The sequence below is a fragment of the Amycolatopsis circi genome (assembly GCF_003385235.1).
GTDB classification, from domain to species: Bacteria; Actinomycetota; Actinomycetes; order Mycobacteriales; family Pseudonocardiaceae; genus Amycolatopsis; species Amycolatopsis circi.
This window is the reverse complement of the sequence record NZ_PQIA01000025.1, coordinates 1-56119: the sequence shown is the minus strand read 5'-3', so window position 1 is coordinate 56119 and position 56119 is coordinate 1. Positions and strand designations below refer to the sequence as shown.

At 67.6% G+C, this 56119-nt stretch carries 57 protein-coding genes and 4 tRNA genes (1 of these 61 cut by a window edge); 36 read left to right on the top strand and 25 right to left on the bottom strand.

Annotated elements, in window-relative coordinates; translation table 11 throughout:
• Both D0D37_RS14050 and D0D37_RS14045 read left to right on the top strand, forming a co-directional pair.
• Positions 1-229: the end of a glycosyltransferase family 4 protein gene (locus tag D0D37_RS14050; RefSeq protein ID WP_116200961.1), read on the top strand. It extends 941 nt beyond the left edge of the window; the window shows 229 of its 1170 coding nt (coding positions 942-1170); its start codon lies off the left edge, out of view; its stop codon occupies positions 227-229.
• Between the two features lie 8 nt (positions 230-237).
• Positions 238-876, top strand: coding sequence for a phosphatase PAP2 family protein (locus tag D0D37_RS14045; RefSeq protein WP_116200983.1), 639 nt, complete (start codon positions 238-240; stop codon positions 874-876).
• Positions 877-955: 79 nt separating this feature from the next.
• Here D0D37_RS14045 and D0D37_RS14040 read toward each other — a convergent pair whose 3' ends face one another.
• The 13 genes from D0D37_RS14040 to D0D37_RS13980 all read right to left on the bottom strand — a co-directional run bounded on the left by D0D37_RS14040 (position 956) and on the right by D0D37_RS13980 (position 14183).
• Positions 956-2266 (bottom strand): glutamate-1-semialdehyde 2,1-aminomutase, encoded by a 1311-nt coding sequence (locus tag D0D37_RS14040; RefSeq protein ID WP_116200960.1) that lies wholly within the window; start codon positions 2264-2266, stop codon positions 956-958.
• A 6-nt stretch (positions 2267-2272) separates the two neighbouring features.
• Positions 2273-2812 (bottom strand): dTDP-4-dehydrorhamnose 3,5-epimerase, encoded by a 540-nt coding sequence (gene rfbC / locus D0D37_RS14035; protein WP_116200959.1) that lies wholly within the window; start codon positions 2810-2812, stop codon positions 2273-2275.
• Positions 2809-3990 (bottom strand): polysaccharide pyruvyl transferase family protein, encoded by a 1182-nt coding sequence (locus D0D37_RS14030; RefSeq protein ID WP_116200958.1) that lies wholly within the window; start codon positions 3988-3990, stop codon positions 2809-2811. Before D0D37_RS14030 ends, rfbC begins: the two co-directional genes overlap by 4 nt.
• Entirely contained in the window at positions 3987-4940 is a 954-nt protein-coding gene (locus D0D37_RS14025) for a glycosyltransferase family 2 protein (protein ID WP_116200957.1), read from the bottom strand. The genes D0D37_RS14030 and D0D37_RS14025 overlap by 4 nt, the downstream gene beginning before the upstream one ends.
• Positions 4937-6229 (bottom strand): MATE family efflux transporter, encoded by a 1293-nt coding sequence (locus D0D37_RS14020; RefSeq protein WP_244223507.1) that lies wholly within the window; start codon positions 6227-6229, stop codon positions 4937-4939. Before D0D37_RS14020 ends, D0D37_RS14025 begins: the two co-directional genes overlap by 4 nt.
• Before the next feature lie 40 nt (positions 6230-6269).
• The gene (locus tag D0D37_RS14015) at positions 6270-7535 is read right to left on the bottom strand and encodes a DUF4910 domain-containing protein (RefSeq protein ID WP_116200956.1); all 1266 of its coding nucleotides are present in this window, start codon (positions 7533-7535) and stop codon (positions 6270-6272) included.
• A complete protein-coding gene (locus tag D0D37_RS14010) occupies positions 7535-8557 on the bottom strand; it encodes an NAD-dependent epimerase/dehydratase family protein (protein ID WP_116200955.1) in 1023 nt (340 codons plus the stop codon). The genes D0D37_RS14015 and D0D37_RS14010 overlap by 1 nt, the downstream gene beginning before the upstream one ends.
• 4 nt (positions 8558-8561) lie before the next feature.
• Positions 8562-9206 (bottom strand): PIG-L deacetylase family protein, encoded by a 645-nt coding sequence (locus D0D37_RS14005; protein ID WP_116200954.1) that lies wholly within the window; start codon positions 9204-9206, stop codon positions 8562-8564.
• Complete coding sequence (locus D0D37_RS14000) at positions 9203-9991, bottom strand: sugar phosphate nucleotidyltransferase (RefSeq protein WP_116200953.1); 789 nt, start codon at positions 9989-9991, stop codon at positions 9203-9205. The genes D0D37_RS14005 and D0D37_RS14000 overlap by 4 nt, the downstream gene beginning before the upstream one ends.
• Positions 9988-11226, bottom strand: coding sequence for a class I SAM-dependent methyltransferase (locus tag D0D37_RS13995; RefSeq protein WP_116200952.1), 1239 nt, complete (start codon positions 11224-11226; stop codon positions 9988-9990). The genes D0D37_RS14000 and D0D37_RS13995 overlap by 4 nt, the downstream gene beginning before the upstream one ends.
• A gap of 279 nt (positions 11227-11505) precedes the next feature.
• A complete protein-coding gene (locus tag D0D37_RS13990; protein ID WP_116200951.1) occupies positions 11506-12378 on the bottom strand; it encodes an LLM class F420-dependent oxidoreductase in 873 nt (290 codons plus the stop codon).
• Entirely contained in the window at positions 12375-13244 is an 870-nt protein-coding gene (locus tag D0D37_RS13985; protein ID WP_116200950.1) for an LLM class F420-dependent oxidoreductase, read from the bottom strand. Before D0D37_RS13985 ends, D0D37_RS13990 begins: the two co-directional genes overlap by 4 nt.
• A gap of 39 nt (positions 13245-13283) precedes the next feature.
• The gene (locus D0D37_RS13980) at positions 13284-14183 is read right to left on the bottom strand and encodes a YncE family protein (protein WP_244223506.1); all 900 of its coding nucleotides are present in this window, start codon (positions 14181-14183) and stop codon (positions 13284-13286) included.
• Positions 14184-14393: 210 nt separating this feature from the next.
• On the opposite strand from D0D37_RS13980, the gene htpX reads away from it, so the two are divergent.
• Positions 14394-15242 carry a zinc metalloprotease HtpX gene (gene htpX / locus D0D37_RS13975; RefSeq protein WP_116200948.1) on the top strand — a complete coding sequence of 283 codons (849 nt, stop codon included), beginning with the start codon at positions 14394-14396 and terminating at the stop codon, positions 15240-15242.
• 66 nt (positions 15243-15308) lie between these two features.
• Here htpX and D0D37_RS13970 read toward each other — a convergent pair whose 3' ends face one another.
• A complete protein-coding gene (locus D0D37_RS13970) occupies positions 15309-16103 on the bottom strand; it encodes a MerR family transcriptional regulator (protein WP_116200982.1) in 795 nt (264 codons plus the stop codon).
• A 17-nt stretch (positions 16104-16120) separates the two neighbouring features.
• Entirely contained in the window at positions 16121-16609 is a 489-nt protein-coding gene (locus D0D37_RS13965; protein ID WP_116200947.1) for a VOC family protein, read from the bottom strand.
• A 150-nt stretch (positions 16610-16759) separates the two neighbouring features.
• Between D0D37_RS13965 and D0D37_RS13960 the strand changes: the two genes are divergently transcribed.
• From D0D37_RS13960 to D0D37_RS46585, 3 genes are all read left to right on the top strand, one after another.
• Positions 16760-17233, top strand: coding sequence for a hypothetical protein (locus D0D37_RS13960; protein ID WP_162834230.1), 474 nt, complete (start codon positions 16760-16762; stop codon positions 17231-17233).
• A 285-nt stretch (positions 17234-17518) separates the two neighbouring features.
• Entirely contained in the window at positions 17519-17851 is a 333-nt protein-coding gene (locus D0D37_RS13955; protein WP_116200945.1) for a hypothetical protein, read from the top strand.
• 156 nt (positions 17852-18007) lie between these two features.
• A complete protein-coding gene (locus tag D0D37_RS46585; RefSeq protein ID WP_162834229.1) occupies positions 18008-19336 on the top strand; it encodes a hypothetical protein in 1329 nt (442 codons plus the stop codon).
• On the opposite strand, the gene D0D37_RS13950 is transcribed toward D0D37_RS46585, so the two are convergent.
• Positions 19301-19903 (bottom strand): HAD family hydrolase, encoded by a 603-nt coding sequence (locus D0D37_RS13950; protein ID WP_116200944.1) that lies wholly within the window; start codon positions 19901-19903, stop codon positions 19301-19303. The two genes, D0D37_RS46585 and D0D37_RS13950, sit on opposite strands and share 36 nt — an antisense overlap.
• Positions 19904-20405: 502 nt before the next feature.
• Between D0D37_RS13950 and D0D37_RS47910 the strand changes: the two genes are divergently transcribed.
• Positions 20406-21116, top strand: a complete 711-nt coding sequence (locus D0D37_RS47910) for a tyrosine-type recombinase/integrase (protein WP_244223505.1) — start codon at positions 20406-20408, stop codon at positions 21114-21116.
• Positions 21117-21243: 127 nt separating this feature from the next.
• Here D0D37_RS47910 and D0D37_RS13940 read toward each other — a convergent pair.
• A tRNA-Tyr gene (locus tag D0D37_RS13940) sits at positions 21244-21325 on the bottom strand.
• 118 nt (positions 21326-21443) lie between these two features.
• Here D0D37_RS13940 and D0D37_RS13935 point away from each other — a divergent pair.
• Positions 21444-21935 (top strand): YajQ family cyclic di-GMP-binding protein, encoded by a 492-nt coding sequence (locus D0D37_RS13935; RefSeq protein ID WP_009072171.1) that lies wholly within the window; start codon positions 21444-21446, stop codon positions 21933-21935.
• 44 nt (positions 21936-21979) lie between these two features.
• Here D0D37_RS13935 and D0D37_RS13930 read toward each other — a convergent pair whose 3' ends face one another.
• A complete protein-coding gene (locus D0D37_RS13930) occupies positions 21980-22678 on the bottom strand; it encodes a hypothetical protein (RefSeq protein WP_116200943.1) in 699 nt (232 codons plus the stop codon).
• 209 nt (positions 22679-22887) lie between these two features.
• On the opposite strand from D0D37_RS13930, the gene D0D37_RS13925 reads away from it, so the two are divergent.
• The 3 genes from D0D37_RS13925 to D0D37_RS13915 all read left to right on the top strand — a co-directional run bounded on the left by D0D37_RS13925 (position 22888) and on the right by D0D37_RS13915 (position 25659).
• Positions 22888-24036 (top strand): exo-alpha-sialidase, encoded by a 1149-nt coding sequence (locus D0D37_RS13925; protein WP_116200942.1) that lies wholly within the window; start codon positions 22888-22890, stop codon positions 24034-24036.
• Between the two features lie 74 nt (positions 24037-24110).
• Positions 24111-24992, top strand: coding sequence for a glucose-1-phosphate thymidylyltransferase RfbA (rfbA, locus tag D0D37_RS13920; protein ID WP_116200941.1), 882 nt, complete (start codon positions 24111-24113; stop codon positions 24990-24992).
• Between the two features lie 19 nt (positions 24993-25011).
• Entirely contained in the window at positions 25012-25659 is a 648-nt protein-coding gene (locus D0D37_RS13915) for a hypothetical protein (protein ID WP_116200940.1), read from the top strand.
• A gap of 63 nt (positions 25660-25722) precedes the next feature.
• Here the strand turns inward: D0D37_RS13915 and lon are convergent, their stop codons facing one another.
• The 4 genes from lon to D0D37_RS13895 all read right to left on the bottom strand — a co-directional run bounded on the left by lon (position 25723) and on the right by D0D37_RS13895 (position 30907).
• On the bottom strand, positions 25723-28125 hold the full coding sequence (gene lon / locus D0D37_RS13910; RefSeq protein WP_116200939.1) for an endopeptidase La: 2403 nt from the start codon (positions 28123-28125) through the stop codon (positions 25723-25725).
• A 132-nt stretch (positions 28126-28257) separates the two neighbouring features.
• Complete coding sequence (locus D0D37_RS13905; protein ID WP_116200981.1) at positions 28258-29085, bottom strand: SAM-dependent methyltransferase; 828 nt, start codon at positions 29083-29085, stop codon at positions 28258-28260.
• Positions 29082-29930, bottom strand: a complete 849-nt coding sequence (locus tag D0D37_RS13900; protein ID WP_116200938.1) for an SAM-dependent methyltransferase — start codon at positions 29928-29930, stop codon at positions 29082-29084. The genes D0D37_RS13905 and D0D37_RS13900 overlap by 4 nt, the downstream gene beginning before the upstream one ends.
• A gap of 35 nt (positions 29931-29965) precedes the next feature.
• The gene (locus D0D37_RS13895) at positions 29966-30907 is read right to left on the bottom strand and encodes a GNAT family N-acetyltransferase (RefSeq protein WP_116200937.1); all 942 of its coding nucleotides are present in this window, start codon (positions 30905-30907) and stop codon (positions 29966-29968) included.
• Positions 30908-31156: 249 nt separating this feature from the next.
• On the opposite strand from D0D37_RS13895, the gene D0D37_RS13890 reads away from it, so the two are divergent.
• The 6 genes from D0D37_RS13890 to D0D37_RS13865 all read left to right on the top strand — a co-directional run bounded on the left by D0D37_RS13890 (position 31157) and on the right by D0D37_RS13865 (position 35352).
• Positions 31157-33778, top strand: a complete 2622-nt coding sequence (locus D0D37_RS13890) for a putative bifunctional diguanylate cyclase/phosphodiesterase (RefSeq protein WP_116200936.1) — start codon at positions 31157-31159, stop codon at positions 33776-33778.
• 79 nt (positions 33779-33857) lie between these two features.
• A tRNA-Thr gene (locus D0D37_RS13885) sits at positions 33858-33930 on the top strand.
• 163 nt (positions 33931-34093) lie between these two features.
• Positions 34094-34166: transfer RNA gene (locus D0D37_RS13880), tRNA-Met, on the top strand.
• Positions 34167-34215: 49 nt separating this feature from the next.
• Positions 34216-34380, top strand: a complete 165-nt coding sequence (rpmG, locus tag D0D37_RS13875; RefSeq protein ID WP_005152047.1) for a 50S ribosomal protein L33 — start codon at positions 34216-34218, stop codon at positions 34378-34380.
• A gap of 127 nt (positions 34381-34507) precedes the next feature.
• Positions 34508-34957, top strand: coding sequence for a MaoC family dehydratase N-terminal domain-containing protein (locus D0D37_RS13870; protein ID WP_162834228.1), 450 nt, complete (start codon positions 34508-34510; stop codon positions 34955-34957).
• Complete coding sequence (locus D0D37_RS13865; RefSeq protein WP_167493527.1) at positions 34954-35352, top strand: MaoC family dehydratase; 399 nt, start codon at positions 34954-34956, stop codon at positions 35350-35352. The genes D0D37_RS13870 and D0D37_RS13865 overlap by 4 nt, the downstream gene beginning before the upstream one ends.
• 185 nt (positions 35353-35537) lie before the next feature.
• Here the strand turns inward: D0D37_RS13865 and D0D37_RS13860 are convergent, their stop codons facing one another.
• Positions 35538-36416 (bottom strand): SGNH/GDSL hydrolase family protein, encoded by an 879-nt coding sequence (locus D0D37_RS13860; protein WP_425266935.1) that lies wholly within the window; start codon positions 36414-36416, stop codon positions 35538-35540.
• 80 nt (positions 36417-36496) lie between these two features.
• Complete coding sequence (locus tag D0D37_RS13855) at positions 36497-37399, bottom strand: TIGR03619 family F420-dependent LLM class oxidoreductase (RefSeq protein WP_208719936.1); 903 nt, start codon at positions 37397-37399, stop codon at positions 36497-36499.
• 566 nt (positions 37400-37965) lie between these two features.
• Between D0D37_RS13855 and D0D37_RS13850 the strand changes: the two genes are divergently transcribed.
• From D0D37_RS13850 to D0D37_RS13825, 6 genes are all read left to right on the top strand, one after another.
• Positions 37966-38038: transfer RNA gene (locus D0D37_RS13850), tRNA-Trp, on the top strand.
• Positions 38039-38070: 32 nt separating this feature from the next.
• Complete coding sequence (gene secE / locus D0D37_RS13845) at positions 38071-38502, top strand: preprotein translocase subunit SecE (RefSeq protein WP_162834227.1); 432 nt, start codon at positions 38071-38073, stop codon at positions 38500-38502.
• Positions 38503-38576: 74 nt separating this feature from the next.
• Positions 38577-39410, top strand: coding sequence for a transcription termination/antitermination protein NusG (nusG, locus tag D0D37_RS13840; RefSeq protein WP_116200930.1), 834 nt, complete (start codon positions 38577-38579; stop codon positions 39408-39410).
• An 82-nt stretch (positions 39411-39492) separates the two neighbouring features.
• Entirely contained in the window at positions 39493-39924 is a 432-nt protein-coding gene (gene rplK / locus D0D37_RS13835; RefSeq protein WP_037360170.1) for a 50S ribosomal protein L11, read from the top strand.
• A 184-nt stretch (positions 39925-40108) separates the two neighbouring features.
• A complete protein-coding gene (rplA, locus tag D0D37_RS13830) occupies positions 40109-40828 on the top strand; it encodes a 50S ribosomal protein L1 (RefSeq protein WP_116200929.1) in 720 nt (239 codons plus the stop codon).
• 69 nt (positions 40829-40897) lie between these two features.
• On the top strand, positions 40898-41707 hold the full coding sequence (locus D0D37_RS13825) for an alpha/beta fold hydrolase (RefSeq protein ID WP_116200928.1): 810 nt from the start codon (positions 40898-40900) through the stop codon (positions 41705-41707).
• Positions 41708-41710: 3 nt separating this feature from the next.
• Here the strand turns inward: D0D37_RS13825 and D0D37_RS13820 are convergent, their stop codons facing one another.
• On the bottom strand, positions 41711-42730 hold the full coding sequence (locus D0D37_RS13820; protein ID WP_116200927.1) for a hypothetical protein: 1020 nt from the start codon (positions 42728-42730) through the stop codon (positions 41711-41713).
• A 317-nt stretch (positions 42731-43047) separates the two neighbouring features.
• Between D0D37_RS13820 and rplJ the strand changes: the two genes are divergently transcribed.
• The 13 genes from rplJ to D0D37_RS13755 all read left to right on the top strand — a co-directional run bounded on the left by rplJ (position 43048) and on the right by D0D37_RS13755 (position 56052).
• Positions 43048-43602, top strand: coding sequence for a 50S ribosomal protein L10 (gene rplJ, locus D0D37_RS13815; RefSeq protein ID WP_116200926.1), 555 nt, complete (start codon positions 43048-43050; stop codon positions 43600-43602).
• A gap of 49 nt (positions 43603-43651) precedes the next feature.
• On the top strand, positions 43652-44038 hold the full coding sequence (rplL, locus tag D0D37_RS13810; RefSeq protein ID WP_116200925.1) for a 50S ribosomal protein L7/L12: 387 nt from the start codon (positions 43652-43654) through the stop codon (positions 44036-44038).
• Between the two features lie 453 nt (positions 44039-44491).
• Positions 44492-45670, top strand: a complete 1179-nt coding sequence (locus D0D37_RS13805; RefSeq protein WP_116200924.1) for an ABC transporter ATP-binding protein — start codon at positions 44492-44494, stop codon at positions 45668-45670.
• Positions 45671-45702: 32 nt separating this feature from the next.
• Entirely contained in the window at positions 45703-46455 is a 753-nt protein-coding gene (locus D0D37_RS13800) for an MlaE family ABC transporter permease (RefSeq protein ID WP_051165981.1), read from the top strand.
• Positions 46456-46457: 2 nt separating this feature from the next.
• Positions 46458-47294, top strand: a complete 837-nt coding sequence (locus tag D0D37_RS13795) for an MlaE family ABC transporter permease (protein WP_037360186.1) — start codon at positions 46458-46460, stop codon at positions 47292-47294.
• Positions 47291-48622 (top strand): MCE family protein, encoded by a 1332-nt coding sequence (locus tag D0D37_RS13790; RefSeq protein ID WP_116200923.1) that lies wholly within the window; start codon positions 47291-47293, stop codon positions 48620-48622. The genes D0D37_RS13795 and D0D37_RS13790 overlap by 4 nt, the downstream gene beginning before the upstream one ends.
• A complete protein-coding gene (locus D0D37_RS13785; RefSeq protein ID WP_116200922.1) occupies positions 48619-49647 on the top strand; it encodes an MCE family protein in 1029 nt (342 codons plus the stop codon). Before D0D37_RS13790 ends, D0D37_RS13785 begins: the two co-directional genes overlap by 4 nt.
• Positions 49644-50630 carry an MCE family protein gene (locus tag D0D37_RS13780; RefSeq protein WP_116200921.1) on the top strand — a complete coding sequence of 329 codons (987 nt, stop codon included), beginning with the start codon at positions 49644-49646 and terminating at the stop codon, positions 50628-50630. The genes D0D37_RS13785 and D0D37_RS13780 overlap by 4 nt, the downstream gene beginning before the upstream one ends.
• The gene (locus D0D37_RS13775; RefSeq protein ID WP_116200920.1) at positions 50627-51808 is read left to right on the top strand and encodes an MCE family protein; all 1182 of its coding nucleotides are present in this window, start codon (positions 50627-50629) and stop codon (positions 51806-51808) included. Before D0D37_RS13780 ends, D0D37_RS13775 begins: the two co-directional genes overlap by 4 nt.
• Position 51809: 1 nt before the next feature.
• A complete protein-coding gene (locus tag D0D37_RS13770; RefSeq protein ID WP_208719935.1) occupies positions 51810-53039 on the top strand; it encodes an MCE family protein in 1230 nt (409 codons plus the stop codon).
• Entirely contained in the window at positions 53039-54301 is a 1263-nt protein-coding gene (locus tag D0D37_RS13765) for an MCE family protein (RefSeq protein ID WP_116200919.1), read from the top strand. Before D0D37_RS13770 ends, D0D37_RS13765 begins: the two co-directional genes overlap by 1 nt.
• 36 nt (positions 54302-54337) lie before the next feature.
• Positions 54338-54946, top strand: a complete 609-nt coding sequence (locus D0D37_RS13760; protein WP_244223504.1) for a hypothetical protein — start codon at positions 54338-54340, stop codon at positions 54944-54946.
• Positions 54947-54972: 26 nt separating this feature from the next.
• A complete protein-coding gene (locus D0D37_RS13755) occupies positions 54973-56052 on the top strand; it encodes a ribonuclease E domain-containing protein (protein WP_244223503.1) in 1080 nt (359 codons plus the stop codon).
• The last annotated feature ends 67 nt before the right edge of the window (positions 56053-56119 follow it).

Sequence of the window (56119 nt, the reverse complement as noted above, 5' to 3'; positions counted from 1 at the left end):
GCCCGCGCACGGAGCCTTCGAGGAGTTGGTCACCGATGGTGTCACCGGCTTGCTGCACACTCCGGGCGACGCGGCGGCGCTGGCCTCAGCTTTGTGCGAGGTGGCCGACGCCGAGCTGAACCAAAAGATGGGCGAGGCCGCGCGGCAACGGTACGACGCGGACTTCACCCCGGAAGTAGGGCTGAAACGGCTGCTCGAAGGCTACGAGGAAGCGATTTCAGCGGTATGAAGGAAGTTGTGCGCGACCGACTGAAGACCTCGCCCCGAGCGCTTCCGATGGTTCTGCGCACGCCTTCGCTGGTCTTGGCGGTGCTCGGGCTCGTGGCGTTGATCGCGCTGGGTCTGCGCTTCGCCGGACACTCGGTACCGAGCGCCTTCGACGCCCCGCTCCTGCCCGGCCCGGACCTCGTGCCCGACCCATGGTGGTACTTCGCGACGGCGATCGACTTCTGCGGCGAACCGCTGGGCGCGGTGCTGATCCTGCTCCTGGTAATCGGCGGTTGCCTGCTGACGCACCGACCGCGAACGGCAGTGCTCGCGGTGGTCGGCTGCGGTCTCACGGTCGGGGTGACTTCGGTGCTGAAACCCCTGACCGGCCGGACGATCCATGGCAGCTACCTGTCGTTCCCCAGCGGCCACACCGCCTTCGCGACGGCTCTGGCGCTAACCGGTGCTTACGTCCTGGCCGGTCGGTTGAGCCGGTTCGCCGCGGTGGCGTGGACGCTGGGGCTGGCTTTGGTGTCCGGCTTCCTGATGGCGTGGGCCGAGGTCGGGCTAGGCGCGCACTACCCGACCGACACGATCGGCGGCTTCGCTGCGGCGCTGGCGATCATTCCTGGCACGGCCTACTGGATCGACCGAATCGTCGACCACTAGCTGCTGATTGTCCGTGAAGGGCTCCTAGAGGGAATCTGGTTCCCTCAAGGAGCCCTTCACGGACGTTGGCCAGGGGGAGTCAGGCCTTCCGGCGAAAGACCGGCTTGACCGGGCGGCCGCCCAGCCACGGCGACGGATCCCCGGCCTCCAACGCCTTCCGGTACACCACGCAGGCCGAGGCGACCACCTCCACCGTCCGGTCGATGTCCTCCTCCGTCATCGCCGCACTGACCACAAAGGACGGAGCCAGCACCCCGTTCTCCAGCAGGCACCGCAGGAACAGCGTCCGATACTCCTGCGACGGCTGACCCTCCGCGTCGAGAGTCGCGAACACCAGGTTGCTGTCCCGCCCCCGCACCAGCACCTGCCCGCTGACCCCGTGCGCAGCCGTCACTTCGGTCACGCCCGCCCCCAGCCGGGCCCCGAGTGCGTGCAGCCGAGCCGTCACATCCTCAGTCGCGTAGACATCGATTACCGCCATAGCGGCAGCCAACGCGGGCGTCTCCGCGCCGTGCGTCGTCGACAGCAGGAACACCCGGTCCCGCGAATCGCGCAGGCCGCCCAATTCCATCAAATCCCGCCGACCGGCCAACGCAGCGACCGCGAAGCCGTTGCCGAGCGCCTTCCCGAAGGCCGAGAGATCCGGCGTCACGCCGTACAGACCCTGCGCACCGTGCTCGGAATACCGGAACCCGGTGATCATCTCGTCAAAGATCACCAGCGCGCCGTGCTGATGGGCGAGGTCGAGCAGCCCGGCGAGATAGCCGTCCGGCGGATCGACGCCCTTGGTGGGCTCCAGGATCAGGCACGCCACCTGCCCGCTGAACTGGCGCAGCATTTGCTCGGTCGCCGGGAGGTCGCCGTACGGGAAGGGCACGGTCATCGCCATCGTCGCGGCCGGGATTCCGGCGGGCATCGGAGTGGTGCCGATGAACCAGTCGTCGGTGGAGAAGAACGCGTGGTCGGCGCATTGGGCGACCAGCGGCCGTCCGGTCGCGGCGCGGGCGAGCCGGACGGCGGCGGTCGTCGCGTCGGAGCCGTTCTTCGCGAACTTCACCATGTCCGCGGTCGGCACCGTCGCCAGGAACTGCTCCGCCGCTTCAAGCTCCACAATGGATGGACGGACGAAGTTGTTGCCCCGCTCCAGCACGTCGCGCACGGCCGCGGTCACGCGCGGATGCACGTGGCCGAGGCTGACCGCGCGCAGGCCGGAGCCGTATTCGAGGTACCGGTTGCCGTCGACGTCCCAGACGTACGCACCGCGGCCGTGCGAGATGACCGGGGCGAGATGTTCGGGGTATTGGTCCTCGCCTTTGGCGTAGGTGTGCGCGCCGCCGGGAATGGCGCGATGCAGGCGTTCGTTCGCGATTCGGGAGAGTGGCAGGTCCATGACGGGTCACCTCAAGGCGTCGGCAAGCGGTGGGGCCGACGCGTCGCGTTCGGACAGCAAAGCCGCGGGCAGCGGCCACGGGATGGCGAGTTCCGGGTCGTCGTGCGCGATGGCGACGTCCTCGGACGGGTCGTGCGCGCGGTCGATCCGGTACGACACGTCGGCGACGTCGCTCAGCGCCTGGAAACCGTGTGCGCATCCGGCCGGGATGTAGATGCTCTCCTGGGTGTCGCCGGAGAGGTGAAACGTTTCCATCGTCCGGAAGGTCGGCGAGTCCCGCCGCAGGTCGACAACGACGTCGAACACCTCGCCGAACGAACAACGCACCAGCTTCGCCTCGCCGGCCCCGGACCGCAGGTGCATCCCGCGCACCACGCCGCGCACCGAGCGGGACACGCTGTCCTGCGCGAACCCGTCCGGATCGATGCCGACCGACCGCGCGACCTCCGCATCGAAGGTCCGCGAGAAGAAGCCGCGATCGTCTCGGTGCGGTGTCGGCTGAAACAGCCACACACCCGAGATCGACGGCACGGGAACGGCTTTCACGACACCTCCGCGGGAATGAGCGACCTCGACAACAGGGCGAACTGGTCTTTCAACTGCTGATTGCACTCTTCGTTGCGCGCGGCGAGTTCCGCTTTCAGCTCCGGTGCCCGCCGCTGCAACTCCTCGAACTGCCCGATCAACCGCGGCACGTCGACCGCGCGGGCCTCCTGGCAAAACTCGCCGAGTCCCATCTCGGCCATCAGCACGTCGTTCTTCTTCGCGTATCCGATCGCGACCGTCGGCTTCCCGACCTTCAACGCGCACAACACATTGTGGTACCGAGTGGCCACGACCGTGCCCACCTCGGCCATCGAGCGCATCAGCTCGCCGAGGGTGTCCGGGATGGCCGCGGAGAGCAGCGGAGAGGCGACAGTTTCGACGATCTCGTCCACCACTTCGAGGTCGATCCGGTCGCCGATGAAGAGCCGGACCGGACGCTCCTGCCCGACCAGGTACCGCACGAACTCGGTCATAGCGTCCACGTACGCCCGGTAAATCTCCTCGCCGCGCGCACGGTCGTCGTTGCCGCCGTAGTACGCCATCACGCCTACGCCAACCGCACGCGGGTCCTCGACCGCGACAGGCGTCGGCAGGGCGAAGGCAAGGTCGGGATAGACGCGATCGTTCGTGACCGGAACACCCATGTCAGCCATCGCCGAACGCGAGAGTTCATCGCGGTAGGACCGATACGCCGCGAGCTGGGACGCGTGGCGCACCAGAAACCGCGTGGCCGGTACCCGAATCCGGTCGGCACCGACGCTGACCAGCGCGACTTTCGTCCGGCCAAGACGTCCGCACAGCGAGAGCAGGAAGAGCGCATACGGGAATCCCCACGGCCGCAACGGAAGCGTCGCCTCCAGCACGCCCATGCCGGGCACGATCACCACGTTCTGCCGCCGGACCCACCAGGCCGTGCGGAAAACGTCGATGATCTTCCCGAGGGCTTTCGTCAGGATCGACCGCAGCCCGGAAGCGTGCCGGTATTCGCCGCTGTACCAGTTCAGCCGCACCGCGGGGATCCCGTACCGCGCGCGAACGGTGTCCGCCCCACCGCAGAACGCGGACACCTTCGCGTACGGATGTTCGGAGCGCAGGAAGCCGAGTACTGCCTCCAGTGAGCCGTCGTTGCCGAGGTTGCCTGAACCGAGCAGTCCGAAGACCCCGACCCGAACGGTCACGGCACCCGCCGTTCGCGCCCGGCGACCACGCGGTCGACCGTGAGGTTCAGCTCGGCCGCGTGCACCGGAGCCCGGTCCTCGACGCGTTCCCCGCCTCCGCCGGGCCTAGCTCGGCTGGCGAACCATTCCACCAGCGCGAGGTAGCAGGCGCGACGCTCGCCGGACGACAGCGGCGCGGAGCGGATTCCGTGCACGAACCCCCGGATGTACTCGGCGAGCAGCCGCGCGGTCGGGTTCAGGAGTGCGTTGCCGCGCTTCGGGTCGAGGTTCGCGCACCGGGAGCGCTTGCTCGGGTTCGCGCGCTCGGCCCGGTCCGGGTGATCGCGGCGGAAGTACAGCAGCTCTGGCACTTGGTAGAACGGCCCGTGCAGCGCCAGCTCGGCCACGTACGTGCGGTCCGCGTGGTGATAGCTGTCCATCGGCGTGACGCGACGCAGCACCTCCGTGCGCATCACGCCGTAGAAGTCGTCACCACCGGGCTCGAACAGCAGGCTCTTGAACCGCACCGACGGCCGCGGCGCGTCTGTCTGGTGCCGGTAGTCCAGCGGAACGGTCACCGCACCGTTCTCGTCGATGATCGCCTGATGCGAGTGCGCGAGGATCATCTCCGGCCGCGCGTCGAGCGCTTCGACGCACTTCGCCAGCAATTCCCGGCCGTAGAGATCGTCATGCGACGCCCACTTGAACAACTCGCCGCGAGCCTGGTCGAGCAGGATGTTGTGATTCGGGGTCGCGCCGATGTTGCGCGGCTGGCGCACATACCGGATCCGCGAATCCTCCTGCGCGTACTTCCGGGCGATCTCTTCCGTGCCGTCCTGCGACGCGTTGTCGGAGATGATCAGTTCGAAGTCCTCGTAGGTCTGCCCGAGCAGCGCGTCGAGTGCTTCGCTGAGGAATTCCTCTCCGTTGTAGACGGGCAGACCGATGGTCAGCCGGGGCACCGTGCTCATGCCGGTTTCATCTCCTCGGAAGCCGAATGGAGTTCTGCTTGGCTGAACGAACCTGACGCGGCGGGGAACTCGGCTGCCGCCGCGAAGTGGTCGCGAAGCGCACTGCGCAACTGCCACCACCACACGGCCGAGCCGGTGAGCGTGGCGGCCGCGACGCCCCACTCCGAGCCGGCTGCACCGCCGAGCACGGCCCCGAGCAGGCCGAACACGACGTAACACGCGGACGCGATCAGCTGTGACCGCAAGCTCCGCCGTGCCATCCCGAGCGCGCGCAGCCCGGCCGTCGCGCCGGTGGTGAAGCTCGCGCCGACGACCGCCATCGTGACCGCCGGGACCAGCGGCGACGAGCTGTCCCACAGCGAACCGAGCACGAACCGGCCGGCGTCGTCGGGGATGAAGAACCACAACCCGAGTCCCCACACCAGCGCGGCCGCGGCCTGCGCACCGCCGAGCACCACGCAGAAATGCCACAACCGGTGCGGCGACTGCCGGAGCACCCGCGCCCCCTCGGCGACAGTGACGAGGGAAAGTCCCATGAGCAGCGCGAGAAACGGCCCGAGCAGCTGTTCCGCGCCGCGCACCGTGCCGACCGCGGCCAGCCCGGAAATCGCGCCCAGCCCGTACGCCCGCAGCTGCGACGAACCGCTGTTGCTGACGTTCTCCACGAGATAGCGCACGCCCAGGTCGCGATGGTCCCGCAGCCACGTGCGCACCCCGCCGAGCCGTGGCGACACGCTCGTCTGCACCCAGCCGAACGCGGCCGCGACCCCGGCCGAGCAGCCCCAGGCCAGCAGGAACGCGACCACGGTGTCGTAGCGCGCGGCCAACACCAGCGCCGGGAACAACGCGACGGCCTGGATTCCGTCGTTGAGGAACGCCTTGTGCCCGGTGCCCTGCGCGAAGAACCCGAACCGCCAGGCGTCCTGCACGAGCAGGAACGGCAGCACGAGCCCGAGCGCGACGAACGCGTTGCCGAGCGAACCGCCGACCGCGAGTCCAAAAAGGACACTGACCAGCCCGGAAGCGACCCCGACCACCAGCGCGGTCCCGACGGCTTGGCCCACCGCGGTGCGCCAGCTTGTCCGGGCGACGCCGGAGAAACGCACCATCAGCGGGTCGGTGGCGATCCCGCGCGAGATGTTGAGAATGACGCCGTACGTCACCCACGCGATGCTGAACAGGCCGAACGCCGTCGCGCCGAGCGAGCGCGCGACGTACAGGCCGACCACGAAGTTGGTCAGGCTAGAAACGGCCTGGTCCCCAAGGCCCCAGCTGAGCCGTCCCGCCATCGCGCGGACGGCTCGCGAACGCAGGATCGACGGCACGGCCTCACTCCTTCAGCAGACCGGCGGCCTGCAGCGCATCGGCCGCCGCGGCCACGGCGCCGAACGGCAGGTCCGCCCGTTCGGCGATGTCGAGCAGGCTGTGGTCGCCGTCGGAGAGGCTGAGCACCCACAGCATGGCCAGCTGCGCTTCCTTCGCGTCGCTGCGCCCGCCGAGCGAGTCGTACAGCCCGCGCTTGCCGAGCTGCGGTTCGCCGTACGGGCTGAGGTTCACGTAGCGCCGGTTGCGGTCCAGCACGGAAAACGCCGTCCGCAGCGTGTCGAGGGTGTCGGCCATCGCGTCCGGATCGACGAAGGACGGGTTGTCCGCCGAGGTGTGGTACTCCGGGTAGCCCGCGTACGGCGTGCGCGTGAGCGAGCCGATGCCGAGGTTGAACCCGGGGGAACAGAACTGGCGCTCGTCGTAGCCATACGGCGAGAACTCGCGGATCTCGTGCGGTTTGTCCTTGAGGATGTGCGCGAAGACGCGGTCGATGTCGGCGTCCCCGCGTCGGCTCCGCTTGTAGGTCAGCGAACCCCGGTCGCCGGCGCAGGCCAGCACGACCCCGTGCTTGACCTGGTCGATGCGCTCGGAATTGCGCGCCAGCCAGGCGATCGCGCCGATCGTGCCGGGCATGAACAGGAACCGGTAGGTGTAGTACGGCTTTTCCCCGGCCAGCGCCTGCGCGAGCGCGACGGCGACCGCGATGCCGGCGAGGTTGTCGTTGGCCAGTGAGGGATGGCAGAGGTGGCACGAGACGAGCACCTCGTCGGACACCTCGCCGGGCACGACGTGCTCGGCGTAGGTGAGGTGGCCGTCGGCGAGCGTCGAGTCGATTTTGACGTGGTAGTCGCCCTCTGGCAGCGTGTCGAGAACATCCTGCGCGAGGCAGAAACCCCAGGTGGGGGAGTAGTAGCTGGTGCGATACGGGATCAACGACGGCTGCGCGGGCAGCGTGTGCAGGTGCGTGCGCAGTTCGGTGAGGCTGACGACCCGGTCGACCGGGACGCTGTAGCCGACCACGTGCAGGTTCGACTTCCGGAAATCGATCACCCGACGTCCGGAGGAATCCGCGACGAAGGCGTCGCGGATGTTCCACTCCGGAGGCACAGTCCAATCCAGCACGTCGGTGCCGCTCGGCACCTCGTACCGGTCGAGCGGGAGGTGCTCGCCGATGACGGCAAGGGTCTGCCGTACGCCGTCGCCGGTGATGCTCCGGCAGAACGGGTACAACCGTTCCACCAGAGCGTGCATCTCGGGCCCCGTGCGCATCAGGCGTGCCGCAGGGTGGCGTCGACCGCGCCGGCGGACTGCCGGTCGCTCAGCCAGTTCAGCCGGGTGAAGCGGCGCTCGAACTGTTCCCGGGTCAGGCTGTTGCGGCGGTAGGCGTCGAACAGTTGCAGCGCACCGTCTTTCACGCCCCACTTGCAGTCGAAGGACGGGACCGCTTCGCGGAACCGGGAGAAATCGACGCGGTACGAGCGCGGGTCGGCCCCGGCCTCGCCGGTGATCCGCAGCTTGGCGCCGGGCACCGCCGCGACGACCTCTTCGGCGATCTCGGCGACCGTCACGTTGTTTCGCTCGGTGCCGATGTTGAACGCCTTGTTGTGCACGGCTTCGCGCGGCGCTTCGAGCGCGGCGGTGAAGGCGTGGGCGATGTCGTCGGCGTGCACCAGCGGCCGCCACGGCGTCCCGTCGGAGAGCACGAGCACCTCGCCGGACAGGTAGGCGTGGCCGACGAGGTTGTTCAGCACGATGTCGGCGCGCAGCCGCGGCGAGAAGCCGAACGCGGTGGCATTGCGCAGGTACACCGGGGTGAAGTCGTCGTCAGCCAGTTCCGAAACCTCGGCTTCCACGCGGACCTTCGACTCCGCGTACGGCGTGACCGGCCGAAGCGGTGCGGTCTCGTCGACGAGGCCGCTGTTACCCGAAGCGCCGTAGACGGAACAGGTCGAGGCGTAGAGGTACCGGGAAACCCCGGCCTCCTTCGCGAGTTTCGCGAGCTTGACCGACGCGTGGTGGTTGATGTCGTAGGTCAGCTGGGGCGCGAGCGAGCCGAGCGGGTCGTTGGACAGCGCGGCGAGGTGGATCACCGCGTCGAAACCCTGCAGGTGCTCGGCTTTCACGTCCCGCAGGTCGACGGCCAGCCCGACCGGATCGTGCGGGGCCGGGCCGAGCACACAAGCGGCGAACAAGCCCGAGTCGAGGCCGACGACCTCGTGTCCCGCCGCGGCTAGCACCGGCGCCATCACCGTGCCCAGATATCCCGTGTGCCCCGTGAGCAGCACGCGCATGCCTTCAGCCCCTTAGATCGATGACGAGTTTGTTCGCCTCGAACGCCTCGGCATAGCGTTCTTGGCATTCGATTCCGCGAATCCGGGCGAGGCCGAGGAAAGCCTCGCGGTCGTACCACGGCCGGTGCTGCTGAGAGCCGTAATGCTCGTGCAGCAGTTCGATCTTGCGCTGCATCACGTCGTCGGACAGCGGCGCGTAGGCAGGCAGCCGTCCGAGGTCCCCGTCCCATTTGACGATCTCGTAGCCCAGCGTCAGATGGCCGCGGAACACCGTCGGCACGAGCTGGGCGAGACCGCGGTGATCCTGGTGCGCGTCGATGGTGCGGGGCGCGAACACGACGTCCGGATCGGTGCGGCGGCGGAGGTCCTCCAGCGCGTTCTTGGCTTCCTCCCAATGCGAGGGGAGGCGTCCGTCGGGCAGCTTGAGCACTGTGACGTTCAGTTCGGCACCCGGGCAGAACGCGGCCAGCGCGGCGCGTTCCTCGGTCTCCCGGTCGGTGCCGCCGCCGGACAGCACGAGCGCGTCGACCTGAAGTCCGGGACGCTGCTCGCAGATCTCGAGGAGCGTGCCGCCCGCGCCGATGGCGATGTCGTCGCAATGCGCGCCGAGCACGACGATGCTCTTCAACTCGGCACCGAGGCGGATCACGAGTGCACCTTTTCGCGTTCCCACAGCGCCCACGGCCGGTCGCCGTGCGTGTAAGCGGCGTCGAGTGCGTAGCGTTCCTTGACCGTGTCGGTCGGCTTCCAGAACCCGCGGTAGGGGTAGGCGAGCAGCCGGCCGCGCTTGGCGAGTTCGCCGCAGCCGTCGGCGACCAGGTCGCCGTTTTCCGGGATGTGGTCGAAGATCTCTTGCCGCAGCACGAAATAGCCGCCGTTCTCCCACAGCGGGAGTTCGCTGACCGGCGTGATCGCGCCGATCAGGCCGCCCTCGTCCATCTCGACGCAGTGGAACGACGACTGCGGCGGCACGACGAGCATCGAAGCGCCGGCGTCGCTGTTGTGGAACCGCTCGACGATGTTGTCCAGCGGCGCGTCGGTGAGAACGTCGGCGTAGTTGGCGAGGAACATCTCGTCGCCGTCGAGGTGGTCGCGCACCCGGCGGAGCCGTTCGCCGATCGGCGATTCGATGCCGGTCTGCACGAAGGAGATCGTCCAGTCGGCGATGTCGGTGGACAGCAGTTCCGGTTTCCCGCCGCGCAGCACGAAATCGTTGGACGTCGTCTCCTTGTAGTTCAGGAAGAAGTCCTTGATGTGGTGCGCGCCGTAGCCGAGGCACAGCACGAACTCGGTGTGCCCGAAATGCGCGTAGTAGCGCATCACGTGCCAGATCAGCGGCCGGGGACCGACCATTGCCATCGGCTTGGGCACGTCGGACGTCTCGCTGCTGCGCATCCGCATCCCGTAACCGCCGCAGAACAGAACGACCTTCACTTCACTGCCACCTCGACGATTTCCAGGCGCGGAATCGGGAAGACGAGCTTGCCGCCCCACGCGCCGACGTAGGAAAGCTGCTCGGTCAGCTCGTTCCGCAGGTTCCAGGGCAGGACGAGGACGTAGTCCGGCCGGTCGGCCGCGATCCGGTCCGGTTCCACGACCGGGATCCGGGTGCCCGGCGTGAACCGGCCGTGCTTGTAGGGATTGCGGTCCACCGTGTAGGCCAGCAGGTCCGGCCGGATGCCGCAGTGGTTCAGCAGGGTGTTGCCCTTGCCGGGCGCGCCGTACCCGACGGTCGTTTTCCCGTCTTTCCGCGCGGCGAGGAGAAATTCGAGCAATTCGAGCCGCACGCGAGTGACCCGGTCGGCGAATTCGGTGTACCCGGACAGTTCGTGCAGCCCGGCCGCCTTCTCCCGGGCCAGCACGTCGATCATCCGGGCGCTCGGCTCCCCGGCGGCCTCCGCGGGCCGCGCCCAGAGCCGGATCGATCCGCCGTGCGTGGGCAGGAGTTCGACGTCGACCACGGTCAGCCCGCCGCCCGCCAGCGCTCGCTGCGCGGATTCGACGGTGTAGTACTGGAAATGCTCGTGATAGATCGTGTCGTACTGGTTCTTTTCGATCAGCGTGAGCAGATGCTGCACCTCGATCGACACCCAGCCGTCGTTCGCGACGAGCGCGCGCAGCCCGCGGGTGAACCCGCGGATGTCCGGAATGTGCGCGTAAACGTTGTTCGCCACGACCAGGTCCGCCGAACCGTGTTCGGCGCGCACCTCCCGGCCGGTGTCCTCGGAGAGGAACGCGGTGTGCGTCGGCACCCCGGCCTCGCGCGCGGCGTGTCCGACGTTCACCGAAGGTTCCACGCCGAGACAACGGATTCCGCGCTCCACGACGTGCTTCAGGAGGTATCCGTCGTTGCTGGCGACCTCGACGACGAAAGACCGGTCGGTCAGCCCGAGCCGCTCGACGGCGGCATCGGTGAACCGTTTCGCGTGCTCGACCCACGAGGTGGAAAAAGACGAGAAATACGCGTAATCGGTGAAAGTGTCGGCCGGGTCGAGCAGCGGAGGAAGCTGCGCGAGCCAGCATTCCGTGCACACTTCGAGATGCAGCGGGAAAGTCGGTTCCGGTTCGGCCAGCTGCGCGGCGGTCAGGAACCGCTCGCACGGCGGGGTCGCGCCGAGATCGACCACGCTGGCGGTTCTTTCCGAACCGCAGAGTCGACATGTGGTCATGTACCGGGCTCCTCCGGCTCGTGTGCGCGATCTGCGTAGGGCAGGTCGATTCGCGCACGGCCGTCGTTACAACGCACCGGGAAGCTCACCGGAGTCGATTCGGAACCGAGACCAAATTTTCTCGGCAGCCGGTGCGGTGCCGACGGCGCACCGGTGCATTCCCCGGGTCGAGGAGCCTGAAAAAAGACTTCTGACGGCGGCGAAATGCCGCGAGGTGCTGCGACGAACGGGTGGCGGTCCGGCACCGGATGGCGCAGCCGTCACCCGTTCGTCAGCGGATCACAGCTTTTCCGCCGCCGGGATCACTTCGGTGGCGAACCGCTCGAGCACCGCCGGGTCCGGAACGCCGTGCGCCCAGCCGGTCGCGACGCTGAAACCGAGTTCCGACAGCCGGCCCAGTTCATCCAGCAGTTGCCCGGTTTTCTCGCCTTTTTCACCGGTGTCGAGTCGCAGCGAAGCGGTTTTCGTGATCTCGGAGTAGTCGCGGCCGACGTCCTCGCAGTGCTGCCGCAGGACTTCCAGTTTGCGCGGAAGGTCCGCGTTGGGCAGCAAATTGCAGATGTCGCCGTACTGCGCGACGAACCGCAGGGTCTTCTTCTCGCCGCTGCCCCCGATCATGATCGGCGGATGCGGACGCTGGATCGGCTGCGGGCTGTTCAGCAGCCGTTCGGCGCTGACGTGCGTGCCGGTGAAGGGTTCGGCGCCCTCGGCCCACATCTGCCGGACGTACCGGAGCGCGTCCTCGAGTTGCTCGAACCGCTCCTTCAGCGGCGGGAACCGGAAGCCGAGCGCGCGGGATTCCTCCTCGTTCCACCCCGCGCCGATGCCGAGGATCGCCCGCCCGCCGGACAGCACGTCGAGCGTCGTCGCCGCTTTCGCGAGCAGCCCGGGGTGCCGGTAGATGACGCCGGTGACGAGCGTGAGCAGTTTGACCCGTTCGGTGTGCGCGGCCAGGAAGCCGAGCGTCGTCCAGGCTTCCAGCATCTCGTGCTCCGGTGGGCCGTAGCTGGAAATCTGGAAGAAATGGTCCATCACCGACAGGTATTCGAACCCGGCCTCGTCCGCGGTCCGGGCCACCCGCGCCAGGTCCGCGCCGAGCGCCGCCGGGCCGTTCGGCCACGTCTGCTGAGCCAGGTGCAACCCGAGTTTCATGCCAACTCCTTAACCGCCGGAATGATGTCTTGCGCGAAAATTCCGATCCGGTTCTGGTCGAGCCCGCCGGGAAGCGGGCCGATCATCGCCTGGACGCCGAGCCGGTGCAGCCTTTGTGCCTCGGCGAGAAATTCGCCGGTTTTCTCCCCGGACGGGCCGATGTCCAGGTAGTGGTAAACCGTCTTGGTGATCTCGGCGTAGTCACGGCCCTCGGTTTCGCAGTGCCGCTTGAGCACGTCGAGCTTGCGCTCGAGGTCGGGGCCGTTGCCGATGTTGCAGAAGTCGCCGTACTTGGCGACAAGCCGGAGGGTCTTCTTCTCACCACCGCCGCCGACCATGATCGGCGGCCGCCGCAGCGGCTGCGGGCTGTTGAGCAGTCGTTCGGCGGTGAAGTGCTTGCCGGAGAACGGTTTGTCGTCCTCGTCCCACATCTGCCGGACATACCGCAGGTTCTCCTCGAGCAGCTCGAATCGTTCCGCAGTGGACGGAAACGGAAAGCCGAGCCCGCGGGCTTCCTCCTCGTTCCATCCGGCCCCGATGCCGAGCATGGCCCGCCCGCCGGACAGCACGTCGAGCGTGGTCACCGCCTTCGCGAGCAGGCCGGGATGCCGGTAAATCGCGCCAGTGACGTAGGTGAACAATTTCGCGCGCCGGGTGTGCGCGGCGAAATAGCCGAGCGTGGTGTACGCCTCAAGCATCGGACGGTCGCTCGGGCCGACGCTGGGAATCTGGAAGAAGTGGTCCATCACCGCGAGGTAAGCGAACCCGGCGTCGTCCGCCGCCCGCACCGCTTCGGCCAGCTCCGCGCCGAGCGCGGCAGTTCCTCCCGGCAACGTGAAGTCGGGGACCTGGAGACCGAGTTCCATGTCCGACACCGTATACCTGGAGTAACTTCATGCGTGCGGTCAGAAATCGCGCACGATGCTGATCGCGCCGTGCAGCGGGTCGGTCACGTACACCGTGCGCGTGCGCTGATCGACCGCCACGTCGCCGGGATTCACGCCGAGACTCAGCTCGCCGGTAAGGGTTTCCGTTCGTCCGTCCACACGAGACAGTCCATTTTGCCCGCCGTTGGTGTACACGACGTCGCTGCCCTGATGCACCGCGAGTGACGACGCCTCGCTGCGCAACAGCACGGTCTTGACCTGCGCCCGCGCCGATCCATCCACAATGGACAGATGGTGGATCGCCGAATTCGCCACGAACACCGAGCCGCTCAATTCGTGCACGCCGATCCCGGTCGGAGAAGCACCCACCGGAACGCTGGCGGTGAACGTCCCGGCGTCAAGGTCGCAGATCTCGACCGAGTTCGTGTTCGGGCTGGTGCAGTAGGCGCGCCGCCGGCCGCGGTCGAGCGCGATCCCGGCGAGGCCCGGCTTCGGCGCGGGCAGCAGGTCCTGCTGGGTGAGACTGATGCTGTCGAGCACCGCGAACGTGCCGGTCTTGCCGCTCACCGCGTACACGAGGTTGGCCTGCGGGTCGACCGCGAGCGCCGACGCGCCCGCCCCCGCGCTGACGACGCTCAGCAACCGGTGGGTCTGGCTGTCGAAGGCGAGCACCGTCCCGCCCGGCGGATTGGCGACGTAGATCCGGTCGGTGTCCACCACGACGTCACTGGGCTCCCCGCCGACCGCGAGCGCGGAAACGACCCGCCCCGCGTCCGGATCGAGCACGAGAACCATGCCGGACGCCTGGTCAGCCGCGTAGACGAGCCCGGTGACCGGACTCACCGCAAGGGCCGAAAGTGTGCCGCCGACCTGCACGCTGCTGACTCGCCCGGCCGCTGCCGCCGTGCTGCTCACCATCGCCGCCGCACCCGCGCTGACCAGGGCAAACAGCCCTCGCCGGGATAACTGGGAACCGCGCATCGCTCACCTGCCCCGGTCGGTTGGGTTGCCCGCCGACCCTAACTCGGACGAGGATCAGGCGAAGGAACTTCGAGTCCCCCGATCGCGTTGTTTCCAGTGAGTAACCCACTTTGCGGCACCTGCCACGGCGGACGGAGGCGAGCACGCGTGCACAAGCACCACAACGGGCTGAAGACGGCGATGCTGCTCGGTCTGCTCTCGGCGATCATCATCGGGATCAGCGGATTGTTCGGGCGAGGGGCCCTGGTGATCGGCCTGATCGTGGCGCTCGGGATGAACGCCTACGCCTACTTCAACTCCGAGAAAATGGCCCTGCGCGCGATGCACGCGCGGCCGGTGTCGGAGGTCGAGCAGCCCGCGATGTACCGGATCGTGCGGGAGCTGGCTACTTCCGCGCGGCAGCCGATGCCTTCGTTGTACGTCAGTCCTACTGCGGCGCCGAATGCGTTCGCGACCGGGCGTAGTCCGCAGCATGCGGCGGTGTGCTGCACTACTGGGATCTTGGAGTTGCTGGACGAGCGTGAGTTGCGGGCAGTGCTCGGGCATGAGCTGTCTCACGTGTACAACCGGGACATTTTGATCTCGTGTGTTGCCGGGGCGTTGGCGAGTGTCGTCAGCGTGCTGGCGAATATCGCGTTCTTCTTCGGCGGGAATGACCGCGAGGGCAATCCGTTCATGTCGCTGCTGCTGGTCTTGATCGGGCCGATCGCGGCTGGGGTGGTGAAGATGGCGGTGAGCCGGTCTCGGGAGTATCAGGCGGATGCTTCTGGGGCGGAGTTGACTGGGGATCCACTGGCGTTGGCGTCGGCGTTGCGGAAGTTGGAGCGGGGGACTCGGGCTGCGCCGTTGGCTCCGGAGCCTGCTGTGGTTTCTCAGTCGCATTTGATGATCGCGAATCCGTTCCGGCCGGGTGCTGGGCTGAGCAAGATGTTCTCGACCCACCCGCCGATCGAGGACCGGATCCGCCGCCTCGAAGAGATGGCCCGCGGCCGCTGAGCCCGGGTCCGTGAAGGGAACCCCGAGGGACTCAGAGTCCGTGAAGGTTCCCCTCACGACCCGTCGTTACTCCCACACCGCAGTGGCCGGGTCGACGCCGTGCACGATCGCGTTGGCGAAAATCACGTCCCGCAGCCAGCTCGCGAGCCCGGGTGCCAACGCGTCGTAGTACTCCGTGTACCCGGTCTCGTCCACGAACTTTCGCCCGATGCACACCTGCATTGAGTGTGTGCAGTCGAAGTACCGCGACAGCGTCGCCCGATGCCGCTCCGCGAGGTTGTTCGCCTCCGCTGACCCGGGCTTGACGCCTGCTCGCCGGGCTTTGGCCAGGTCCGCGTGGAGGGTTTCGTGCTCGGCTGCGGCCTGTTGCCAGTCTTGCGGGCTCAGATCGGTGGTTCGCTCGCGGTACTCCGCCCACTGCTTCGTGTCGCCCCAGAGTTCCGCGGCCTCGTCGACCCACTCCGGGTTCCAGTCGGATCCGAAGATCTCGACCTGCTTCTCGGCTGTCAGCTGCATCCCGCCGCGGGTGGCTGCTGCCATCCTGTCGACTGCGGACACCATGTGTTCCAGCCGCTCGATTCGCTCCCGCAATTCGCGTCGTTGCCTCGTCAGATGGGCGTGCGCGTCGGCGGTCGGGTCGTCGATGAGGCGTCCGATTTCTGACAGGGGGAAGCCCAGTTCGCGGTAGACCAGCACGCGGTGCAGTCGCGCGATGTCCTCGGCGGAGTACACGCGGTAGCCGGACCTGGTGCGCTCGCTTGGGCGCACCAGGCCGACCGCGTCCCAGTGATGCAGGGTTTTGACACTCACGCCGACTAGCGTCGCCGTGCGTCCGACAGTGAGGCCGCCTTGCTCGGTCACGGCCTCAGTGTCGCAGTTCACGACCGCGGGACGTCGATCCCCACGGCGCGCATCTCCTCCGCGACGGTCCCGTTCGGGTCGATCGGCACCGCCGCGGTCATCACGACGTTCGTGCCTTCCGGCGTGACGACCCGCAACTCTCGCGAGTTCCACGGCATCAGCTCCGGTCCGCTCGTGCAGCCCGGCGTGATTTCCTCACACCGCTTGGCGATTTCGTCGAGTTCGCTGAGCACGCAGGAGAAACTGATGCTGACCTCGCTCGGCCCAGCCGGGGTGCCGGGCTTGAGCAGCACGTCCTGAAACGCCCAGCGGCGCAGGTGCACGACCTGGCCGGGGAGAGTGAAAAGGTTGTCGAAGCCGAGCCCGCGAAGCCAGAAGTCGGTCGAGGCTTCGAGGTCGGCGGTGGGCACGTTGGGAAACATCGGCATCCCGTAGAAGCCGAGGTAGTTGCCCGGGGACACCGCGTCGTAGGCGGGCATCGGAACCGGACCGCGAAATTCGTTCATGCCGACGAGCGTGCAGCCTCCTGCCGCAGGAGGGTCAAGTCCCCGGCGCAGGTCCGTAGCGGCCGGGCGGGTTTCTCCGACATAGGTGCAGAGCCTTCGACGACTGCCAGAGCATTTCGGCTTCGACGTCGCCAGGCAAGGAGCGTCATCATGACTCGATCCATCAGGCTGACGACAGCCATTCTCGCGGGAGTGTCAGCGTCCGTCGTGCTCGCGGGATGCGGCGGAGGCGCTCAGCCCGGCGACGGAAACTCCGCCGGAGATTTAGTGGATTTCGGTCAGTACCAGCTGGACGCGGGGTTCGGCTCCCCTCCGGGACCCTCGTTCGGTCTGTTGTGGACCTTCGATCCGACAACCATGCAACTCTCGCCCGGTGACTGCATGGCGGCCCAGGGTGACGAGACGAGACTGGAAACCGATACGGCGACGTGGCCCGCTGTCCTGAAGCAACCCATGGACAGCGCGGAGAAGAACTTCCGCGCGGCGATAGCCGACTGCTCGTCCGGCGACTTCACCGCGATGACGAGTGACATCAACCAGGGCAAGGACAGCTTGGTGGCCACGCAGAACGCGTTCGGCGCACACTGCAAACAGACGAGCGACGCGACCAAGCTCGCCTGCTAGCGCGTCCGGAGTCCGCTGGACAAGACAAGAGCATCCCGTGACCGGGTGCACGTTGGTCACGGGATGCTCTGGGGTGTGGCAGGTGAGGGATTCGAACCCCCGAAGGCTGAGCCGTCTGATTTACAGGCTGACGGGAAGATGTGCCCTGACCTGCATATTTGTTCGGGTTCCGGCCTGCTGTGGGGCGGATGTGGGGCGAGCCTCATGGGTGAACGAATGAAGCCGCACTGAGCTGCGCCCTTAGTCCGATCAGGCCGCCAGGCTTCTATACGCCAAGCTGTAGTCATGACCTCGCAATCTACCGGTGACTCGCAGGTTGCTGACCGCCTTGCGAGCGTCACGCGTTCCGCGCTGATCCCAGACTCGCTGGTCGGGTCGTACTTCTACTCCGACGCTGCACGCAAGTGGCGCGGATGCGTCGTAGCGGAGCCCGCACCCGGCTACTACCTGGTCGAAAAGTTTGGCTGGGTGCTGGCTAACGAGTCCGTCGAACAAGCCTTGGTCAAGATCGAAGACATGCTCGACTGGCGCTTCTACGACTCTGCCGACTGGTTCCATAACTCTCTCGACGATGCCCGCTCCAGGTGGGGATACGAGACTCCGCATGCTGACGGCTGATTGAGGGCGCGACGCGCCCGCGAACGAACAGAACTTGTCGGTGGGCGGTGCCAGACTAGGCCGCACAGACAGTTGACTGCGGGGTGAGGAGCGAATGGCCTGCCTTGCAACGGCGGGCATCGCTCTACCCTTGTGAAGTTCGCACAGGAGGACGCAATGGTCGCAAAGTTTCGAACGATCGTTGATCTGCTAGACGCATTCTTCGGTTCAACATGGACTGCTGCTAGCATTGACAACCTGTCAAATTTCGATTTAGACGCCCTGGCTGGTGATGTGGATGACTTCTACAGGGAATTCGAGGTTCCGGAAGATTCTCCGCACATGCTGCGAACTTACAGTGGCGGCGCAACTTTTCCTGCCAATATTGGCGGCAGCGTAAACCCTGGGGAAGCTCAGGCTCTCTCGCGTATACAGCTCCTTCCTTTTGCGCATTCATCCGCCTTGTATGTCGATGAGATAGTTGTCAACTGTCCGCTAGACTCCCGCATATTTAATTTCAGGGATTTTGCCGTCCCCCGACCTTTTAGGTCAAAGGACGGGCAGATGGAAATTCAATCGATGTCACCAGCGATGCCCTATGGTGATGGATACGAGAAATCGCCCATAGAGGAAAGCCGTGAATCAATCAAGGCTGCGCTGTCTGATTTGAGCACGCTTGCTCCCGCAATACGGCAAGGCTGGATAATCCCAGTCCCCCATCTGCGGATATGGAAGTCTAAGACCGAGTCGGTGCGCGCTCAACTGCGACGCGACGTCATGAACCTCGACCTTCTTGAGGTTCTTGAGTCAGATTTTGAAAATCCGCCAGCAATGAATGACCTGGTCCGCGGTGCGCGGGTAGTTCCTGGAAGTGGGGTAGTTCCACAAGATTACGCGTTTTCGGTGGTGGAGCCTCCGATGATTTACTTTAACTACGGCCTTGCCGTTGTCGCGGAGACCAGGTCTCGGTTCCTGCCCGTGACAGACTCCGACCTTCGACTTTTGTATCAGCGAGTTGACCAGGCTGGCCGATTGAACCGGCAGGTCCGTGATGCGGTGGCTGTGGGGAGTCTGCGGCGAAACCTGCTGCCGCTTCTTGAGGAAGCATCATTTGACACGATATGCAATATCCGTAATTCTGAGGCATCGTTTAACGCCTGGCGTACCGAGATACGTCGCCTAGCTGACGGTGACGTGCTGGTGAAGCCTGAAGACATGCAAGAATACGAGAGCATTCTTGACGAGAAGATCCGCGAACACATCGCAAAGATCGAGCATGATATCGAGAAATCGCGTTCACTCAAGAACATGATGGCGGCGGTGAAGCCGACCAAGCTGGATGTGGCTCTAGCTGGGGTGGCATGGGCTGTGCCGCCGCATGCTTCTCCGCTCAAGCTTATAGCCGCAGTCGCCGCCCCCGTGCTCAAGGCTGCGCTGACGTCTCTGGTTGGAGCCAGAAATTTGCCAAGTTCAGTTATTGTTGAGCTGCGAAGGGCGTCCAAGTAGAGAATCGAAGTAATTCGCAGGTAAAGAATCGGCGAATTCTGTCATCTCTTCCGCTATTAGTGAGGCTCCGGCATTGACAAATAACTGAGCTTTTCCAGGCTTGTTGGCGAACCCGACAACCGGTGCGCCGACCGCGCGAGCAACCTCGATATCAGACAGTGAGTCTCCGATGTACAGCGTTTCGGCGGCCTTCCGCTCTGTCCCCAGCAGTGCAGTGTGGAACGGAAAGGTGTTCGGCTTCATCAGGTCGGGGCGCGCGTACTTGCGCCCCACGACTGGCGTGATCTGGCCCAGGAGGCCAGTGTTCTTGAGGTAACGCACAATCGCCTCAGAAGAGTTGTTGCTCAGGATTCCCGCTCCTCGGCCGGAGGCTAAGGCGGCGGAAATCGACTCCAGGCCGCCCGGTGTTGCGACGGCCTTATCCACCGCGTTGAGCTCGGCCGTGATGAGATCATGCTCAACGGCTTCTACCGCATCAGGGCCGTATCTTGCAGCTTCCTGCAGGACGGCGAGCGGGTCGTCCTGTCCACTGTCGTCGGCAAGTGGCGTCGCGCGAGGGCGAGGCATTCGACGTTGAGACAGGCTTGCCAGCGTCGATGCGCCGCGACGAAGTCGAGGTGAAATCGTGGTTCGAGTTCGCGTGCGAGTACGCAGACATGAAGTGGGACGACTCGTCGCCGAAGTACCGCAAGTCGCTGGCGGAATCACTGATGACGATTACCGTGCCGATGCTGCGCAGCACATACTCAGGTGAACCGGTGGTGCTGCGAACGGCGCTGAAAATCGCCTTCAACAAGAACGCCCGGGACCGAGGCCAAACTCCCGAGGTGAAGCACGCTCTCAGCTTTGCTGCCAAGGCGAGCAGGAACGTAGGGGACCTTGCTGACCCTGCGGTGCTTCGCGCCGTTCTCCGGGCACTGGAACTCAAGCTCGACGGCCAACGGGCCGCGACCAACACTGTCCGAATTCGACGGACGACTCTCGTCAACGCGATCACGTATGCGGTGGTCGAAAGGAAACTCTTGAAGTCGAACCCGTTGGAACCGTCACCACGAAGAAGCGGAAGTTTGTGCTGCACGAGGTCGACCCGCGCTCAGTGGTCAACCCGATTCAGGCCAGGACTCTGCTCAATGCCGTTGAGGAGACAGGGAAACCCGGCCCTCCGCTAGTCGCGTTCTTCGCGCTGATGTACTACGCGGCCTTGCGTCCTGAGGAAGCCCTGAACTTGAAGAAACCGGATCTGGACCTGCCGGAGTCCGGATGGGGAGACCTGAATCTCGGGAGTGCACGGCCGGAGGTTGACGAATCGTGGACCGACAGCGGGCAGGCATCCGAGGAAGGACCGTTGAAGCACCGGACGGAAGAGGAAGGACGGAAGGTGCCGTGCTCGCCAGAACTGACGGCCATCCTGCATGACCACCTGTCCCGGTTCGGCACCGCGCCGGACGGCCGACTCTTCCGCGGCGCCCGGGACGGCGGGCGAGTCGGGAGCACGGTCTACGGCCGGGTCTGGGCCGCCGCACGAGCCCGCGCCTTCACCGCTGAGGTGGCCGCAGGGCCGCTCGCCAAGCGTCCGTATGACCTCCGCCACGCCGCAGTGTCCACGTGGCTCAACGGGGGAGTGGAGCCGACGCGCGTGGCGAAGTGGGCGGGGCACAGCCTTTCGGTGCTGCTGCGCGTCTACGCGAAGTGCCTGGACGGCGGCGAGCAGACCGCGCGGGACCGCGTCGCGAAGGCGCTAGGCGGCCCGGAACGCCCCAAACCCCGTGGGCGCGAATAGGGCGCGGCTGTGGGGCGCATGTGGGGCGGACAGCCGGAACCGGCTGCACATGCCTGCACACAACCGCACAACACAAAATCACCCCCGTGACCGGTTCGTGCTGGTCACGGGGGTGATTTGGCTGGTGTGGCAGGTGAGGGATTCGAACCCCCGAAGGCTGAGCCGTCTGATTTACAGTCAGATCCCTTTGGCCGCTTGGGTAACCTGCCATGGCCGGGCGAACCGGCCGGGAAGAAGGATACCCAACGGTCCGGACGGCCGGTCAACCGGGATGCCCCGGCGCTACCCTGGTGGTCCCTGACGAGCTGAGACAAGGTGTGAGAACACGTGGCGGATCCCTCTTTCGACGTGGTGAGCAAGGTCGACCGCCAGGAGGTGGACAACGCGCTGAACCAGGCCAGCAAGGAACTCGGCACGCGGTTCGACTTCCGCGGCACCGGAACCGGCATCAGCTGGTCCGGCGAGGAAGCCATCGCGATCGAGTCGGAGACCGAAGAGCGCGCCCTCGCGGCGGTGGAGGTCTTCAAGGAGAAGCTGATCAAGCGGAACATCTCGCTGAAGGCCTTCGAGGCAGGCGAGCCCGCGATCTCCGGCAAAATTTACAAGATCAGCGGCAAGATCCTGCAGGGCATCGCGTCGGACAAGGCGAAGCAGATCGCGAAGTTCATCCGAGACGAGGGCCCGAAGGGCGTACAGGCCCAGATCCAGGGCGACCAGCTGCGGGTGTCGGGCAAGAAGAAGGACCAGCTGCAGGAGGTGATCTCGTTGCTGAAGGGCAAGGACTTCGAGATCGCTCTGCAGTTCACCAACTACCGGTGAGCTGTCGGCGCTGCGGGCGCCCGGGTGTCCGCAGCGCCACCGCCTCACGAGGCGGTGAAAGTCCAATCCCCGTCATAAGCCTCCACCGCCACGAACGCCTGCCCGTGCAGCGGAAACTCCCCGTCATACGGAATGAGCTGGTTCACCACCAGGTCGAGCCTCCCGTCGCACAAAGTCCAGACCCCGGTGTGGCCCCGCGAGTTCGTCGTGAACTTCCCGCGCGTCATGCCCGCCGGGATCGCCAGCACCGCGTCCCCGTGTGCGCTGTGCGGTTTGCCTGCTTCGACGCTCGGCAGGCCGCGGTAGTCGGTGATCGTCGCGGTCCAGGCGGCGTCCGCGGTGATGTCCAGTTTGTGCACCCACTTGCCGCCGAGCGAGACGTTGAACCAGGCCGTCCCGTGGTAGGGGTCGCTGGCGTTGACCAGCAAGCTTTCCGTCCCGTCCGTCTTCACGGCGATGTGGCCGTCGCACTTCGGACAGTCGAACTTGAGGAAGCCCGCGACGCCGGAAGGCCAGTTCAGCGGCACTGTCGCGTTGCCCTTGCCCTGGTGGGCTTCGGTCGGAGCGTCGACGAACCGGGGCTCGTCCAGCTCCGGCGGCGGGAGCACCGGCGCGGGGACGTGGCTGGGCTCCTCCGGCAGCGGGCGCACGATCGCCCCGATGCCGGACGGCTGCAGCGAGCACGAGGCAGCGAACGCCACCACCGCGCAGACAGCGGCTAGACGCCCGATGGCGCGGCGCATGGTTCCCCCCTAGCGGGCCCCGACGGGGCCTCCGGATGATCTTTCGTCACGCTCCGCCCGGTCGTTACGCGGCGGGTGTCCCTGAACAGCCCAGCGATCTCCTCGAAGGGGTGGAATCACGCGGGTGACCAGGCGAAATCGATGGTGTCGAGGCGACCACGTGGTGTAATCGCGCGTCTGGTCGTGAGAGTCGTGAGAGGAGTTTCTGGATGCGCCGCTGGACTCCCGTGCTGGCCTTCCTCACCTCGCTGGCGGTCCTCGCGACCGTGCTCGCGCCGGTCGCGGAGGCAGCGGGCAAGAAGCTGCTCGTACCCGGTTTCGGCTCGTACCCGCGGCTGGTGCGGCTGGAGTACTCGCCGTTCGGGCGCGGGAACATCATCGCGGCGCTGACCAGCGAGGACGGCAACGGCCGGTTCGCGCCGATCCTCGAAAGCACCGACGAGGGCGAGAGCTTCCACCAGATCAGCGAGATCCGCGACCCCGACGCCAAGTTCGGCCAATGCTGCGGAACCCTCTACGAACTGCCGCAGCGGGTCGGCCGGATGCGGGCGGGCACGCTGCTCTGGGCGGCGACCTACCGGCAGGACTCCGGCCCGCAGCGCCGGATGGGCATCAAGGTGTGGGCGAGCCGCGACGGCGGACGCAACTGGCAGTACCTGTCCGAAGCCGCGCTCTCGCACAACCACGACGGCATCTGGGAGCCGGAGTTCACTGTGGACGCCGGCGGCACGCTCTGGCTGCACTACGCCGACGAAACGCAGGCGCCGAAGTACGGCCAGGTGCTCAACCGCGTCGCCTCGACCGATGGGGTCAACTGGGGCACCAAGCAGCTCACGATGGCCATCGAACCGTCCCGGGTGCGTCCGGGCATGCCGAACATCCGCAGGCTGCCCGACGGCCGGTACTGGTTCGGCTACGAGATCTGCAACTACCGCGACCGCTACTGCGACCCGTACTACAAAATCTCCGCCGACGGCGCGAACTGGGGCGACCCGGCCGATCCCGGCACCCGCGTGAACACCGCGAGCGGCAACTACTTCCAGCACGCCCAGACCACCACCCTGTTCCCCGGCGGCCCGAACGGCGTGCGGCTGGTGATGGTCGGCCAGATCTACACGACGGCCGACGGCGCCCCGGTGTCCGGAAACGGGCAGACGCTGCTGGCCAACGACAACTTCGGCGCCGGGAACTGGTACGAACTCCCCGCGCCGGTGCACATCAGCGGCATCTACAACAACTACTGCCCCAACTATTCGTCCACGGTGCTGCCGGTCGACGGCGGGAAGAACGTGCTGGAGATCGCCACCGAGTACGCGAACGGCTGCCAGGCGTATTTCGGCAAAGGGCCGGCGTTCTGAGTTGAGGGAAGCCCCAGACGGCCTCGACGCTCACTCGGTACGGTGAACACCACCACCGCACGTGAGGAGGGGCTGTGAAGGGCATCGTGCTCGCCGGAGGCAGCGGAACCCGTCTGCATCCGATCACGCAGGCCGTGTCGAAGCAGCTGCTGCCGGTCTACGACAAACCGATGATCTACTACCCGATCTCGGTGCTCATGCTGGCCGGGATCCGGGAGATCCTGATCATCTCGACGCCGGCGGACCTGCCGAACTTCCGCCGCCTGCTCGGCGACGGCAGCCAGTTCGGGCTGTCCTTCTCGTTCGCGGAACAGCCGAGCCCGAACGGTCTCGCCGAAGCGTTCGTGATCGGCGCGGACTTCGTCGGCGACGATTCGGTCGCGCTGGTCCTCGGCGACAACATCTTCTACGGCCAAGGCTTCTCCACGACCCTGCGCACCGCGGCGACCGACCTCGACGGCTGCGTCCTGTTCGGCTACCAGGTCAAGGACCCCGAGCGCTACGGCGTCGGCGAGGTCGACGAGAACGGCACCCTGCTGTCCATTGAGGAAAAGCCCGAGAAACCGCGGTCCAACAACGCGATCACCGGGCTGTACTTCTACGACAACGAGGTCGTCGACATCTCCCGCAACCTGAAGCCCTCGGCGCGCGGCGAGCTGGAGATCACCGACGTCAACCTCTCCTACCTGAGCCGCGACCGCGCCAAACTGATCGAGCTGAGCCGCGGGTTCGCGTGGCTCGACACCGGCACGCACGACTCGCTGCTGGAGGCCGGTCAGTTCGTGCAGGTGCTGGAGCACCGGACCGGCGTGCGGATCGCGTGTCTGGAAGAGGTCGCGCTGAAGATGGGCTTCATCAGCGCGGACGAATGCCACGCGCTGGGCACCAAACTGGCCAAATCGGGGTATGGCGAGTACGTGATGAACGTGGCCCTGCTCGCCGGGGCGCAAGGCTGATTCCTTCTGGAGGGGAATTGTGAGCTATGACCTGGGGGTCTGGGCTGGCGACGCCGATGATCCGCAAGCCCGCTACGCCAGTCTGTGCGAAGGCGCGGGCCCGGCTGACTCGTCGCTTGACGGGTTCTACCGCGACCTGACCGCGAAGTACACGGAGCTGTACGAGGCCGAGGATCCCGAAGAATCCCCGTGGAACGCGGCGATCGAGCGCTCGGGCGATGGTGCGGTACTGGCGATGCAACACTCGCGCGCGGCCGTGGTGACGCGCGTTGTCCTTGACCTGGCCCGAAAACACGCCCTGACGGTGTTCAATCCGCAGAGCGGCGAGGTGCATCGGCCGAACGTGCTGGACCTGACCATGTGCGACGGCTCCCGGGTGGAAAACCCCGACGCGGCGGGCATCAAAGCGGCGCTGGGACGGTTGTCGGCGAAGAATTGGTACGCCGTCTTGGAACGCGGCGACTGCTATGTCCAAATTGGACAAGGAAAGTTTGCCGCGGCACCGAAGGGGAAGTTCGCACTGGAGCGCCGGGACGGGTCGCCGGAGCGGCATTACCGCACGGAGGCCGGAAGCCTGGCGGAGGTGGTGACCGCGTTCACCGGCTTCGCGGCAGAGGACTCTTCGTGGGTGGAAGGCTTCGCATGGGAGAAGGTCGACTTCTCCTGACGTGCCGTGAAGGACTCCTTGAGGGAATCTGATTCCCTCAAGGAGTCCTTCACGGATCTACGGTCAGGCCGCCTGCGGAACCGCAGCGGAAGCCGGAGTCAGCGCCAACTCCAGCACCTCCCGCACATTAGCCACCGCATGCACCTCCAGCTGCGACAAAACCTCAGCAGGCACGTCATCCAGATCCGGCTCGTTCCGCTGCGGGATGATCACCGTCTTCATCCCCGCCCGGTGCGCGGCCAGCAGCTTCTGCTTCACCCCGCCGATCGGCAAGACTCGGCCAGTCAGCGAAACCTCGCCGGTCATCGCCACATCAGCTCGGACCACCCGGCCCGACAGCAGCGACGCCAGCGCCGTCGTCATCGTGACGCCCGCTGAAGGCCCGTCCTTCGGCACCGCGCCCGCTGGGACGTGCACGTGGATTCCCCGCTCTCGCAGGTCTCCCACCGGCAGTTCCAGCTCCGCACCGTGCGAGCGCAGGTACGACAGCGCGATCTGCACCGACTCCTTCATCACGTCACCCAGCTGCCCGGTCAGCTGCAGGCCCGAGGCCCCGCTCTCCGGATCGGCCAGCGACGCCTCGATGTACAGCACGTCCCCGCCAGCGCCGGTGACCGCCAAACCCGTTGCCACGCCTGGCAAAGACGTCCGTTGGGTCGCCGTCGGCAGCGAGGATTCCGGCACGTGCCGCGGGCGGCCGAGGTAGGTCTCCAGGTCCGCAGCGGACACCGACAGCGGCAGCGAGACCGAACCCAAAGCCACCTTCGTCGCGATCTTCCGCAGCACCTTCGCGATCGTCCGGTTCGCGTCGCGCACCCCGGCCTCGCGGGTGTACTCGGCGGCGATCCGGCTGAACGCGTCGTCGGTCAGCACCACGTCGCCGGACGCCAGACCGGCTCGCTCCAGTTCGCGGGGGAGCAGGTGGTCCCGCGCGATGGTGACCTTTTCGTGCTCGGTGTAACCGTCCAGCGTCACCAGTTCCATCCGGTCCAGCAGCGGGCCGGGGATGGTTTCCAGCGCGTTGGCCGTCGCCAGGAAGACCACATCGGACAGATCCAGCTCGACCTCGAGGTAGTGGTCGCGGAACGTGTGGTTCTGTTCCGGGTCCAGCACTTCGAGCAGCGCGGCCGTCGGGTCGCCGCGGTAGTCGGCTCCGACCTTGTCGATCTCGTCGAGCAGCACGACCGGGTTCATCGAACCGGCTTCCTTGATCGCCCGCACGATCCGGCCCGGCAGCGCGCCGACGTACGTCCGGCGGTGGCCGCGGATTTCCGCCTCGTCCCGGATGCCGCCCAGCGCGACGCGCACGAACTTGCGTCCCATCGCCTTCGCCACCGACTCGCCCAGCGACGTCTTGCCGACCCCGGGAGGACCGGCGAGCGCGAGCACGGCGCCGGAACGCCGTCCGCCGACCGGGCCGAGACCCGATTCCGCGCGGCGCTTGCGCACGGCCAAGTACTCGATGATCCGTTCCTTGACGTCGTCCAGGCCCGCGTGGTCCGCGTCGAGCACGGCCCGCGCGGCGGCGATGTCGTAGACGTCCTCGGTCCGCTCATTCCACGGCAGCTCCAGCACCGTGTCGAGCCAGGTCCGGATCCAGCCGCCTTCCGGCGACTGCTCGGACGTCCGCTCCAGCTTGTCGACCTCGGCCAGCGCGGCCTTGCGCACCTCGTCGGGCAGGTCGGCGGCTTCCACGCGGGCGCGGTAGTCGTCGTCGGCGGCGGTGCCGTCGAGTTCGCCCAGTTCCTTGCGGATCGCTTCGAGCTGGCGGCGCAGCAGGAATTCCTTCTGCTGCTTCTCCATCCCGTCGGCGACGTCCTTGCGGATGGTCTCGGTGACCTCCAGCTCGGCCAGGTAGTCCCGGCTCCACTCGAGGGCCTTCTCCAGCCGGACGCTGATGTCGAGCGCGCTCAGCAGTTCCAGCTTCTGGTCGGTGGACAGGTACGGCGCGTTGCCGGCCAGGTCGGCGATCGCGGAAGGCTCCTCGACCTGCTGGACGGCGTCGATCATCTGCCAGCCGCCGCGTTGCTGCAGCACGGAGATGACCACGGCCTTGTACTCCGCGGCGAGCTGCGCGGTGCGGTCGTCGGAAGTTTCCTCAGCGGCGTCGGCGTGCACCCAGCGGGCCGCGCCGGGGCCGTCGGCGATCCGGCCGACGACAGCGCGCGAGGTGCCGCGCAACAGCACCGCGGACTTGCCGCCGGGAACGCGGCCTATCCGTTCGACGGTCGCGACAGTGCCCAGTTCGGCGTACTCGCCGTGCACGCGCGGGACGATCAGGACTTCGGCCTTGCTCGCCGCGCCCGAGCGGATGCCGGGGAACGACGCGGTCGCGGGGGACTTGGCCTGTGCGGACTCCACTGCGGCCCGGGTCTCTGCGTCGCCGAGGTCGAGCGGGACCACCATGCCCGGCAGCACGACGTCGTCATCGAGCGGGAGGACGGGCAGGAGGCGGGGGTCGGTCATGTGCACTCCTCGAATAAGTTGAGTCTAAGGTGCTCAACTCTCCGAAGGGTGGGTTTGTTTCCCAGGGAGTGTTCGCTGGGAGAGAAGTCAGGGGTCGTGAGTGGCGTTGCCGGTTAGAACCGTCATCGCCACTCACGACGGTTTCTGCGCTACGGCACCCCAGCCGAACGGCCGGACCTCGGCGGCGAACTCCGTCACCGCTTCGTCCGGCCGCCAGTCCGGCAGCGCGCTCATCCCCGGCTCCAGCAGCGGCCAGCCGCCGAAGAACGGCCGGATCTCGTCGTCGGAGCGCAGGTACGCCGGGTTCGACGTGTCCCGGTACGCGTCGACGAACGCGCGGACTTCGGCGGCCCGCTCCGGCGGCGCGTCGTCCCGGCAGGTGCCGTGCGTGACGGCCAGCCACGAACCGGGCGCGAGCTGGTCGCGGTAGGTCGCGACTAGCTCGTCCGGCCGGTCGCCGGGGCCGAGGAAGTGCAGCACGGTGATCATCAGCAGGCACACCGGATGCGACCAGTCGATCAGCTCCTGGGTGACCTCGTCGGCGAAAATCGCCTCCGGATCGCGGATGTCGCGCTCCACGATCCCGGCCCACTCAGTCGCGTTCTCGTCTTCGAGGATCACCCGCGAATGGGCCGCGGCCACCGGTTCGTAGTCGACGTACACGACCGTCGCGGGCAGGTGGTCGCGCACGATCTCGTGCACGTTGCCGGCGCTCGGCACACCCGACCCGAGGTCGACGAACTGCCGGATCCCCGCGTCGAGCGCGGCCCGGACGACCCGGTTCATGAACGCCCGGTTCTCCCGCGACATCGGCCGGATCAGCGGCCACACCTTCTCGACGCGGCGGCCGAATTCCCGGTCCACCGCCCAGTTCTGGGTGCCGCCGAGGTACCAGTCGTAGATCCGCGCCGCGGACGGCTTGTCGACGTCCACGCCCCGCGGCGCGTCAGGCGCGGTCACGGCTTGCGCGCCACCGCGCACCACGCGAACGGGCGGGCCTCCGCCTCGACCGCGTTCAGCTCGCGCTCCGGCCGCCAGTCCGGCAGATGCGTGATCCCCGGTTCCAGCAGCGGCCAGCCGCCGAAGAACGGCTCGATCTCCTCGCGGTCGCGCAGCCACATCGGGTTGCTCGTCTTGCGGTACTGCTCGACGAACCAGCGCAGCCCCTCCAGCGCCGGACCGCTCCCGTCGCCCTCGCTCATCTGCGAGATCGCCAGCCAGCTGCCGGACACGAGCTTGTCCCGGTAGGCGCGCACGATGGCGTCCGGATCGTCGTCCGGGCCGACGAAGTGCAGCACCGCCATCAGCATCACGCACACCGGCTTGTCGAAGTCGATCAGCTCGCGGGTGCGCGGGTCGCTCAGCACGGCCCGCGGGTCGCGCAGGTCGGCCTGGACGATGCCGGCCCAGTCGGTGGCCGCCTCGTCTTCGAGGATCAGCGTCGCGTGCGCCACGGCCACCGGCTCGTAGTCGACGTAAACCACGGTGGCCTCGTCGTCGTCGCCGAGCGCGGCCTCGACCACCTCGTGCACGTTGCCCGCGGTCGGCACGCCGGAGCCGAGGTCGAGGAACTGGCGGATGCCCGCGTCCAGCGCGGCTCGCACGACGCGGTTCATGAACTCGCGGTTCTGCTTCGCGCCGGGCCGCGCGAGCGACCACATCTTCTCGACCTTGCGGCCGAATTCCCGGTCCACCGCCCAGTTCTGTTTGCCGCCCAGGTACCAGTCGTAGACCCGCGCGGCCGAGGGTTTCTCGACATCGACGCCTTCCGGTGCTTTCGGCGCGGCGTCGGGCTTTTCGGTCACTGGGACTCCCCTCGAATGGGCCGTACCGCGCCAGACTAGCGAGAACGCACGGCTGGCCGGCGTTGCCAGCCGGTCCACAGCGGCCGGTAGCCCTGCGCGTACCAGAACGGCGTCGACCGCGGATTCGCCACGGCGTGGTGCAGCAGCACGACATCCGCGCCCGCCTCGTCGAAGACCTGGTGCGCGTGCGTGGCCAGCGCGGTGCCGACACCCGACGACCGAGCCGCCTCGGACACCGCCAGCGACGACAGGTAGCCCACCCGGGAAGCGGCGACCCGATGCCGGATCCACCCGGTCTCGTCGGGCAGCTGCAGCACGACCATGCCGAGCGGCTGGCCGTACAGCTCCGCGATCCACACCTGCGGCTCAGGCCGTTCGAGGTGGTGCAGCAGTTCCTTGGTGATCAGCTCCTCGACACCGGGGCGGAGCGTGATCCGGCCGAACTGCGCGTCGTAACGCTGCAATTCCAGCTGCAGCGTTACCGCGGTGGAGAGGTCGTCCGGCGTCGCGTGCCGGATGCAGACGCCGGGCGTCGCGTCGGGCCCGGCGGCCATCCGCTGTGCCGGGCGGACCGCCAGCACGCCCACCGGGGCGAAGCCGTGCCGGAGAAGTTCGGTGGCCCCGGCGGTGTCGCGGCTGGGCCGGGAGAGCACTGCGGCGCACTCCGTATCCCCCACTCGGGCGAGGGACCGCAGGTGTTCATCCCATCGAGTGAGCAGGGCGTCGAGCCCGGCGGCCGGATCGGGACCGGCGAGCTGGACCTCCAGCCGGTGCTCGACGAGCGCCCGCCACATCGACTGCGGGCTGTCCGGGCCGAGTCCGGTGCAGGTCGTCAGACCGGCCGCGGTGGTGTCGCCGACCTCGGCGGAAAGCAGGGCGGAATCCCCTCCGACCTCGAAGGGGAGCGGCGCGGGAAGCAGCGCGTCCACCGTGGCGATGCGCGCCGCATGGCCGGTGGCTGTCACGTCGTTGTGCATGTCGCCATTGTCCGCCGACCCAGCCGGAAAAGACCCCCAGAACACTCCCCGGCCCGGGGGTTCCGGGGTGAACCGGGAGTTTCACTCCTTGGTCCACGCAGGTCAGAGAAGAACGCCCATTGTTAACCCTGGGGTGATCTCCTACTGTCTCGAAAGGGACGTCGGTACGCCCTACGGGGTAAGGTGGCGCCCTCGCCCACACCTGACGTCACGGACGAGCGCGACCGGGCAGCCGGGAAGGAAGGTCGGATGCCGGACAGCAACGCCCATCCCGGTACCGCGCCGGAGGCGATGGGCTCGGGAGGTGCTGGCTCCGCACCGGCCGAAGGCCGAACGGACGAAAGCCGCTTCCGCGTCTACACCTTCTTCGTGCTGGGTCTCGGCCTGCTCGCGGCCCTCGCCGTCGGCGCCTGGCTGCCGTTCCACGGCTCGGCCAAGCTCTGGTGGATCGGCCCGGTGCTCGCGGTCGCGTTCCTGCTCGCCGAACAGCTCGGCATCAACGTCGACGTCCGCAGCGGCATTTCGTGGACCATCTCATTCACCGAGATTCCGCTGGTAATCGGTTTCTTCGTCGCCCCGTTCGAAGTGGTGCTCGCCGCGCATCTCGTGGCGGGCATCGGCACTTTGCTGGCCCGCAAGGTCGCCGGCCGCGTCCTCTACAACGCGGGCGCGTTCCTGCTCGAGATCACCGGCGCGTTCGCTGTCGCCGGGCTGGTGAGCCTGGCCATGGGCGGCGGACCGACCATGCCGTGGGTCGCCGCGCTCGCCGGAACGCTCACCGCGCCGCTGGTCAGCACGCTGCTCGCGCTGGCCGCCGTGCGAGTACTGCGCCGCCGGATGCGCGTGAGCACCGCGATCCGGCTGACCGGCCGCATCCTCGTGGTCGGCTTCGTCAACGCTTCGGTCGGCCTCACCGGCTACCTCGTCATCGCGAGCACCCCGCAGGCCTGGCCGCTGGTGCTGGCCGTGTTCCTCGGCCTGACCGCGCTGTACTGGGCGTACTCCGATCTGCTTCGCGAACAGCGGGACATGGAAGCGCTGTCCGACGTCAGCCTGATGGTCGCGCGGTCCGGCCAGCAGGCGGCGGCCCGACCGGCGAGCCGCGCCGAGGAACTGGTGGGCGGAGTCGACGTGCGCGAATGGGCCACGATCGCCGAGCGGATCAAGGACCAGCTGGCCGCCGGACGCGTCGTGCTCCGGCTGCGGCTCGAGGCCGACGATCCGATGCGCGTCGTGGTCGCGGGCAACGAACTCCCGGCCTCGGACCCGGCCAACGACGACCCGCTGCTGCGCCTGCCCGGCGCGCACGTGCGGCACTTCCGCATCACCGAGGCCAACCCGGACGTCCGCGCGGCGCTGCTGGAACGCAGTGCGCAGGAAGCACTCGTGGTGCCGCTGCGCAGCGCGAACCGGCTGCTCGGCGTCGTCGAAGCGCACGACCGGCTCTCCCGCTGGCGCGGCTTCGGCAAGTACGACGTCCAGCTGCTCGGCACGATGGCCAGCCACCTCGCGACGTCGCTGGACAACCGCCGGCTGCTCGCCACGCTCCGCCACGACGCCTACCATGACCCGCTCACCGGGCACCTGAATCGGCCGGGTTTCCAGCAGGTCTCGCGGGATCCGCTGCGCGAATCGGCGGAGGTCGTGGTGCTGCGGATCGACCTCGACGTCTTCTCCACGGTCAGCGACGCGCTCGGCTACTCGTGGGCGGACCGGATGGTCGTCGCCGCGGGCACGCGCATCCGCGGCGCACTCGGCCCGGACGTCCCGCTCGCACGGCTCGAAGGCGCGTCCTTCGCCGCGCTGCTCGTGGACTGCACGGTCGAGGACGCGCATCAGGCGGCCGAACGACTGCGGGTGCAGTTGTCCGAGCCGTATCCGGTGGACCGGCTTTCGGTCGAGGCCAACGCGATGATCGGCTACGCCAGCTCTGTGGACGACGCTGGTGAGGTCGACGTCGACGGCCTCCTGCAGCGTGCCGACGTCGCCGTCCGCGCCACCCGCGGCGGCGAGGAAGTGCGCGGCTACGTGCCGAGCATGGGACAGATCTTCCTGCGCCGGTTCCAGATGGTCACGCAGTTCCGGCAGTCGCTGGAAGACGGCCACGTCTCCGTGCACTACCAGCCGAAGGTGACTCTGCCGAACCGCCAAGTCCAAGGCGTCGAGGCGCTCGTCCGCTGGGTGCACCCGGAGTTCGGCCGGCTCGGCCCGGACGAGTTCGTGCCCGCGATCGAGGCGGCCGGCCTGATCGGCGTGCTGACGTCGTTCGTGCTGGAGGAATCGCTCAAGCGCGTGCGCAAGTGGCTCGACGAGGGCCTGCGCATCTCCGCGGCCGTGAACCTGTCGGTGCGGAATCTGGCCGACGAGGACTTCCCGGCGAAGGTCCAGCGCGAACTGGAACGCTTCGACGTGCCGCCGGAACTGCTGACGTTCGAACTGACGGAGTCCGGGGTGATGTCGGACCCGCAGAAGGCGCTGCCGATCCTGCGCGAGCTGCATTCGCTGGGCATCGTGCTGGCGGTGGACGACTTCGGCACTGGCTACTCGTCGCTCGCGTATCTGCGCCAGCTGCCGGTGGACCAGGTCAAGATCGACAAGAGCTTCGTGCTCGGCATGGGCACCGATCTCGGCGACCTCGCGGTGGTGCGGTCGATTGTCGAGCTTGGCCACTCGCTAGGCCTGACGGTCGTGGCGGAAGGCGTCGAGGAAGACGTGGCGCGCGATCAGCTCGAGGCGATGGGATGTGACGTCGCCCAGGGTTATCTGATCTCGCGGCCGCTGCCGGAGGATCGGCTGGAGGCATGGCTGCAGGCCCGCACCGCGCGCTCGCCGGGGCGGCACTCGGAGACCGTGCTAACCCTGCTGACCTGAGGTTTTGCGGTTAACCGACCCCGGTTGCACGGCTGGGTGACGCCCCTTGCTAATCTTTCCAAGTCCTCGCGAGAGGCAGGCCCCTTTAGCTCAGTCGGCAGAGCGTCTCCATGGTAAGGAGAAGGTCTACGGTTCGATTCCGTAAAGGGGCTCGCGAGTAGGCGAGCTATGTCCGCGAAAAGCGCGGGCCTGGCTCGCTTCGCGGCGTCCATCTGGGGGTCGAACCCCCAGACCCCCGCCAGGGGGCAAGCCCCCTGGACCCCCAGGCCGGGTCACCTTGACCTGGTGGGTTGAGGCGGGGTGGGTGTCACGCAGGGCGGTGTAGCTCAGTTGGCAGAGCAAGCGGCTCATAATCGCTGTGTCGCCGGTTCAAGTCCGGCCACCGCTACGCGGTAACGACGGGGCTGGCCCCCGGATCTGAGAGAGAAGGAAACGCTGTGGCTGCCACCGACGTGCGACCCAAGATCACGCTGGCGTGCGAGGAGTGCAAGCACCGCAACTACATCACCAAGAAGAACCGGCGCAACAACCCGGATCGCCTGGAGATGAAGAAGTTCTGCCCGAACTGCGGTACGCACCGGACTCACAAAGAGACCCGCTGACGCAGGCGGTCTTTTAACCAGCTTCGAACAGCCGTCCCGGCACTCGTCCGGGGCGGCTTTTCGCTGTCTACTGGCCAGTTCTGGCACCCTCGCGGGACGACGCCGCGGTTCGGTTAGCCTTCTTCGCGTGCCTTTGGACCAGTCGTTCACCGGGCGGGAATACCCGTCGGACAGCAAGTACTTCGTGAGCCGGGAGAAGATCCGCGAGTTCGCCGACGCGATCGAGGACCCGAACCCGGTGTACCGGGACCCGGAGGCGGCCCGCGCGGCCGGCCACCCGGACGTGCTCGCGCCGCCCACCTTCCTCACCATCCTCAACCTGCCGAAGATCAACGGCATCGTGACCGACCCCGCGCTCGGCCTCGACTACTCCCGGATGGTCCACGGCGACCAGGGCTTCCGCTACGAGCGTCCGGTGCACGCCGGCGACGAGCTGGAGATCTCGGCCAAGATCGAGACGATCATGGCGAGGGCCGGTAACGACTTCATCAACCTCCGCGCGGAAATCACCGACGCGGACGGCAAACTCGTGTGCACCACGCGGGCCCAGCTCGTGGTCCGGGGGGCGGAAGCGTGAACATCGGCGACGAACTGCCTCCGCTGGAGGTCCGCATCACCCGCGACCAGCTGGTCCGCTACGCCGGAGCCTCGCTCGACTTCAACCCGATCCACTGGAACGAGAACTTCGCGACCAAGGTCGGCCTCCCGGACGTGATCGCGCACGGCATGCTCACCATGGCCCTGTCCGGCCGCATCGTCACCGACTGGCTCGGCGACCCGGCCCGCCTCGTGGACTTCAGCACGCGCTTCACCCGCCCGGTCGTGGTGCCGGACAACGACGAGGGCGCGCTGGTCGAGGTGACCGGCAAGGTCGGCGCCATGACGGACGAAGGCCTGGCCCGGATCGACCTGACGGTGAAGTTCGAGGGCAAGACCGTGCTGGGCAAGCCGCAGGCCCTCGTCCGCCCCTGACGACCGCCTGACGCACCGAACGCCACGGGCTGCGTGGCTTGCGTTCCTGCGAAAGTCCGTGAGGGGAACCCTGAGGGACTCTGATTCCCTCAGGGTTCCCCTCACGGACCTCGGCACCGCGCGCCAGACCCGTCGATGGGGCGAGAACCCCGCGCGCCACTGAGAAAACTCATCGGGCGGCGGCCTCAGTGCACCCCGAGCACCGACTCGACCACCCCGGCCATCCCAGCCTCGCCCCGCGCGTTCGGGTGCAAAGCCGCGGCCGAGGACGTCGGAACCAATCCTTCGACCCACTTGACGTCCGAGTTCGCGCAGACGTCGTGGCCCTTGCTGGGCTCGGCGGTGTCCGCGAAACCCGCGTCGTGGGACTTGGCCTGGTCGGACAAGGCGTCGTTGAGCTTGCCGAGCGCATCCCGCAGATACGCCACGTCGCCGGAGCCCAACGGCAGGACCGGCCAGCAGCCGTCGCCGTCCGGGAGGACCGTCGGGTAGCCCACGACCACCACCCGCGCTTTCGGGGCCTTCTTGTGGATCTGGTCGAGCGCGGTGCCGACCTTCTTCGCGGCTCCGCTGATGCGGTCGGCCATCTGGTCCTTGCCGCCCGCGGTGAGCCGGTCCTTGCACGGCGAGGCGCTCTCGTGGGCGGTCACGCAGGTCTGCGCCAGTGCGATGAATCCCACATCGTTGCCGCCGATGCCCAAGGTGACCAGCGTCGTGTCCGCGGTGACCGCGTCGAACTGCGGCGGATTTGAGCCATTTCGCGTCGACTGGCTGTCGGACAAGTCGTCCGTCGTCGCGCCGCTGCAGCTGACGTCCACGAACTTCGCTGGCTTCAGCTTCGCGGACACCAGGTGCGGATAGTTGTTGTCCGACCGCGCGCATCCGGCCGGCGAGCCCGCCTGTTTGCCGGTGCGCGGCGCCGACGTGTACGAGTCGCCGAGCGCGACGTATCGGCCGCTGCCGCCGCCGGTGTCCGCGCCGGACGGCGGTGCGGTCGACGAGTCGTGCTTCGACTTGTAGTAGCCGACGGCCAGCAGCGCCCCCACGACAACGAGGACGAGCAACCCGCATCCACCGCTTTTGTTTGCCCCCACCCGACCGTTCTACCGGTCCGGCCCCTCGCCGACGACCCGCTTACGGGTGATCACGCAAAGACAGCGGCGTGCAGTTCGCCGGCCAGCTCCAGTGCGTGCGGGACGGTTTCGGCCACATAGTGCAGATCGACCAGCGCTTCGGTGATGCCGTCGGCTTCGGCGGCCTTGAGCTGACCTGCGACGTCCTCGACGGTCGCCGTCTTCGACCCCGGCGTCGGATTGATCCGCAGCACGCGGCGCAGCGACTCCGGATCCCGGCCGGCCTTCTCCGCCGATTCGACGACCACCGCCCACTTCTGGCGCAGCACCGGCACCGGGAGCCCGGCAGGCAGCCAGCCGTCCGCGATCCGGCCGACCCGCCGCAACGCCGCGTCCGACGCCCCGCCCAGCAGCACCGGCGGACCGGGCTGCTGCAGCGGACGCAGGCCGATCAGAGAGTCCGGGATGTCCCAGCGGTCGCTCTGGTGCCCGGCCGGATCCGCGGTCCACAGCGTCCGCAGCACCTCGACCAGCTCGGCCAGCCGCGCGCCGCGGTGCTCCCACGGCACGCCGGCGGCGATGTACTCGTCACGAAGCCAGCTGAGCCCGAGGCCGACGTCCAGCCGGCCGCCGGACAGCAGGTCCAGCGACGTCAGGGAACGCGCCAGCAGCACCGGCGAGTAGAGCGGGCCGTTGAGAGTGCTCGACCCCAGCCGCGCGGACTCGGTCGAGTTCGCGGCGATGGTGAGCGCCAGGAACGGATCGACGAAGCGGACGAACTCCGGCGGATACGGCCGTTCAGGTGTACCGGAGGGGTAATAGGTCTTCGGGGAGACCGGAGTCAGGACCCGGTCGCCGACCCAGAGCGAGACGAAGCCGATCCGCTCGGCCTCGGCGGCGAAGCCCGCGATGGCGGAGGGGTCGGCGAGCTTGCCGTACTGCGGCAGTGCCAGTCCGAGGTTGAACATGGTCACCAAGTCTCCTGGGTTCGGCAGCTGTGTTTGATTGCCGCGACTCCGTCGCGGCGGCGAGATCGCCTCAAGCCGATTTCTTCCCTCCCGATTCGCTCGGCCTGGGGGCCGATCGAATCGCTCAGTCCAGAAATCGGCGCGATCTCGCGGTCTGGGTTGCTTGAGGGGTAAGGAAGATCATCTTCGGTCGAGTTGGACCTGGTTGCCCGGAGGGGAAAGTCGCGGATGCGGCGGCGATTTCGCTTGCCGTGCCGGGAATCCGGCGTGGTCGCGAAGCAGGGCGGTCCGGCGAGCGGGAAAGGCCCGTCGGCGGGTTCGCGATTAATCGGATTTCGGTGCACGGGCTTATATTGGCACGATCGGGTGATCTTCGCCGAGGGGCGCGGAGGGGTGCCCGAGGCAGTCGGGAGGGGCTCCGGAGTGTGCCGCGCGGGCGTCCGGGGGGCTGGGTTGCAAGGCAACATCCGGCTTGCCGTAGACTTCGGAACTCGGAACGCACTACGGTCATCCCCGCCGGATGGTGGGGACGATGGAATGCGTCCTCCGGAGCCAGGGTGACCGGGCTCCACAGGGGTGTAGCTCAATTGGCAGAGCAGCGGTCTCCAAAACCGCAGGTTGCAGGTTCAAGTCCTGTCACCCCTGCGTACGGGAACTGGTGGAGCGGAGGAGTGGTCGTGAGCGACAGCGACGCCAGCGGCGAGCACGAGCAGGACGATTCGGGCAAGCCCGGAGTCGAATCCCGCCCGGTGTCCGCCGCGGCTCGGCGCGAACGCCGCGCTTCCGCTCGGCCGGCAGGCAAGTCCGAGGCACGGCCGGGCTCGACCCGTCCGTCCGGCAAGGCGGGCGACAAGGTCGCGAAGCCCGCCGACGCCAAGGGCGTGCCGACCCCCAAACGGGACCGGAAGGCGAAGAAGGCCTCGGTGTTCGCCCGGTTCACGCGGTTCATCCGCGAGGTCTGGGCCGAACTGCGCAAGGTCATCTGGCCCAACCGCAAGCAGATGGTCACCTACACCGCGGTCGTGCTGGTGTTCGTGGTGTTCATGGTGGCCCTCGTGAGCGGTCTCGATCTCGGCTTCAAGGAGCTGATCGGGCTGGTCTTCGGCTGACGCCCGACGGGCGCGCCACCGCGCTGGCCGGGCCCCGGTCCGGCCCGGCAAGCGATCAACTGAGAGGACGGAACGTGACCTCCGACAACGGCACCGAAGCCGGTCGCGACCTGACCGAGCTTTCCGACGAGCAGGTGCAGACGGCACCCGGCGACGAGGAGTCCGCCGAGTCCGTCGAGGTGCCCGTCGCCGAGGACGAGGTCGCCGCCGCCGACGAGTCCGAGGACTCCGCTGACGCCGGGGAATCGGACGACGACGCCGACGTGACCGAGCCCGCCCCCGAGGCGGACGACCCGGTCGCCGCGCTGCGCGCCGAACTCAAGGCCGCGCCGGGCGAGTGGTACGTCGTGCACTCGTACGCCGGTTACGAGAACAAGGTCAAGACCAACCTCGAGACGCGTACCCAGACCCTGGACGTCGAGGACTACATCTTCCAGATCGAGGTTCCGACCGAAGAGGTCACCGAGATCAAGAACGGCCAGCGCAAGCAGGTGCAGCGCAAGGTGCTGCCCGGCTACATCCTGGTCCGGATGGATCTCAACGACCAGTCGTGGAGCGCGGTGCGCAACACCCCGGGCGTCACCGGGTTCGTCGGAGCCACCTCGCGGCCGTCGCCGCTGACCGTGGACGAGGTGCTGAAGTTCCTCGCCCCGCAGGTCGAGAAGGAAGCCCCGGCCAAGGCAGCCAAGGGCGGCGACTCCGCCTCGGCCGCCACGTCCGGCGGGCCCACCGTCGAGGTCGACTTCGAGGTCGGCGAGTCGGTCACCGTCATGGACGGCCCGTTCGCCACGCTGCCCGCCACGATCTCCGAGGTCAACGTCGACGGGCAGAAGCTGAAGGTCCTGGTGTCGATCTTCGGCCGGGAGACCCCGGTCGAGCTCTCGTTCAGCCAGGTCTCCAAGATCTGACGGCCGGGCCATCCCGGTCGGCAGTCCCCGCGTACTGGCAGGTGTGCGGGGGACTCACGTCAGTTAAGAAGGACACAAGGTAATGCCACCCAAGAAGAAGAAGCTTGCGGCGATCATCAAGCTGCAGATCAAGGCGGGTGCGGCCAACCCCGCGCCGCCGGTCGGCCCGGCGCTGGGTCAGCACGGCGTCAACATCATGGAGTTCTGCAAGGCCTACAACGCCGCGACCGAATCGCAGCGCGGGGACGTCGTCCCGGTCGAGATCTCCGTCTACGAAGACCGGTCGTTCGACTTCAAGCTGAAGACGCCGCCGGCCGCCAAGCTGCTGCTCAAGGCCGCGGGCGTGGAGAAGGGCTCCGGCGAGCCGCACAAGACCAAGGTCGCCAAGGTCACCTGGGACCAGGTCCGCGAGATCGCGAAGACCAAGGAGACCGACCTCAACGCGCACGACATCGACCAGGCCGCGAAGATCATCGCAGGTACTGCGCGCTCCATGGGCATCACTGTGGAATAGGCCTCGACTCCGTCGAGGCGGCGAAATCGCCGGGAAGCCGATTTCTTCCCTCCCGATCCGCTCGGCCCGAGGGGCCGATCGAATCGCTCAGTCCAGAAATCGGCGCGATTTCGCGCTAGCTCGAGTGGGAGAGCCAGGTGCTGGCTCTGCAAACCACACTGATCCAAGACGTTAGGACAGAAGCATGACCAAGCACAGCAAGGCCTACCGCCAGGCCAGCGAGCTGATCGACAAGGCGCGGCTGTACGCGCCGCTCGAGGCCGCGAAGCTGGCGAAGGAGACCTCCAAGACGAAGATGGACGCGACTGTCGAGGTCGCGATGCGTCTCGGGGTCGACCCGCGCAAGGCCGACCAGATGGTCCGCGGCACCGTGAACCTGCCGCACGGCACCGGCAAGACCGCCCGCGTCATCGTTTTCGCCGTCGGCGACAAGGCCGCTGAGGCCGAAGCCGCCGGCGCGGACGCGGTCGGCACCGACGAACTGATCGAGCGCATCCAGGGTGGCTGGCTCGACTTCGACGCCGCGATCGCGACGCCGGACCAGATGGCCAAGGTGGGCCGCATCGCCCGCATCCTCGGCCCGCGCGGCCTCATGCCGAACCCGAAGACCGGCACGGTGACCCCCGCGGTCGAGAAGGCCGTGAAGGACATCAAGGGCGGCAAGATCAACTTCCGCGTCGACAAGCAGGCGAACCTGCACCTGGTGATCGGCAAGGCGTCGTTCGACGCCGAGAAGCTGGTGGAGAACTACGCGGCCGCGCTGGACGAGATCCTGCGCGCCAAGCCGTCGTCGGCGAAGGGCCGTTACGTCAAGAAGATCACTTTCACCACGACGATGGGCCCGGGCATCCCGGTCGACCCGGCGCGGACTCGCAACCTCCTCTCCGAGGACGCCGCGGTCTGAGTCGCACATCACGCGAAAGGGTGGTCACGCTTCGTGCGTGACCACCCTTTTTTCGTGTCTCATGGACATATGCCAACGACGTTCCTCGCCCCCGACGGGCTCCAGCTGAGCTACACCGTCTGGGAGGGCGACGGACGGCACCGGCGGCCCGTCGTGCTGCACCACGGTTTCGCCGCCGACTCCCAGGTGAACTGGGTCAATCCCGGAGTCGTGGACGCGCTGGTCAAAGCCGGCTTCACGGTGATCGCGCTGGACGCGCGCGGGCACGGCGAGTCGGAGAAGCCGCACGACCCGGCGGCCTACGGCGAGGACATCATGGCCGCGGACCTGACCGCGCTGTTCGACGAACTCGGCCTGGAAGAGGTCTGCCTGGCGGGCTATTCGATGGGCGCGATCGTGTCGCTGCTGGTGGCTACGCGTGACCGGCGGGTCCGCTGCCTCGCGGTCGGCGGCGTCGGGGCGGGGATCGTGGACTTCGGCGGAGTGGACGCCCGGGTGGTCAACCGAAGCCAGATCGCGGCGGGGCTGCTGGCCGAAGACCGGTCGGAAGTGCCCTCGGCGGCGCGCCCGTTCCGCCGACTGGCTCGCCGCGCGGGTGCGGATGTCGAAGCGCTGGCCGCGGTCATGCACGCGACCCCGCACGGCCCGATGCAGCTGACGAACCTGTCTGCGGCGACGCTGATCCTTGCCGGGGAGTCGGACGAGTTGGCCACTCAGCCGGAACGCCTCGCGGCGGGGATCGCGGGCGCTCGGCTGGTGCGGGTGCCGGGGAATCACATGGAAGCGGTGGCGCACCCGGCGTTCGCGGCTTCGTTGGTGGACTTCTTCGCGTACTCGGACACGGGGGAGACCCGGTTGCCGATCAGCTCGCCTGCCTGACGGTCAGCCCGGGGTAGAGGTCGCCGTCGGCGGCGCGCACTTCTCCGGTCCGCGCTGGTGTCCGACGATCAGCCACTGTCCTTTTTCGACCTGCTTGACTGTGAAGTCCCCGAGCGCAGGGCCCCCGGTGATGGGGAAGTCGCACGACTTGACCACCACGTTCTCGCCCGGCGGCCATCCGGAACGCTTCGAGATCGACTCGGCGTAGGCATCCACCGAACCGGGCGCGCGGTCGAGCCGGTCGTGCAGACCCTGGACCGCGGCGGCGCAGTCGGAGAAACCGAGATCGGTCGCGAACTTCAGTTGCGTGGCCTGGTCGAAAAGGCCGCAGACGTGGTCGACCATGCTCTTCTGCCCGGGGCCGTGCTGTGCGATTCCGTCGTAGACGCGGCGGACCGATTCATACGGCGAGGCCGTCGTGAGGATCTGATTCGTGTGATAGGTCCCGCCGCCCTCGGCGGCGATCTGGGCTGAGGTCTTGCCGTCGTCGCTGGGAAAGATCTGGTGGTAGCCCCAGTTGACCAAGATGCCGAGGATGACCAGCGCGATCACCCAGCCCAGAATCTTCCCTCCCAGACGCTTCACCCAGCGCGGCACCGGACGGCGGTTGCGTGGCGGTTCCTCGTACGCAGTCAGCGCGCCAGGCTGGTTCGGCGGGCCTGGCGGCTGACCACCGGCGAGCGGCTGCGGCTGACGATTGCCCACCGGGACCAACCCGGCATCGGGTTGCGGAGCCGGTTCGCTGCCCTGCTGAGCCTGGGTGAACCGCAGATACTCCTGGAACCGCTGGAATTCCTGGAACTGGCGCAGCTGCTCGGGATCCAGCTGCGGCGGCTCAGCCGAGCCGTTCGGCTGCGGAAGGTTCGGCGTGGCTGGCTCGTTCGGAGCGGGCGGCTGCGCAGGAGTCCGTGGCGCGACCTCACCCCCGCCAGGCTGCGGAAGTGCGGGCGGTTGCGCCGAGGACCCACCCGAACCGGGAGGGGGAGTTTCTTCCGGCTTTCCGTGATCACGCTGTTCCGCCACGTCACCAATGATGCCCGCTCCGCCGCGATTTCCCGAGACTGACCCGGTTCTCGCAGCTCAGCCAGGGGGTGCCCGCGAACGCCGCGAAGCCCTCCCGTATGCTGGTCGACGGTTCTACCAAAGACCGCTGGTTTTCTCCGGATCTCCGGGGAGCGAAGGTTCCGCGTTACGGCGGACGGCCTGCGCAGGAGGAACGAGGCCCTACCCGGTCGTCAAGACTGGGCTACGCCCCGCGTCTTTCTGCGCGTGGGCGTTTTTTCGTTTCGAGGGCGCCTCCGTCAGGCCAGTGGTGACACTAGCCAAGAGAGGAGGCGACCATGGCGAAGCCCGACAAGGTGGCGGCCGTCGCCGAGATCGCGGAGAGCTTCCGCAGCAGCTCGGCCACCGTCGTTACCCAGTACACCGGCCTCTCCGTGACTCAGCTGTCCCAGCTGCGCCGCGCTCTCGGCACCAGTGCCAAGTACCGGGTCGCGAAGAACACCCTCGTCAAGCGTGCCGCTGAGGACGCCGGTCTCGAGGGCGTCGAGGACCTGTTCGTCGGCCCGACCGCGATCGCCTTCGTTCAGGGCGAGGCAGTCGACGCCGCGAAGGCACTTCGCGACTTCGCGAAGGACAACAACGCGCTTGTCATCAAGGGCGGCTACATGGACGGCCGCGCGCTGTCCGTGGACGAGATCTCCAAGATCGCTGATCTCGACAGCCGTGAGGTGCTGCTCTCCAAGGCGGCGGGCGCGTTCAAGGCGAAGCTTTCCCAGGCCGCGGCGCTGTTCCAGGCGCCGGCGTCCCAGGTTGCCCGCCTGGCTGCCGCGCTGGAGGAGAAGCAGCGCAACGCCACCGGTACCGAAGCAGCCGAAGCACCCGCCGAGAGCTGAACCACCCCACCCCGAACGTTTTAGTTCGTTTTTCTGAGAGGAAGCCATCATGGCGAAGCTGAGCACCGCCGAGCTGATCGACGCCTTCAAGGAGCTGACCCTCCTCGAGCTGTCGGACTTCGTGAAGGAGTTCGAAGAGGTCTTCGACGTCACCGCCGCCGCCCCGGCCGCCGTTGTCGCGGCCGCCCCGGGTGCCGCGCCCGCCGAGGCCGCCGCGGAGCAGGACGAGTTCGACGTCGTCCTCGACTCGGCCGGCGACAAGAAGATCCAGGTCATCAAGGTCGTCCGCGAGGTCGTCTCCGGTCTGGGCCTGAAGGAGGCCAAGGAGCTGGTCGAGGCCGCTCCGAAGGCGCTCCTGGAGAAGGTCGACAAGGAGGCCGCCGAGGCCGCCAAGGAGAAGCTCGAGGCCGCTGGCGCCAAGATCACCATCAAGTGATCCCGGGCGCGCGAGCGCCTGCACCACCCTCGAAAGGGGCGGACACCCGACACGGGTGCCCGCCCCTTTTGCTGTCCGGGACAAAAAACGCACAGTCGCGAACCGGGCCGCGAGCGCTCTCGTTCAGGCGAACAATCCGTTCACTCGGCGGCCTCGGGTCACCCCCTGTTTGCCCCGTTTCCGCCGGTTAACCCGTCAGGGTGAGCGGCGGTCGGCCATCTGGATCTGCGCCCGAACGTGACGTGCACTACCGTGCTGCCAGCGGTCGCCGTACTGGATCCCCGTCGCGTGAGGTGTGCACGGGGGCTGGCCAGAGAACAAAACTGGTGAGTAACCTGTTCGCGCTCAGCTCGTTGCACCTGGTTGAAGCGGAGTTCGCCGCGCGAGCTCCGCCGTTGCCAGCGGTGACGGGGCGGCGGTGCGCGACGACGCGGAACAGCTCCTGGAGGTGCGATGGGTGCCGAGGTGGTCATCGAAGGTCTGACGAAGTCCTTCGGAAAGCAGACCATCTGGCGGGACGTGACGCTGACCCTGCCTCCCGGCGAGGTCTCGGCGATGCTCGGCCCGTCCGGAACCGGCAAGTCCGTGTTCCTGAAATCGATGATCGGCCTGCTCAAGCCGGATCGCGGACGCTGCGTCATCAACGGCGTCGACATCGTCACCTGCTCCGAGCACAAGCTGTACGAGATCCGGAAGCTCTTCGGCGTCCTGTTCCAGGACGGCGCGCTCTTCGGCTCGATGAACCTCTTCGACAACGTGGCCTTCCCGCTGCGGGAGCACACGAAGAAGTCCGAGACCGAGATCCGCCGGATCGTGCTCGACAAGCTCGAGATCACCGGTCTGGCCGGCGCGGACAAGAAGCTCCCCGGCGAGATCTCCGGCGGTATGCGCAAGCGCGCCGGCCTCGCCCGCGCCCTCGTGCTCGACCCGGAGATCATCCTGGTCGACGAGCCGGACTCCGGTCTCGACCCGGTCCGCACCACCTACATCTCGCAGCTCTTCCTGGACGTCAACGCCCAGATCGACGCGACGTTCCTGATCGTGTCGCACAACATCAACCTCGCTCGCACGGTGCCGGACAACCTCGGCATGCTGTTCCGCAAGGAACTCGTCATGTTCGGCCCGCGCGAGGTGCTGCTGACCAGCGACGAGCCGGTGGTCGAGCAGTTCCTCAACGGCCGCAAGCTCGGCCCGATCGGCATGTCCGAGGAGAAGGACAGCGCCCAGATGGCCCGCGAGCAGGCCGAGGCCGAGGCGGGCCACGGCGACGTGCTCAACGAGGACGTGCGCGGCGTCGTGCCGCAGATGCAGGTCAGCCCGGGCGTGCCGGAGCGCGGCGGGGCCAAGCGCCGGATGGACCGCGTGATGCGGATCCTGCACACGCTCCCGGCGGCGGCGCAGGAGGGGATCATCGAATCCCTCACGCCCGAGCAGCAGCGGCACTACAACGTGCGGCCCAACCCGGGCGCGTTCCAGCACCAGCCGGGGCCCCAGGACACCCAGCGGCTGCCGCCGGTCAGCGCACCGGGTCCGGTGCCGAACCAGCACCAGGGACAGCTTCCCGCCGACCAGGTCGCGCAGATTCCGGGCGCGGACCGCCGGTCGCCCCGGCACGGGCAGGGTGGCGCGTGAGCACCAGCACGGCCAAGATCCCCGGCTACGGAATGCTGCGGGAGACCGGGAACCTGTTCGCGCTCGGCCTCGACATCATCCGCGGCATCTTCCAGCGCCCGTTCCAGTTCCGCGAGTTCATCCAGCAGGCGTGGTTCGTCGCGAGCGTGACGATCCTGCCGACCGCGCTGGTCGCGATCCCGTTCGGCGCGGTCATCTCGCTGCAGTTCGGCGCGCTCGCCCGCCAGCTCGGGGCGCAGTCCTACACCGGCGCCGGTTCGGTGCTGGCGACCGTTCAGCAGGCCAGTCCGCTGGTCACCGCGCTGCTGGTGGCCGGCGCGGGCGGCAGCGCCGTCTGTGCGGACATCGGCGCGCGGACGATCCGCGAGGAGATCGACGCGATGGAGGTGCTGGGCGTCTCCGCGGTCCAGCGCCTGATCGTGCCCCGCACGCTCGCCATGATGCTCGTCGCGCTCCTGCTCAACGGCATGGTCAGCGTCATCGGCGTGCTCGGCGGCTACTTCTTCAACGTCGTGCTCCAGGGCGGCACCCCGGGCGCGTACCTGTCCAGCTTCTCCGCGCTCGCGCAGCTGCCCGACCTTTGGGTCGGCGAGATCAAGGCGCTGATCTTCGGCTTCATCGCCGCGGTCGTGGCGGCCTACCGCGGCCTGCACCCGAGCGGCGGCCCGAAGGGCGTCGGCGACGCGGTGAACCAGTCGGTGGTCATCACGTTCCTGCTGCTGTTCGTGGTGAACTTCGTGATCACGCTGATCTACCTGCAGCTCGTGCCCGGAAAGCTGGACTGACCATGACGTTCCTTTCGGGGGCGAAGCGGATCGCCAACCGCCCGCTGGAGACCCTGGACACGCTCGGCGACCAGATGTCGTTCTACGGCAGGGCATTGCTGTGGACGCCGCGCACGCTGCGCCGCTACACCAAGGAAGTGCTGCGGCTGCTGGCCGAGGTGAGCTTCGGTTCCGGCTCGCTCGCGGTCATCGGCGGCACGGTCGGCGTGATGGTCGGCCTGACGCTGTTCACCGGTGTTCTCGTCGGCCTGCAGGGCTACTCGGCGCTGAACTCGATCGGCACCTCGGCCTTCACCGGCTTCCTCACCGCGTTCTTCAACACCCGCGAGATCGCGCCGCTGGTCGCCGGGCTGGCGCTGTCGGCGACGGTCGGCGCGGGCTTCACCGCGCAGCTCGGCGCGATGCGGATCTCCGAGGAGATCGACGCGCTCGAGGTGATGGGCGTGCCGAGCCTCCCGTACCTGGTGACCACGCGGATCATCGCCGGGTTCGTGGCCGTGATCCCGCTGTACGTGATCGGCCTGCTGAGCTCGTACCTCGCCTCGCGGCTGGTCGTTATCTATATCTACGGACAATCCGCGGGTACCTACGACCATTACTTCGACCTGTTCCTACCACCGCAAGACGTGCTCTATTCGTTCATCAAGGTGCTGATCTTCAGCGTTTTGATCATTCTTTCGCACTGCTACTTCGGGTACCGGGCCAGCGGCGGGCCCGCCGGGGTGGGCGTGGCCGTCGGCCGCGCGGTGCGGCTTTCCATCGTCACGGTTTCGGTCGTGAACTTCTTCATCGGTTTCGCGATCTGGGGAACCGACGTCACGGTGAGGATTGCGGGATGACCACACTCCGGCGCAGGTTGCTCGGCCTGCTTCTGGTGGCGGTGCTCGTCGGAGGGATCGCGCTCAGCATCGCGATGTACGACAAGGCGTTCAGCAAGTTCGTCACCGTGAAGCTCGACGCGGGCAGCATCGGCAACCAATTGCTCAAGCAGTCGGACGTGAAGGTCCGCGGTTTGATCGTCGGTTCCGTGGAGGACATCAAGGCGACCGAGAACGGCGCGGAACTGACGCTGGCGATGGACCCGCAGTCGGTGAAGCTGATTCCGCAGAACGTGTCCGCGCGATTCCTTCCGAAGACGCTGTTCGGCGAACGCTATGTGTCGCTGGAGATCCCGAAGGACCCCTCGGGCAAGACGCTTTCCCAGGGCGACGTGATCACCCAGGACCGCACTTCGAGCGCGGTCGAACTGGAGCAGGCGCTGGAGCACCTGATGCCGGTGCTGCAGGCGGTGCAGCCGCAGAAGCTGTCCAGCACGCTCACCGCGATCTCGACCGCGCTGCAGGGCCGCGGCAAACCGCTCGGCGAGACGCTTTCGCAGCTCGGCCAGTACATCGGCGACCTGAACCCGCACGAGCCGGAACTGCAGCACAACCTGCAGGCGCTCGCGGAGTTCTCCGGTCACCTCAGCAACGCGACGCCGGATCTGGTGCAGAGCCTGGACAACCTGAGCACGACCACGCGCACCGTCGTGGCCGAGCAGGGGAACCTGTCGAGCCTCTACGGCAACCTGACCACGGCGTCGCAGGACCTGCAGTCGTTCCTGGAAGCGAACTCGCAGAACCTCATCAGCCTCGCCAGCACCGCCCGCCCGACCGCTGAGCTGCTCGCGAAGTACTCGCCGGAATACCCGTGCGTGCTGAAGCAGATGGCGAAGGTCGTGCCGGTCGCGGACGCGGCACTGGGCAAGTTCAACGGCAAGCCCGGCCTGAACGCCACGATCGAGGTCGTCGTGAACCGCGGGCCGTACAAGCCGGGCGAGGAGCCGCGGTTCGAGGACAAGCGCGGTCCGCGCTGCTACGACCTCAACCCCGCGCCGGACCCGTTCCCGCAGCAACCGCCGGACGGCCCGTTCAAGGACGGCACCAAACAGGGCGCGGCCCCGAAGACCGTCGGCGAGGGCCTGAACCCGGCCAACTTCAAGGCGGACGCGGCCGGCATCAACGGCGGCGGCACGTCCGGCGGCAACCCGGTCAACACCGCGGCCGAGAACAACTTCCTCGCCGCGCTGGTCAGCCCGGAGATGGGGATTCCGCAGGGCCAGTTCCCCGGCTGGGGTTCGCTGCTCGTCGGCCCGCTCTACCGGGGCACGGAGGTGACGGTCAAGTGAGGGGACTCGCCGCACCGCTGATCAAGCTGACCATCTTCGTGGTGGTCACGGTCCTGTTCACGACCGTGCTCGGCATCAGCATCGCGAACATCAACACCACCAGCACCAGCGCCTACTCCGCGCGGTTCACCGACGCCACGCTCCTGCTGCCGAACGACGACGTGCGCATCGCGGGCGTCCGCGTCGGCCAGGTCAAGGACGTGAAGATCGTCGACAAGCGCCAGGCGCAGGTGGACTTCGAGGTCGACTCCGGGCGCAAGCTCCCGGCGGGCGTCACCGCGCAGATCAAGTTCCGCAACCTGGTCGGCCAGCGCTACGTCTCCCTCGGCGAGGGAGACGACTCCAGCGGCGCGACGCTCAAGCCGGGCGACACCATCCCGCTCGAACGCACCACGCCCGCGCTGGACCTGACCGAGCTGTTCAACGGCTTCAAGCCGCTGTTCACCGCGCTGAACCCGGCCGACGTGAACAAGCTGTCGTACGAGGTCATCCAGGTTTTGCAGGGCGAGGGCGGCACGGTGGAAAGCCTGCTGTCGCACACCGCCTCGCTGGCCACCACGATCGCCAACAAGGACCAGGTGATCGGCGAGGTCATCGACAACCTCAACTCGGTCCTCGACACGGTCAACCAGCACACCCCGCAGCTCAACGACCTGATCGTGAAGCTGCAGCAGCTGGTCTCCGGCCTCGCCGCGGACCGCAAGCCGATCGGCGACGCGATCGAGGGGCTGGGCAACCTGGCCACCACGACCGCGGGCCTGCTGACCGACGCGCGGGCCCCGTTGAAGGACGACATCGCGGCCTTGGGCAAGCTCACCACGAACCTGAACCAGAACGAACCGCTCGTCGAGCACTTCATCCAGTTCATGCCGAAGAAGGTCAGCGCGCTCACCCGCACCGCCGACTACGGCTCGTGGTTCAACTTCTACGCGTGCGAGATGACGGGAACGGTCGGCGCGCCGCCGCTGCTGCCGAACACGAACTTCACGCTCTTGCCGACGAACCGGGACAGGTGCAAGGGATGAAGTCCTTCCAGAAACGCAACCCGATCCCGATCGCGCTGGTCGGCATCGCGGTCATGGCGCTCGGCCTCGTCGCCGCGATGAACTCCGAGGACCTGCCGGTGATCGGCGGCGGCACCACCTACAGCGCGGACTTCTCCGAAGCGGCCGGGCTGCAGAAGGACAACGACGTGCGGATCGCCGGCGTGAAGGTCGGCAAGGTGTCCGACATCAAGCTGGACGGCGCGTCGGTCAAGGTGTCGTTCAAGGTCAAGGACGCCTGGATGGGCGACAAGACCACGGCGGCGATCAAGATCAAGACGCTGCTGGGCCAGAAGTACCTCGCGCTCGACCCGCAGGGCAACGGCAACCTCGACCCCGGCGCGCCGATCCCGCGCGACCGCACGATGTCGCCCTACGACGTGCTCGACGCGTTCCGCGGCCTCTCGCAGACGGTCGACGCGATCGACACGAACCAGCTGTCGAAGAGCTTCGAGGCGATCACGCAGACGTTCTCGAACACCCCGCAGGACGTGAAGGGCGCGCTGTCCGGGCTTTCGAAGCTGTCGGACACGATCGCCAAGCGCGATTCGCAGCTGGCGAACCTGCTGGCCAACACGCGCCAGGTGTCGCAGACCCTGGTCGACCGCGACGCCGAGGTGCAGAAGCTGATCACCGACGGCAACCAGTTGCTGGACGAGATCGGCAAGCGCGAGCAGGCGATCAAGACCCTGCTCGACGGTTCGAAGCAGCTGTCGACGCAATTGCAGGGTCTGGTCGACGACAACGACGGCCAGCTGAACCCGGTGCTCACCCAGCTCGACCAGCTCACGTCGATGCTGCAGCGCAACCAGGACTCGCTGGCGCAGGGGATCCAGAAGTTCGCCCCGTTCATCCGGGTCTTCAACAACACGATCGGCACCGGGCACTGGTTCGACAACTACATCTGCGGCCTGGTGCTTCCCTCGGTCGGCCCGCTCAATCCGGAGGGGTGCAACTCCAAATGACCGACACCCGCTTCGGCCAGTCGCTCACCCGCGGCTTCACGATCGCGATCGTGCTCGCGCTCGTGGTCGCGGGCGCGCTGTGGTGGACCCTCAAGGACGCCGGCCGCAACCACCTCACCGCGTACTTCTCCGGCACCGTCGGCCTTTACGAGGGCAACAGCGTCCGGATGCTCGGCGTGGACATGGGCACGGTGACCAAGATCCAGCCGATGGGCAACCAGGTCCGGGTCGACCTCGAATACGACCGCTCGGTCGCGGTGCCCGCGGACGCGAAGGCGGTCATCGTGTCGCCGTCGCTGGTCAGCGACCGCTACATCCAGCTCGCCCCGGCCTACACCGGCGGCCCGCGGATCTCCGACGGCGCGACGATCGGCCTCGACCGCACCGAGGTGCCGCTGGAGGTCGACCAGCTCGCCGCCAGCCTGGCGAAGGTCAGCGAGACGCTGGGACCGAACGGGGCCAACAAGAACGGCTCGCTTTCGGACCTGCTGAACACCGCGGCGAACAACCTCGACGGCAACGGCAAGGCGCTGCACGACACGATCACCAAGCTCGGGCAGGCGTCCGGCACGCTGGCCGGCAACAAGGACGACCTCTTCCAGACGGTGCAGAACCTCGGCAAGTTCTCCCAGTCGCTCGCCAACAGCGACGGCCAGGTGCGCCAGTTCGAGAGCCAGCTCGCCGACGTGAGCGGATTCCTGGCCGGGGAGAAGGACAATCTCGCCCAGACCGTGCAGCAGCTCGGCACCACGCTGCAGTCGGTGCAGGGCTTCATCGAACGCAACCGCGGCCGGTTGAAGTCCAATGTGGACAAACTGGCCAGCGTGACCAAGGTGCTCGTGGACCAGCGCAGCTCGCTCGCCGAGATCCTCGACGTCGCGCCGGTCGCGCTGTCCAACATCGTCGGCGTCTACAACGGCTCGTCCGGCACACTCGACGCGCGGCCGAACCTCAACGAGCTGACCGCCCCGCCGCTGGTGATGGTCTGCAGCCTGCTCAAGCAGACCTCGGTGACCAAGCAGCTGCTCGGCAACGCCTGCGACGGCATCGCCAAGGTGGTCGACGGCGCGATTCCGCTCCCGTCCACCGCGCAGGTCATCCAGGCGATGCAGAACGGCCAGCTGCCGCCGCTGCCGCTCCCGCTGCAGGGCCAGGTCTACGGGACGCAGGGGAGCTGACGTGAAGCGACTGACGAAGTTCGCCGCGGGCGGGGTGCTCACCACGGTGACCGCGCTCGTGCTGAGCGGCTGCGCGTTCAACGGCGTCTACGACCTCCCGCTGCCCGGCGGGGCCGACCTCGGCAGCCACCCGTACACGCTGAAGATCCAGTTCAAGGACGTGCTCGACCTCGTCCCGCAGTCCGGGGTGAAGGTCAACGACGTCCCGGTCGGGCAGGTCAAGGCGATCGGGCTGACGCCGGACGGCTGGCACGCCGAGGTGACTGTCGAGGTCAACGGCGACGTCAAGCTGCCCGCCAACGCGATGGCCAACGTGAAGCAGTCGAGCCTGCTCGGCGAGAAGTACGTGGAGCTGGCCTCGCCGGGAGGCACCGAGGCGACCGGGCAGCTGGCGAACGGGGCGACCATCCCGCTCGCGCGCACCGGCCGCGACGTCCAGGTCGAGGAGGTGCTCGGCGCGCTGTCCCTGCTGCTCAACGGCGGCGGCGTGGAGCAGCTCAACACGATCACCAAGGAACTCAACAACGCCACCGCCGGCCGCGAGCCGGACATCAAGGCGCTGCTGGCCAACGCGAACGAGCTGGTCACGAACCTCGACAACCAGTCGGCCAACATCACCCGCGCGCTCGACGGCCTCAACCGGCTGTCCATGACGCTGCGGGACCAGAAGGACAAACTGGTCGGCGCGGTTGACAACCTCGGGCCCGGACTTGGGGTGCTGGAACAGCAGCGCGGCCAGCTGGTGACCATGCTGAACGCGCTCAACAACCTCTCCGGCGTCGCGACCGACACGGTGAACAAGAGCAAGGCGGACCTGGTGGCCGACCTGAAGGCGCTCACGCCGACGCTGCAGAAGCTCGGCGAGGCGGGCAGCGACCTGCCGAAGGCGCTGGAGATCCTGCTGACCTATCCGTTCACCGACCAGGCCTACAACGACGTCAAGGGCGACTACTTCAACCTGTTCGCCAAGGTCGACCTGAACCTCAAGGACGTCATCGACAACCTCGGCCGCAGCAGGCAGAACGGGCTCAACGGCCTGATCCCGGCTCCCGGGCTGACCGGCGGCGTCGAGGGCACGCCGGCGAACCAGCCGCCGCCGCTGTCGTTCCCGGGCAGCCAGCCCGCGCCGCAGCAGCAGGCTCCGTCCTCGACCGGCGGCCAGGGCGGCGGACAGCCGTCGCAAGGCGGGTTGTCCGGCCTGTTCGGGGTGCTTTCCGGAGGTGCTGGCTGATGTTGCTGCGCAGGACGAAAATCCAGCTGGTGCTGTTCGCGATCATCTCGATCGTGGCCATCGTGTACGCGCTGATCCGGTTCGCCGGCCTCGGCACGGTGTTCGGCAGCAGCGGCTACACGGTGAAGCTGCAGCTCAACGAATCCGGCGGGATCTTCACCAACGCCGAGGTCACCTATCGCGGCTTCAACGTCGGCCGCGTCGGGCAGCTGCGGCTGACCCAGACCGGGCTCGAAGCGGACCTGAACATCGACCCGTCGGCCCCGCGCGTGCCGTCCGACCTCGACGCGGTCATCGCCAACCGGTCCGCGGTCGGCGAGCAGTACGTCGACCTGCGGCCGAAGGCCGACCAGGGCCCGTACCTCGCGGGCGGCTCGGTGATCCCGGCCGCGCGCACGACCACTCCGGTCAGCACCGACCGGTTGCTCGGCGACCTAGACTCGCTGTCGGCTTCGGTGCCGACCGACGCGCTGCGGAAGGTCGTCGACGAGTCCTACGACGCGTTCCGCGGCACCGGCGGTGACCTGCAGACGCTGCTCGACACCGCGCGCAGCTTCACCACCACCGCGCAGCAGTACCTGCCGCAGACCGTGCAGCTGCTCGACGCCGGCGGCAAGGTGCTGGACACGCAGAACGACGAGGCGTCGAACTTCGCGTCCTTCTCCAAGAGCCTCAACCAGCTCACCGGGACGCTCAAGAACTCCGACGGCGACCTGCGCAAGCTGATCGGCGTCACCCCGCAGGTGGCGACCCAGATCAGCCAGGTCGTCAAGGACACCGGACCCGGGCTCGGCGCGCTGACCGCGAACCTGCTCACGACGGCCAACCTGACCGTGACCCGGCTGGACGGGCTCGAACAGGGCCTGGTGACCTATCCGGCACTGGCGGCCGCCGCGCCGTCGGTGGCCCCCGGCGACGGGACCGCGCACCTCGGCCTCGTGCTGAACCTGTTCAACCCGCCGTCGTGCACGAAGGGCTACCTGCCCTACAGCCAGTACCGGCCGGGTTCGGACACCTCGGTCCGGCCGGAGGACGACAAGGCCTACTGCGCCGAGCCGAAGGGGAGCCCGATCAACGTCCGGGGTTCCCAGAACGCGCCCTACAACGGCGTGCCGGTGCAGCCGTCGCAGCAGGACATCGCGGCCAACCAGAACCGGCCGGCGCAGGAACTGCAGGAGATGCGCGACTCGCAGGTGCCCGGCGTCGTCGGCAGCCCCGGGGTCTCGCTGAACAGCCTCGGCGCGCTGCTCGGGGTCGGCTGACCGGGATTTGATGACTGTTACCTACTCTGGAGTGTTATGAGTGCCGAGCACGCGGTCGCCGAGGAAGAGGCGACCGCTGATACGCCCGAACCGGCAACGGCGGGGGCGGCGAAGGAAAAGTGGACGCTTCCCGGATCGCCGCGCGTCTGGCTGCTCGGTTCCGGGGCGTTCGCCCTCGCCGCGCTGGTGGTGGCGATCGTGTTCGGGATCATGTGGCTGGTCGCGGAGATGGACGGCGACCGGGACCTCGCCTCGGCGCGCGACGACGTGCTCAAGGACGGTTCCGCCGCGGTGCTGGCCTACACCCAGGTCGACTACCAGCACCTCGACGACTACTTCGCCAAGCAGAAGTCGGTCTCCAGCGACGACATGGCCAAGCAGATCGCGCAGGCCCAGCCGAACTACTCGAAGGCGCTGACCGACCAGAAGGTCAAGGTCACCACCACGATCCAGGACATCGCGGTCGAGGAGCTGAACGACCACGACGGCAAGGCCAGTTTCCTGGCCGCGATCAGCACCGACACCTCGGCCGGCGGCAAGAACGCCACCAAGGCGCTGCGGCTCGAGGTCCAGATGACCCGGGTCGGCAGCGACTGGAAGCTGTCCGGGATCGACCAAGTGCCGCTCGTCGCCGCCGGCCAGTAGCTTCACCCGCAGATCGGAGTTCCGCAGTGCCCCCCTCCCGTCGCCAGCCACCGCGCAGCAGCACGCCACCGGCCCGCCGGCCGAAGGTCGCCGGGCTGCGCAAACCGTCGGACCCGGCGGAGCAGGCGGCCTCGCCCAAGCCGCGTCCCCGGCCGCGGCCGCTCCCCGACGCGGATCCGGCCGAGGTGACCCAGGAACTGCGCATCCCGCGAGGCGGGCTGGTGCGTCCGGCCGAGCCTGAGCCTGTTGAGACCGAGGTCGCGGAGACCGCGGTCGAGGATGACACGGTCGAAGCCGCCGAACCGGAAGCCGAGGTTTCCGGGGCCGCCAAGGAAGCGCCGTCCGACGAGGTCGACGCGCTGACCGGCGAGACCGTCGAGGAAGAACCGGCCCGGCCGAGCCCCCGACGGAAGAAGCGGGACACCGGTTCGGCCAAGCCCTCGGACGTCGAAGAAGCCGAGACCAAGGCGCGGGCCGAGGACTCCGGAGATGATGAGGTCGCCGCGGTACCGGCTCAGCGGTCCGTGGTCAGCCGCAACACCGTGCGGGTCGCGCTGCTGCTGGTCGTCGGGCTGGCGCTGGTCGCCGCGGCGGTCATCTTCCAGGTCAAGGGCTCCGACGCGGCCGATTCGACGAGCAACCGCGCGGTGCTCGACGTGGCGAAGACCGCGCAGGTGAAGGACCAGGTCTCGAAGGCGATCGAGACGCTGTTCTCCTACGACTTCAACAACATCAAGAAGACCGAGGACGCGGCCAACCAGCTGCTCGCGACCGACCAGGTCAAGACGAGCTACAACGCGCTGATGGGCCAGGTCAAGAAGCTCGCGCCGCAGCAGAAGGTGGTCGTGACCTGCAAGGTCACCCGCAGTGCGGTGATCCGGCTGAACGGCGACCTCGCCCGGGTGATGCTGTTCATCGACCAGACGTCGACGCGCGCGGACACGAAGCAGACCGCCGCCGGCACCGCGCAGATGCACGTGGACGCCCAGTTGCAGGGCGACACGTGGAAGATCACCGACATGGACACGTACAAGGCCGCTGGACCGGCCGGCGGCGCACCCGCGCCCGCGCCGTCCGTGCCTGCTTCGGCTCCGCCGTCGAAGTAGGCGGTCCTAGGCAGGGTGCGGCCCGTTTCCGGGGGCTCCGGGGCGGAGGGGGCGGGCCGTGGCGTAC

What these genes read in the sequence shown, in the direction of transcription:
- D0D37_RS13955 (WP_116200945.1), top strand. Translation starts at nt 17,519, where the DNA reads ATGACCTCGCAATCTACCGGTGACTCGCAGGTTGCTGACCGCCTTGCG.
- D0D37_RS14025 (WP_116200957.1), bottom strand. Translation starts at nt 4,940, where the DNA reads ATGAGCACGGTGCCCCGGCTGACCATCGGTCTGCCCGTCTACAACGGA.
- D0D37_RS13990 (WP_116200951.1), bottom strand. Translation starts at nt 12,378, where the DNA reads ATGAAACTCGGGTTGCACCTGGCTCAGCAGACGTGGCCGAACGGCCCG.
- D0D37_RS13950 (WP_116200944.1), bottom strand. Translation starts at nt 19,903, where the DNA reads ATGCCTCGCCCTCGCGCGACGCCACTTGCCGACGACAGTGGACAGGAC.
- rplJ (WP_116200926.1), top strand. Translation starts at nt 43,048, where the DNA reads ATGGCGAAGCCCGACAAGGTGGCGGCCGTCGCCGAGATCGCGGAGAGC.
- D0D37_RS13790 (WP_116200923.1), top strand. Translation starts at nt 47,291, where the DNA reads ATGACCACACTCCGGCGCAGGTTGCTCGGCCTGCTTCTGGTGGCGGTG.
- D0D37_RS13805 (WP_116200924.1), top strand. Translation starts at nt 44,492, where the DNA reads ATGGGTGCCGAGGTGGTCATCGAAGGTCTGACGAAGTCCTTCGGAAAG.
- D0D37_RS14010 (WP_116200955.1), bottom strand. Translation starts at nt 8,557, where the DNA reads ATGCGCGTGCTGCTCACGGGGCACACGGGATATCTGGGCACGGTGATG.
- rplK (WP_037360170.1), top strand. Translation starts at nt 39,493, where the DNA reads ATGCCACCCAAGAAGAAGAAGCTTGCGGCGATCATCAAGCTGCAGATC.
- D0D37_RS14040 (WP_116200960.1), bottom strand. Translation starts at nt 2,266, where the DNA reads ATGGACCTGCCACTCTCCCGAATCGCGAACGAACGCCTGCATCGCGCC.
- D0D37_RS13765 (WP_116200919.1), top strand. Translation starts at nt 53,039, where the DNA reads ATGTTGCTGCGCAGGACGAAAATCCAGCTGGTGCTGTTCGCGATCATC.
- D0D37_RS13985 (WP_116200950.1), bottom strand. Translation starts at nt 13,244, where the DNA reads ATGGAACTCGGTCTCCAGGTCCCCGACTTCACGTTGCCGGGAGGAACT.
- D0D37_RS13960 (WP_162834230.1), top strand. Translation starts at nt 16,760, where the DNA reads ATGACTCGATCCATCAGGCTGACGACAGCCATTCTCGCGGGAGTGTCA.
- D0D37_RS13775 (WP_116200920.1), top strand. Translation starts at nt 50,627, where the DNA reads ATGACCGACACCCGCTTCGGCCAGTCGCTCACCCGCGGCTTCACGATC.
- D0D37_RS13925 (WP_116200942.1), top strand. Translation starts at nt 22,888, where the DNA reads ATGCGCCGCTGGACTCCCGTGCTGGCCTTCCTCACCTCGCTGGCGGTC.
- D0D37_RS13780 (WP_116200921.1), top strand. Translation starts at nt 49,644, where the DNA reads ATGAAGTCCTTCCAGAAACGCAACCCGATCCCGATCGCGCTGGTCGGC.
- rplA (WP_116200929.1), top strand. Translation starts at nt 40,109, where the DNA reads ATGACCAAGCACAGCAAGGCCTACCGCCAGGCCAGCGAGCTGATCGAC.
- D0D37_RS14020 (WP_244223507.1), bottom strand. Translation starts at nt 6,229, where the DNA reads ATGGCGGGACGGCTCAGCTGGGGCCTTGGGGACCAGGCCGTTTCTAGC.
- D0D37_RS13825 (WP_116200928.1), top strand. Translation starts at nt 40,898, where the DNA reads ATGCCAACGACGTTCCTCGCCCCCGACGGGCTCCAGCTGAGCTACACC.
- D0D37_RS13995 (WP_116200952.1), bottom strand. Translation starts at nt 11,226, where the DNA reads ATGACCACATGTCGACTCTGCGGTTCGGAAAGAACCGCCAGCGTGGTC.
- rplL (WP_116200925.1), top strand. Translation starts at nt 43,652, where the DNA reads ATGGCGAAGCTGAGCACCGCCGAGCTGATCGACGCCTTCAAGGAGCTG.
- D0D37_RS13895 (WP_116200937.1), bottom strand. Translation starts at nt 30,907, where the DNA reads ATGCACAACGACGTGACAGCCACCGGCCATGCGGCGCGCATCGCCACG.
- D0D37_RS13890 (WP_116200936.1), top strand. Translation starts at nt 31,157, where the DNA reads ATGCCGGACAGCAACGCCCATCCCGGTACCGCGCCGGAGGCGATGGGC.
- D0D37_RS14015 (WP_116200956.1), bottom strand. Translation starts at nt 7,535, where the DNA reads ATGCGCACGGGGCCCGAGATGCACGCTCTGGTGGAACGGTTGTACCCG.
- D0D37_RS13800 (WP_051165981.1), top strand. Translation starts at nt 45,703, where the DNA reads ATGCTGCGGGAGACCGGGAACCTGTTCGCGCTCGGCCTCGACATCATC.
- lon (WP_116200939.1), bottom strand. Translation starts at nt 28,125, where the DNA reads ATGACCGACCCCCGCCTCCTGCCCGTCCTCCCGCTCGATGACGACGTC.
- D0D37_RS13760 (WP_244223504.1), top strand. Translation starts at nt 54,338, where the DNA reads ATGAGTGCCGAGCACGCGGTCGCCGAGGAAGAGGCGACCGCTGATACG.
- D0D37_RS13980 (WP_244223506.1), bottom strand. Translation starts at nt 14,183, where the DNA reads ATGGTGAGCAGCACGGCGGCAGCGGCCGGGCGAGTCAGCAGCGTGCAG.
- D0D37_RS46585 (WP_162834229.1), top strand. Translation starts at nt 18,008, where the DNA reads ATGGTCGCAAAGTTTCGAACGATCGTTGATCTGCTAGACGCATTCTTC.
- D0D37_RS13930 (WP_116200943.1), bottom strand. Translation starts at nt 22,678, where the DNA reads ATGCGCCGCGCCATCGGGCGTCTAGCCGCTGTCTGCGCGGTGGTGGCG.
- D0D37_RS13795 (WP_037360186.1), top strand. Translation starts at nt 46,458, where the DNA reads ATGACGTTCCTTTCGGGGGCGAAGCGGATCGCCAACCGCCCGCTGGAG.
- D0D37_RS13965 (WP_116200947.1), bottom strand. Translation starts at nt 16,609, where the DNA reads ATGAACGAATTTCGCGGTCCGGTTCCGATGCCCGCCTACGACGCGGTG.